This window comes from Enterobacter cloacae complex sp. P18RS (genome assembly GCF_014982105.1).
Classification (GTDB): Bacteria; Pseudomonadota; Gammaproteobacteria; order Enterobacterales; family Enterobacteriaceae; genus Enterobacter; species Enterobacter hormaechei_C.
In genome coordinates this window covers 1-57671 of record NZ_JADCKV010000002.1, presented here as the reverse complement: position 1 = coordinate 57671, position 57671 = coordinate 1, and the positions used below count along the sequence as shown (strand labels likewise).

At 54.9% G+C, this 57671-nt stretch carries 52 protein-coding genes and 1 rRNA gene (1 of these 53 running past the window's edge); 27 read left to right on the top strand and 26 right to left on the bottom strand.

What is annotated here, in order from left to right:
* The 4 genes from gltB to INF61_RS00365 form a co-directional block, all read left to right on the top strand.
* Nucleotides 1-1269, top strand: the final stretch of a protein-coding gene (gltB, locus tag INF61_RS00380) for a glutamate synthase large subunit (protein WP_193547437.1). The gene continues 3192 nt to the left of window position 1, outside the view; only the last 1269 of its 4461 coding nucleotides appear in the window; its start codon lies beyond the left edge, outside the window; its stop codon occupies nucleotides 1267-1269.
* 9 nt (nucleotides 1270-1278) lie between these two features.
* Nucleotides 1279-2697: a glutamate synthase subunit GltD gene (gene gltD, locus INF61_RS00375; protein ID WP_017382721.1), complete on the top strand. Its 1419-nt coding sequence runs from the start codon at nucleotides 1279-1281 to the stop codon at nucleotides 2695-2697.
* Between the two features lie 187 nt (nucleotides 2698-2884).
* Nucleotides 2885-4135: a cytosine permease gene (gene codB / locus INF61_RS00370; protein WP_017382720.1), complete on the top strand. Its 1251-nt coding sequence runs from the start codon at nucleotides 2885-2887 to the stop codon at nucleotides 4133-4135.
* The gene (locus INF61_RS00365) at nucleotides 4125-5417 is read left to right on the top strand and encodes a cytosine deaminase (RefSeq protein ID WP_032103289.1); all 1293 of its coding nucleotides are present in this window, start codon (nucleotides 4125-4127) and stop codon (nucleotides 5415-5417) included. Before codB ends, INF61_RS00365 begins: the two co-directional genes overlap by 11 nt.
* An 89-nt stretch (nucleotides 5418-5506) precedes the next feature.
* On the opposite strand, the gene nanQ is transcribed toward INF61_RS00365, so the two are convergent.
* The 10 genes from nanQ to zapE form a co-directional block, all read right to left on the bottom strand.
* Nucleotides 5507-5974: an N-acetylneuraminate anomerase gene (nanQ, locus tag INF61_RS00360; RefSeq protein WP_023295505.1), complete on the bottom strand. Its 468-nt coding sequence runs from the start codon at nucleotides 5972-5974 to the stop codon at nucleotides 5507-5509.
* Nucleotides 5974-6846 carry an N-acetylmannosamine kinase gene (locus tag INF61_RS00355; protein ID WP_015571999.1) on the bottom strand — a complete coding sequence of 291 codons (873 nt, stop codon included), beginning with the start codon at nucleotides 6844-6846 and terminating at the stop codon, nucleotides 5974-5976. Before INF61_RS00355 ends, nanQ begins: the two co-directional genes overlap by 1 nt.
* Before the next feature lie 88 nt (nucleotides 6847-6934).
* On the bottom strand, nucleotides 6935-8425 hold the full coding sequence (locus INF61_RS00350; RefSeq protein WP_015572000.1) for an MFS transporter: 1491 nt from the start codon (nucleotides 8423-8425) through the stop codon (nucleotides 6935-6937).
* Nucleotides 8426-8487: 62 nt separating this feature from the next.
* A complete protein-coding gene (nanA, locus tag INF61_RS00345) occupies nucleotides 8488-9381 on the bottom strand; it encodes an N-acetylneuraminate lyase (RefSeq protein WP_047726732.1) in 894 nt (297 codons plus the stop codon).
* Between the two features lie 122 nt (nucleotides 9382-9503).
* Nucleotides 9504-10286, bottom strand: coding sequence for a transcriptional regulator NanR (gene nanR / locus INF61_RS00340; RefSeq protein ID WP_047732305.1), 783 nt, complete (start codon nucleotides 10284-10286; stop codon nucleotides 9504-9506).
* Nucleotides 10287-10388: 102 nt separating this feature from the next.
* Complete coding sequence (sspB, locus tag INF61_RS00335) at nucleotides 10389-10886, bottom strand: ClpXP protease specificity-enhancing factor (RefSeq protein WP_026080566.1); 498 nt, start codon at nucleotides 10884-10886, stop codon at nucleotides 10389-10391.
* Between the two features lie 5 nt (nucleotides 10887-10891).
* Complete coding sequence (gene sspA / locus INF61_RS00330; protein WP_003860438.1) at nucleotides 10892-11530, bottom strand: stringent starvation protein SspA; 639 nt, start codon at nucleotides 11528-11530, stop codon at nucleotides 10892-10894.
* A 307-nt stretch (nucleotides 11531-11837) separates the two neighbouring features.
* Complete coding sequence (gene rpsI, locus INF61_RS00325) at nucleotides 11838-12230, bottom strand: 30S ribosomal protein S9 (RefSeq protein WP_003860436.1); 393 nt, start codon at nucleotides 12228-12230, stop codon at nucleotides 11838-11840.
* Between the two features lie 15 nt (nucleotides 12231-12245).
* Nucleotides 12246-12674 (bottom strand): 50S ribosomal protein L13, encoded by a 429-nt coding sequence (rplM, locus tag INF61_RS00320; RefSeq protein ID WP_003860434.1) that lies wholly within the window; start codon nucleotides 12672-12674, stop codon nucleotides 12246-12248.
* Between the two features lie 292 nt (nucleotides 12675-12966).
* Entirely contained in the window at nucleotides 12967-14091 is a 1125-nt protein-coding gene (gene zapE / locus INF61_RS00315; RefSeq protein WP_193547436.1) for a cell division protein ZapE, read from the bottom strand.
* A gap of 189 nt (nucleotides 14092-14280) precedes the next feature.
* Between zapE and zapG the strand changes: the two genes are divergently transcribed.
* From zapG to degS, 3 genes are all read left to right on the top strand, one after another.
* Nucleotides 14281-14679 carry a Z-ring associated protein ZapG gene (zapG, locus tag INF61_RS00310; RefSeq protein ID WP_003860432.1) on the top strand — a complete coding sequence of 133 codons (399 nt, stop codon included), beginning with the start codon at nucleotides 14281-14283 and terminating at the stop codon, nucleotides 14677-14679.
* A gap of 170 nt (nucleotides 14680-14849) precedes the next feature.
* On the top strand, nucleotides 14850-16217 hold the full coding sequence (gene degQ / locus INF61_RS00305) for a serine endoprotease DegQ (protein WP_015572006.1): 1368 nt from the start codon (nucleotides 14850-14852) through the stop codon (nucleotides 16215-16217).
* A 92-nt stretch (nucleotides 16218-16309) separates the two neighbouring features.
* Entirely contained in the window at nucleotides 16310-17377 is a 1068-nt protein-coding gene (degS, locus tag INF61_RS00300; protein WP_003860430.1) for an outer membrane-stress sensor serine endopeptidase DegS, read from the top strand.
* A 51-nt stretch (nucleotides 17378-17428) separates the two neighbouring features.
* Here the strand turns inward: degS and mdh are convergent, their stop codons facing one another.
* On the bottom strand, nucleotides 17429-18367 hold the full coding sequence (gene mdh, locus INF61_RS00295) for a malate dehydrogenase (protein ID WP_003860429.1): 939 nt from the start codon (nucleotides 18365-18367) through the stop codon (nucleotides 17429-17431).
* A gap of 397 nt (nucleotides 18368-18764) precedes the next feature.
* Between mdh and argR the strand changes: the two genes are divergently transcribed.
* The gene (gene argR, locus INF61_RS00290) at nucleotides 18765-19235 is read left to right on the top strand and encodes a transcriptional regulator ArgR (protein ID WP_003860428.1); all 471 of its coding nucleotides are present in this window, start codon (nucleotides 18765-18767) and stop codon (nucleotides 19233-19235) included.
* 378 nt (nucleotides 19236-19613) lie between these two features.
* The gene (yhcN, locus tag INF61_RS00285) at nucleotides 19614-19877 is read left to right on the top strand and encodes a peroxide/acid stress response protein YhcN (RefSeq protein ID WP_006812160.1); all 264 of its coding nucleotides are present in this window, start codon (nucleotides 19614-19616) and stop codon (nucleotides 19875-19877) included.
* Nucleotides 19878-19936: 59 nt separating this feature from the next.
* Here yhcN and INF61_RS00280 read toward each other — a convergent pair whose 3' ends face one another.
* The 5 genes from INF61_RS00280 to aaeX all read right to left on the bottom strand — a co-directional run bounded on the left by INF61_RS00280 (nucleotide 19937) and on the right by aaeX (nucleotide 24912).
* Nucleotides 19937-20209, bottom strand: a complete 273-nt coding sequence (locus tag INF61_RS00280) for a barstar family protein (RefSeq protein ID WP_003860424.1) — start codon at nucleotides 20207-20209, stop codon at nucleotides 19937-19939.
* A gap of 45 nt (nucleotides 20210-20254) precedes the next feature.
* Nucleotides 20255-21709 carry an NAD-dependent succinate-semialdehyde dehydrogenase gene (locus tag INF61_RS00275; RefSeq protein ID WP_022649558.1) on the bottom strand — a complete coding sequence of 485 codons (1455 nt, stop codon included), beginning with the start codon at nucleotides 21707-21709 and terminating at the stop codon, nucleotides 20255-20257.
* Between the two features lie 86 nt (nucleotides 21710-21795).
* Nucleotides 21796-23763, bottom strand: a complete 1968-nt coding sequence (aaeB, locus tag INF61_RS00270) for a p-hydroxybenzoic acid efflux pump subunit AaeB (protein WP_015572008.1) — start codon at nucleotides 23761-23763, stop codon at nucleotides 21796-21798.
* Nucleotides 23764-23768: 5 nt separating this feature from the next.
* Nucleotides 23769-24701: a p-hydroxybenzoic acid efflux pump subunit AaeA gene (gene aaeA / locus INF61_RS00265; protein ID WP_017382713.1), complete on the bottom strand. Its 933-nt coding sequence runs from the start codon at nucleotides 24699-24701 to the stop codon at nucleotides 23769-23771.
* Between the two features lie 7 nt (nucleotides 24702-24708).
* The gene (gene aaeX / locus INF61_RS00260; RefSeq protein WP_003860416.1) at nucleotides 24709-24912 is read right to left on the bottom strand and encodes a p-hydroxybenzoic acid efflux pump operon protein AaeX; all 204 of its coding nucleotides are present in this window, start codon (nucleotides 24910-24912) and stop codon (nucleotides 24709-24711) included.
* Nucleotides 24913-25091: 179 nt separating this feature from the next.
* Between aaeX and aaeR the strand changes: the two genes are divergently transcribed.
* The gene (aaeR, locus tag INF61_RS00255; RefSeq protein ID WP_003860415.1) at nucleotides 25092-26018 is read left to right on the top strand and encodes an HTH-type transcriptional activator AaeR; all 927 of its coding nucleotides are present in this window, start codon (nucleotides 25092-25094) and stop codon (nucleotides 26016-26018) included.
* 49 nt (nucleotides 26019-26067) lie between these two features.
* Here the strand turns inward: aaeR and tldD are convergent, their stop codons facing one another.
* From tldD to csrD, 8 genes are all read right to left on the bottom strand, one after another.
* Complete coding sequence (gene tldD, locus INF61_RS00250; protein WP_017382710.1) at nucleotides 26068-27513, bottom strand: metalloprotease TldD; 1446 nt, start codon at nucleotides 27511-27513, stop codon at nucleotides 26068-26070.
* 83 nt (nucleotides 27514-27596) lie between these two features.
* Nucleotides 27597-31403, bottom strand: coding sequence for an AsmA2 domain-containing protein YhdP (gene yhdP / locus INF61_RS00245; protein ID WP_193547435.1), 3807 nt, complete (start codon nucleotides 31401-31403; stop codon nucleotides 27597-27599).
* Nucleotides 31404-31445: 42 nt separating this feature from the next.
* Nucleotides 31446-32915 carry a ribonuclease G gene (gene rng, locus INF61_RS00240; protein WP_003860405.1) on the bottom strand — a complete coding sequence of 490 codons (1470 nt, stop codon included), beginning with the start codon at nucleotides 32913-32915 and terminating at the stop codon, nucleotides 31446-31448.
* Complete coding sequence (locus INF61_RS00235; RefSeq protein WP_003860403.1) at nucleotides 32905-33498, bottom strand: nucleoside triphosphate pyrophosphatase; 594 nt, start codon at nucleotides 33496-33498, stop codon at nucleotides 32905-32907. Before INF61_RS00235 ends, rng begins: the two co-directional genes overlap by 11 nt.
* Nucleotides 33499-33507: 9 nt before the next feature.
* Complete coding sequence (gene mreD / locus INF61_RS00230) at nucleotides 33508-33996, bottom strand: rod shape-determining protein MreD (RefSeq protein WP_003860402.1); 489 nt, start codon at nucleotides 33994-33996, stop codon at nucleotides 33508-33510.
* The gene (gene mreC / locus INF61_RS00225) at nucleotides 33996-35012 is read right to left on the bottom strand and encodes a rod shape-determining protein MreC (protein ID WP_193547434.1); all 1017 of its coding nucleotides are present in this window, start codon (nucleotides 35010-35012) and stop codon (nucleotides 33996-33998) included. Before mreC ends, mreD begins: the two co-directional genes overlap by 1 nt.
* A 62-nt stretch (nucleotides 35013-35074) precedes the next feature.
* Entirely contained in the window at nucleotides 35075-36118 is a 1044-nt protein-coding gene (gene mreB, locus INF61_RS00220) for a rod shape-determining protein MreB (RefSeq protein WP_000913396.1), read from the bottom strand.
* A gap of 282 nt (nucleotides 36119-36400) precedes the next feature.
* Nucleotides 36401-38341, bottom strand: coding sequence for an RNase E specificity factor CsrD (csrD, locus tag INF61_RS00215; RefSeq protein WP_017693893.1), 1941 nt, complete (start codon nucleotides 38339-38341; stop codon nucleotides 36401-36403).
* Between the two features lie 184 nt (nucleotides 38342-38525).
* Here csrD and INF61_RS00210 point away from each other — a divergent pair, with 184 nt between their 5' ends.
* The 14 genes from INF61_RS00210 to INF61_RS00145 all read left to right on the top strand — a co-directional run bounded on the left by INF61_RS00210 (nucleotide 38526) and on the right by INF61_RS00145 (nucleotide 51458).
* Complete coding sequence (locus tag INF61_RS00210) at nucleotides 38526-39500, top strand: MDR family oxidoreductase (RefSeq protein WP_017382706.1); 975 nt, start codon at nucleotides 38526-38528, stop codon at nucleotides 39498-39500.
* 77 nt (nucleotides 39501-39577) lie between these two features.
* On the top strand, nucleotides 39578-40579 hold the full coding sequence (gene msrP, locus INF61_RS00205; RefSeq protein ID WP_015572016.1) for a protein-methionine-sulfoxide reductase catalytic subunit MsrP: 1002 nt from the start codon (nucleotides 39578-39580) through the stop codon (nucleotides 40577-40579).
* Nucleotides 40580-41179 (top strand): protein-methionine-sulfoxide reductase heme-binding subunit MsrQ, encoded by a 600-nt coding sequence (msrQ, locus tag INF61_RS00200; protein WP_003860393.1) that lies wholly within the window; start codon nucleotides 40580-40582, stop codon nucleotides 41177-41179.
* A gap of 234 nt (nucleotides 41180-41413) precedes the next feature.
* Entirely contained in the window at nucleotides 41414-41866 is a 453-nt protein-coding gene (aroQ, locus tag INF61_RS00195; RefSeq protein WP_003860391.1) for a type II 3-dehydroquinate dehydratase, read from the top strand.
* 21 nt (nucleotides 41867-41887) lie between these two features.
* Complete coding sequence (accB, locus tag INF61_RS00190; RefSeq protein ID WP_015572018.1) at nucleotides 41888-42352, top strand: acetyl-CoA carboxylase biotin carboxyl carrier protein; 465 nt, start codon at nucleotides 41888-41890, stop codon at nucleotides 42350-42352.
* Between the two features lie 10 nt (nucleotides 42353-42362).
* A complete protein-coding gene (gene accC, locus INF61_RS00185) occupies nucleotides 42363-43712 on the top strand; it encodes an acetyl-CoA carboxylase biotin carboxylase subunit (protein WP_003860388.1) in 1350 nt (449 codons plus the stop codon).
* A gap of 108 nt (nucleotides 43713-43820) precedes the next feature.
* Entirely contained in the window at nucleotides 43821-44063 is a 243-nt protein-coding gene (locus tag INF61_RS00180) for a YhdT family protein (protein WP_003860385.1), read from the top strand.
* Nucleotides 44053-45504 carry a sodium/pantothenate symporter gene (gene panF, locus INF61_RS00175; RefSeq protein WP_017693892.1) on the top strand — a complete coding sequence of 484 codons (1452 nt, stop codon included), beginning with the start codon at nucleotides 44053-44055 and terminating at the stop codon, nucleotides 45502-45504. Before INF61_RS00180 ends, panF begins: the two co-directional genes overlap by 11 nt.
* An 11-nt stretch (nucleotides 45505-45515) precedes the next feature.
* Nucleotides 45516-46397, top strand: a complete 882-nt coding sequence (gene prmA / locus INF61_RS00170) for a 50S ribosomal protein L11 methyltransferase (RefSeq protein ID WP_015572021.1) — start codon at nucleotides 45516-45518, stop codon at nucleotides 46395-46397.
* 137 nt (nucleotides 46398-46534) lie between these two features.
* Nucleotides 46535-47275 (top strand): carbonic anhydrase, encoded by a 741-nt coding sequence (locus INF61_RS00165; RefSeq protein WP_017382702.1) that lies wholly within the window; start codon nucleotides 46535-46537, stop codon nucleotides 47273-47275.
* A gap of 330 nt (nucleotides 47276-47605) precedes the next feature.
* Nucleotides 47606-48571, top strand: a complete 966-nt coding sequence (gene dusB, locus INF61_RS00160; protein ID WP_193547433.1) for a tRNA dihydrouridine synthase DusB — start codon at nucleotides 47606-47608, stop codon at nucleotides 48569-48571.
* Between the two features lie 23 nt (nucleotides 48572-48594).
* On the top strand, nucleotides 48595-48891 hold the full coding sequence (fis, locus tag INF61_RS00155) for a DNA-binding transcriptional regulator Fis (RefSeq protein ID WP_000462905.1): 297 nt from the start codon (nucleotides 48595-48597) through the stop codon (nucleotides 48889-48891).
* Between the two features lie 178 nt (nucleotides 48892-49069).
* Nucleotides 49070-49234, top strand: coding sequence for a DUF2556 family protein (locus INF61_RS00150; protein ID WP_003860373.1), 165 nt, complete (start codon nucleotides 49070-49072; stop codon nucleotides 49232-49234).
* 139 nt (nucleotides 49235-49373) lie between these two features.
* On the top strand, nucleotides 49374-51458 hold the full coding sequence (locus INF61_RS00145) for a bifunctional diguanylate cyclase/phosphodiesterase (protein ID WP_193547432.1): 2085 nt from the start codon (nucleotides 49374-49376) through the stop codon (nucleotides 51456-51458).
* Here the strand turns inward: INF61_RS00145 and envR are convergent.
* Nucleotides 51453-52100, bottom strand: a complete 648-nt coding sequence (envR, locus tag INF61_RS00140) for an acrEF/envCD operon transcriptional regulator (protein ID WP_193547431.1) — start codon at nucleotides 52098-52100, stop codon at nucleotides 51453-51455. The genes INF61_RS00145 and envR overlap by 6 nt on opposite strands.
* 396 nt (nucleotides 52101-52496) lie before the next feature.
* On the opposite strand from envR, the gene INF61_RS00135 reads away from it, so the two are divergent.
* From INF61_RS00135 to INF61_RS00125, 3 genes are all read left to right on the top strand, one after another.
* Nucleotides 52497-53636 carry an efflux RND transporter periplasmic adaptor subunit gene (locus tag INF61_RS00135; RefSeq protein ID WP_015572026.1) on the top strand — a complete coding sequence of 380 codons (1140 nt, stop codon included), beginning with the start codon at nucleotides 52497-52499 and terminating at the stop codon, nucleotides 53634-53636.
* An 11-nt stretch (nucleotides 53637-53647) separates the two neighbouring features.
* The gene (locus INF61_RS00130) at nucleotides 53648-56761 is read left to right on the top strand and encodes an efflux RND transporter permease subunit (RefSeq protein ID WP_045348860.1); all 3114 of its coding nucleotides are present in this window, start codon (nucleotides 53648-53650) and stop codon (nucleotides 56759-56761) included.
* 248 nt (nucleotides 56762-57009) lie between these two features.
* Nucleotides 57010-57231, top strand: a complete 222-nt coding sequence (locus INF61_RS00125) for a lipoprotein (protein ID WP_003860364.1) — start codon at nucleotides 57010-57012, stop codon at nucleotides 57229-57231.
* A gap of 335 nt (nucleotides 57232-57566) precedes the next feature.
* Here the strand turns inward: INF61_RS00125 and rrf are convergent.
* Nucleotides 57567-57671 (bottom strand): 5S ribosomal RNA (gene rrf, locus INF61_RS00120); the annotation flags it as partial.

The following is a 57671-nucleotide window of genomic DNA, read 5'->3' as shown; positions in this document are numbered from 1 at the left end:
ATCCGTTTGCAGGTGGACGGCGGACTGAAAACCGGCCTCGACATCATCAAAGCGGCGATTCTGGGAGCGGAAAGCTTCGGCTTTGGTACCGGCCCAATGGTTGCGCTCGGCTGTAAATACCTGCGTATTTGCCACCTGAACAACTGTGCAACGGGCGTTGCTACCCAGGACGAAAAGCTGCGTAAAAATCACTACCACGGCCTGCCGTTCAAAGTGACCAACTACTTTGACTTCATCGCCCGTGAAACCCGCGAGCTGATGGCGCAGCTGGGCGTGAAGCGTCTGGTAGACCTGATTGGCCGTACCGACCTGCTGAAAGAGCTTGAGGGCTTCACGGCCAAGCAGCAGAAGCTGGAGCTGTCTAAGCTGCTGGAAACCGCTCAGCCGCATCCTGGCAAAGCGGTTTACTGTACCGAGAACAACCCGCCGTTCGACAACGGCGTGCTGAACGCACAGCTGCTGCAACAGGCGAAGCCGTATGTGGATGAGAAGCAGAGCAAAACGTTCTGGTTTGATATCCGCAACACCGACCGTTCCGTGGGTGCGTCCCTCTCCGGTTACATCGCGCAAACGCACGGTGACCAGGGTCTGGCGTCGGATCCGATTACCGCGCACTTCAGCGGTACCGCGGGTCAGAGCTTCGGCGTGTGGAACGCAGGCGGAGTTGAGTTATACCTGACCGGCGATGCCAACGACTACGTCGGAAAAGGCATGGCGGGCGGTCTGCTGGCGGTGCGTCCTCCGGTTGGTTCAGCCTTCCGCAGCCATGAAGCGAGCATCATCGGCAATACCTGTCTGTACGGCGCAACCGGCGGTCGTCTGTTTGCCGCGGGCCGTGCGGGCGAACGTTTTGCGGTGCGTAACTCCGGCGCCATCACCGTGGTGGAAGGCATCGGCGATAACGGCTGTGAATACATGACGGGCGGAATTGTGTGCGTCCTGGGTAAAACCGGCGTGAACTTTGGCGCGGGCATGACGGGCGGTTTTGCCTACGTCCTGGATGAAGACGGTGAGTTCCGCAAACGCGTGAACCCGGAGCTGGTGGAAGTGCTGGACGTTGATACGCTGGCCATCCACGAAGAACACCTGCGCGGTTTAATTACCGAACACGTGCAGCATACCGGTTCTTCGCGCGGCGAAGAGATCCTGGCCAACTGGCCGGCGTTCTCTGCGAAATTCGCGCTGGTGAAGCCGAAGTCCAGCGATGTTAAAGCCCTGTTGGGTCACCGTAGTCGTAGCGCAGCAGAGCTGCGCGTGCAGGCGCAGTAAGGAATTCAGATGAGCCAGAACGTTTACCAGTTTATCGACCTTCAGCGTGTTGATCCGCCAAAGAAACCGCTGAAGATCCGTAAAATTGAATTTGTTGAAATCTATGAGCCGTTTTCAGAAGGCCAGGCCAAAGCACAGGCAGACCGCTGCCTGTCCTGCGGTAACCCTTACTGCGAATGGAAGTGTCCGGTCCATAACTACATCCCGAACTGGCTGAAGCTGGCCAACGAAGGGCGTATTTTTGAAGCCGCCGAGCTGTCTCATCAGACCAACACCCTGCCGGAAGTGTGCGGCCGCGTGTGCCCTCAGGATCGTCTGTGTGAAGGCTCCTGTACGCTGAACGACGAGTTTGGCGCGGTAACCATCGGCAACATCGAACGCTATATCAACGATAAAGCGTTCGAGATGGGCTGGCGCCCGGATATGACCGGTGTGCGTCAAACCGACAAGCGCGTAGCGATTATCGGCGCGGGCCCGGCAGGCCTGGCCTGTGCGGACGTGCTGACCCGTAACGGCGTGAAGGCGGTGGTCTTTGATCGCCACCCGGAGATTGGCGGCCTGCTGACCTTCGGTATCCCGGCCTTCAAGCTGGAGAAAGAGGTGATGACCCGCCGCCGCGAAATCTTCACCGGCATGGGCATTGAGTTCAAACTCAACACCGAAGTGGGCCGCGACGTGCAGCTCGACGACCTGCTGAAAGATTACGACGCCGTGTTCCTGGGCGTAGGCACTTATCAGTCCATGCGCGGTGGTCTGGAGAACGAAGATGCGCCAGGCGTGTACGACGCGCTGCCGTTCCTGATTGCGAATACCAAACAGCTAATGGGCTACGGCGAGACCGCCGATGAGCCGTTCGTCAGCATGGAAGGCAAACGCGTGGTGGTGCTGGGCGGCGGTGATACCGCGATGGACTGCGTGCGTACCTCCATTCGCCAGAATGCGGCGCATGTCATCTGTGCCTACCGTCGTGACGAAGAGAACATGCCGGGCTCTAAGCGCGAAGTGAAAAACGCACGTGAAGAGGGCGTCGAGTTCCAGTTCAACATCCAGCCTCTGGGTATTGAAGTGAATGCCAACGGTAAAGTGAGCGGCGTGAAGATGGCGCGCACGGAGATGGGTGCGCCAGATGCGAAAGGCCGTCGTCGCGCGGAGATCGTGGCCGGTTCTGAACACGTGATCCCGGCTGACGCCGTGGTGATGGCGTTTGGTTTCCGTCCTCACAGCATGGAGTGGCTGGCGAAGCACAGCGTAGAGCTGGACTCTCAGGGCCGCATCATTGCGCCAGAAGGCAGCGATAACGCGTTCCAGACCAGCAACCCGAAAATCTTCGCCGGTGGCGACATCGTTCGCGGCTCTGACCTGGTGGTCACGGCGATTGCCGAAGGCCGTAAAGCGGCTGACGGGATCATGAACTTCCTGGAAGTGTAAGCCCCTCTGACTCCCCGGCAGAAGCATAAAGCGGAACGCTGGGGAGCCTGTTTTCAGTAGCCTACCCTTAAGTTAATGGTGCCTTTTTAAGCAAAAAAGCAGCGTAAATCCCGACGTAAACGTTTGCTTTCGTGAAAAAAATGTATATTATGCGGCGGATTTTTTGGCCAAAATTCAAGGAGGCGTTGTGTCGCAAGATAACAATTATAGCCAGGGCCCCGTCCCTCTGGCGGCGCGGAAAGGCGTGGTTCCACTCACTTTTGTGATGTTAGGGTTAACGTTTTTTTCCGCCAGTATGTGGACCGGAGGCACGCTCGGTACCGGTCTTTCCTATAATGATTTCTTCCTTGCAGTTCTCTTCGGCAATCTCCTCCTCGGTATTTACACTGCTTTTCTTGGCTACATTGGCGCAAAAACCGGCCTCTCAACCCATCTTCTTGCGCGTTACTCTTTCGGTATAAAAGGTTCCTGGCTTCCCTCCATGCTTTTAGGCGGTACGCAGGTAGGATGGTTTGGCGTCGGCGTAGCGATGTTTGCCATCCCGGTGAGTAAAGCCACGGGCATCGACGTGAACATCCTGATTGCGGTTTCCGGCCTGTTGATGACGTTAACCATTTTTTTTGGCATCTCTGCACTGACGATTTTATCCATCATCGCCGTACCCGCTATCGTCATCCTGGGTAGCTACTCCGTCTGGCTGGCGGTGGACGGCGTGGGAGGATTGGACCACCTCAAATCCATTGTGCCGCAGACGCCGCTCAACTTTTCCAGCGCGCTGGCGCTGGTTGTAGGCTCGTTTATCAGCGCAGGCACGCTGACCGCCGACTTCGTCCGCTTTGGCCGCAATGCCAAAGGTGCCGTTCTGGTGGCGATGGTGGCATTTTTCCTTGGCAACTCGCTGATGTTTATCTTCGGTGCGGCAGGCGCTGCCGCCGTAGGACAGGCCGATATTTCTGACGTGATGATCGCCCAGGGACTGCTGCTGCCGGCCATTGTCGTTCTTGGCCTGAATATCTGGACCACCAATGACAACGCGTTGTACGCCTCTGGTTTGGGTTTCGCCAATATTACTGGCCTTTCCAGCCGTACGCTGTCGGTGGTTAATGGCATTATCGGTACGCTGTGCGCGCTGTGGCTATACAACAACTTCGTTGGCTGGCTGACCTTTTTGTCGGCAGCGATTCCGCCGATTGGCGGGGTGATTATCGCCGACTACCTGATTAATCGCCGCCGCTATGCCAGCTTCGACCACGCAAAATTTGTGTCCGTTAACTGGATTGCCATTTTCTCGGTCGCCCTGGGTGTTGCTGCCGGGCACTACATTCCGGGAATTGTCCCCGTTAACGCAGTATTGGGTGGCGTCTTCAGCTATTTGGTGTTAAACCCATTCGCCAAACGTACCCTTGCTAATCCTTCGGAGGTTTCCCATGCAGAATAATTCCCTCACTATCCGTCAGGCCCGTTTGCAGGGGCAAGAGGGTTTATGGCAAATCACGATTGAGGACGGACGCTTCAGCCGTATCGATCCTCAGGAAACCGCCTCTGCGCCAGTCGGTCAGGTGCTGGACGCCGAATGCGGGCTGGTTATCCCTCCTTTCATCGAGCCGCATATCCATCTGGATACAACGCAAACGGCGGGTGAACCGAACTGGAACCAGTCCGGCACGCTTTTCGAGGGAATCGAGCGCTGGGCCGAACGCAAGGCGATGCTTACCCACGAAGACGTTAAAACTCGCGCGATGCAGACCCTGAAGTGGCAAATCGCCAACGGCATTCAGTACGTACGTACACACGTTGACGTCTCGGACCCCACCCTTACGGCACTGAAAGCCATGCTGGAGGTGAAGCAGGAAGTCGCCCCGTGGGTCGATATGCAAATTGTGGCATTCCCGCAGGAAGGCATTCTTTCTTATCCGAACGGTGAAGAACTGCTTGAGGAAGCCGTGCGTTTAGGGGCGGATGTCATCGGCGCAATCCCCCACTTTGAATTTACGCGTGAATATGGCGTTGAGTCGCTGCATAAAACGTTTTCCCTGGCCAGAAAGTACGACCGACTGATCGATGTCCACTGTGATGAGATTGATGATGAACAATCGCGCTTCGTTGAAACCGTTGCCGCACTGGCACATCGTGACGGAATGGGTTCACGCGTGACCGCCAGCCATACCACGGCGATGCACTCCTATAATGGCGCGTATACGTCCCGACTGTTCCGCCTGTTAAAAATGTCAGGCATTAACTTCGTGGCAAACCCGCTGGTTAACACGCATTTGCAGGGCCGTTTCGATACCTATCCCAAACGCCGAGGCATCACACGCGTCAAAGAAATGCTTGAAGCGGAGATCAACGTCTGCTTTGGTCATGACGACGTTTTCGATCCGTGGTATCCGCTGGGAACCGCGAATATGCTTCAGGTTCTGCATATGGGGCTGCACGTTTGCCAACTGATGGGTTACGGGCAAATAAATGATGGGCTTAACCTGATCACTACCCACAGCGCGAAAACGCTCGATTTGCAGGACTATGGCGTGCGCGTTGGGAATACAGCAAACCTGGTGATTCTCCCGGCAGAGAATGGGTTTGATGCAGTTCGTCGCCAGACGCCGGCACGATACTCTGTTCGCCACGGCAAAGTGATTGCCGAGACGGTGCCCAGCCAGACAACCTTGCACCTGACGCAGCCGGAAGCGGTGACGTTTAAGCGCCGGAATATCGAATAACATTGCCGGATGGCGGCTGCGCCTTATCCGGCCTGCAAATTACGTTATGCCCGCAGGCCTGATAAGCGAAGCGCCATCAGGCCTATAAACTACGTATCCAGCAAGCGGGCGCGTACCTTCACCACGACTTTCTTTATCTCGCCTGGCTCAAGGATTGCGCATCCTGGCTTATGTGGCTCTCCCGGCATAAATACGGCGCACATCCCCGGCCGGAGGGTGACACACTGTTCACCTGCAATCTCACTGCACAACTGATAATCTTCTTCAGGATGAAAATCTTCACGCTGGCGTGCCGAGCCCGTCACGCCAAAGAGGATGCGCTCTTCTCCCGTCAATAACACCTGGATATCAATATATTGCTCATGCAGTTCCGCTTTCTTCTGGTCTGGAAACTGCGTGGCAAACGTCATCACGTTCATGAAGATATCCTCACCGCGAAGCTCATAACGTCCTGCCGCTTTTTCCAGCGGACGGGCAGCCAGCGCGAGGGTTAGCGCCTCCAGAAGAACGGGATGCAACCCCGTGGAGGGAAGCGTCCGAATCTCACCAAAAAACATCATCTTTCTCCCTGAGCTAACAGCGCCGCGCCCAGTAAGCCCGCATCGTGTCGATAGTGCGCGGCGGTTAATTCAACGTGATAAACAGAAGGATGCTCCTCAAGATACGCGCGGACCCGCGCCAGATACCCTCCTGCCAGCCCGATGCTGCCGCCAATCACCACGCGCTGGCAGTCCATCACCGCTTTCGTGTCGGCAATAAGCCGCGCCAGTACCTGTGCAGAACGTTGGACCAGTTCCGCCGCCTGTTTATTTCCCTCTGCCGCGCGCGCAAAAATCGTTTTTGCATCGCATCCTGCAAGCTCTCCCCTGGCTGCGGCGGCAATACCGCGACCAGACGCGATGGCTTCCACGCACCCCACGCGACCACAGCCGCATTGCGGGCCGTTTGGATCGGCGAGCGTATGCCCAAGATGCCCTGCCAGTCCGCCGCTTCCGGTCACGAGTTTCCCGTTACTGACTACGCCGCCCCCCACGCCCGTTGAAACAGTCAGGAATACCATGTCTTTAATTTCCTTCGCACTAACGTGATATTCCGCCCATGCCGCAGCCTGAGCATCATTGATCGCCAGGGTCGGCAAACCAGCAATGTCTTCGAGCGTCTGCACCAGCGGAAAATGGTGCAATCCTCCGAGATTTTGCGGGTTAATCGCCAGCAGATTGCCGTCCTGAATGATTCCGGTTGAGGCAATGGCCGCACGCGTTGCCTGGGTCTGTAACGGCTTGACCAGCTCAGCCAGCGCCTCACGCAGCGCGTCAGGCGTCTTACTGGCGGGCGTAGGGCATTCGCGTCGCGCGTGGATCTGTAAACCGTCATCCACCAGGGCGGCGGCAAGTTTAGTTCCACCTATGTCTATCGCCAGTGTCGTCATAGCACCGCCCCGCTCGGAAATGTTTTTATCCCGTTGTGACATACCTCATCCCTTACGAATGTGCCCGGTACAGGTCCGGGCAAGCGGATTAACTTTTGCTTTTCGCTAAAGCGCTTTTATCGCCGCCAAACGGGACGGCTCCGCTGAAAGGTTTACCGTCAATAGCGTCATGCGTACGCAGGGCTTCTGGCCTGATCCAGCGCTGAACGCGGGAGGGCATATCCAGACCAATAAGCAAGATCACCACAAACGTCAGGCCAAAGGAGAGCGACCCCAGGGCGGTGCCCAGCGCCATATCCTGCGACAGCAGCGCGCCAATCACCGGGGCAATCGCGCCGCCCAACGCGCCAACGTTGTAGGTAAAGCCCAGACCCGCCGCACGCTGGTCGGTATCGAAATAGCCACCGATGAGTTTGGGTAAGATCCCGGAGATCCCCTGCCCCAGCATCTGCTGGAAAAAGAGTAACAAGCCCAACACCCAGACATTGGCGCCGCCGATCGCAAAGACGGGAACAATCAGGAGCTGTGAGGCCAACAGGCTACAGACATAGGCCTTGCGGGTGCCAAGCCAGTCACCGAGAAAACCACCCACGCAGCAGCCTACTGCCGCGCCGAAGCCGCTAAAGAACAGCACCTTCGCCACCGTTGAGGGATCATAGGCCAGGTCGGTTTTCAGATAAGTGGGTAATAGCGCCTGAATCGGCCAGGAGTAGAGAAAGGCGAAGAGCACGACAACCATCAACGTGACGCCCGTCGGCCAGCGTTTACCGCTGCTTTGCACCATAAAGCTGATAAAGACGATGGCGCACAGCAGGCCGAGAATAACGACCAGCCCCGCGTTGTTGAGTTCGCCTGCAAAACAGAACCACAGCGCCGTACCGGCAAACAGCGTCATCGCCATATTGATGACGCGGTATTTGCCGCGATACAGAATATCAACCATGGTGCGCACCGGGGCTTTGCCTTCGTGCTTCGCTTTCCAGTCCTCAGCTTCCGGAATATTTTTCCGCAGCCACAGGGCAAAGACGATGGGCAGAATGCCGATAAAGAACAGCGCCCGCCAGCCCCAGACGGGCACGACAAGGCTGTAGACCTGGGCCGCAACCACGGCGCCGACGGAGAAACCGGAAATCAGAAAACCACTCGCCTTGTTGCGCAGGTGCTTTGGCCAGCTTTCAATCACATAGGTTGCGCTGGAGCCATATTCCCCCGCCATCCCCATGCCTATCACCATGCGGGCGATAAACAGGGTGACGTAACCCGGCGCAAAACCGCAGGCCAGCGTACCGCAGGAAAAGAGCACGATGCTGGTGATCATCGCCAGCTTGCGGCCATAGCGGTCGCCCATGGCGCCCAGCAGCAGGCCGCCGAACCAGCGCGATATAAAGGCCGCCGAAATCAGGCTCGCCGCTTCCACTGTCGTCAGGGCAAACTCGCTTTTTATTTCTGTCAGGACTAAGGCTATCAATACAAAATCGAAGCCATCAAGCAGATATCCCAGCCAGGCGGCGGAGAAGGCGCGCCACTGAGGACGGGTAAGATGGCGGTACCACGGGATGCTTTGGGTAGACTTACTCATTTCACTCTCCCGACGATTTCTCTGTCGTTTTGCCGGATGGCGGCTGCGCCCCCGGCGCTGTGTTAGCGTTTTTCCGCCATTAGCTGCTCCGCCAGCGCTTTCAGCGCTGGCACGAATTTTTCATCCACAGGGGCAAACGGCTTACGGCACAGCGGCACGGATACCACGTCCATATAGTGCAGAACCGTTTTCAGACCACGGAACACCCCGGCTTTAATCAGCAGATCGATCACCGTGTTGCATTCGCTTTGCAGGCGCTGTGCGGTGGCGTTATCCCCTTCACGAACCGCTTTAGCGATCGCCTGGTAGCGCCAGCCCATAATGTTGTAGGTGCTGCCGATCCCCCCGTCCGCGCCGGCCAGCAGGCCGGAGGCGAAGATCTCGTCATAGCCGTTGTAGAGCACCAGATCCGGATGTTCGCGACGGATCTGCTCCATCTGGAAGAGATCGCCGGAGGTTTGCTTCAGCGCGCCGACGCCGGGGAGCGTTACCAGCGTGTTGATCTGATCCAGGCTTAACTTCACGCCGCTTAACGCCGGAATGTTATAGACCACCATCGGCAGACCATCCGCCGAATCAATAATTGCACGGTAATGATCGCAATGTTCTTCAAAGCTAAAGGGATAGTAAAACGGTGTGACGGCGGATACAGCGTCAAAACCGAGGCGGGCGGCGGCCATGGCTAACTGCTGGCTTTCCGCCGTGCTGACGCAGCCAACATGGGCGATGAGCGTGATTTTCCCCTTCGCCTCTTCCGCCACAATCTCCATCACCTGCTCTCGTTCCGAAAGGCTCTGTACAAAGGCCTCTCCCGTTGAACCGCCGACGTACAGCCCATCGATACCCTGTTCAATATTGAACCGCACCAGACGGCGCAGGCTTTCTTTATCCAGCATCTGCTCAGAGTTAAACGGGGTCAGGAGTGCGGCCATTACGCCGCGTAATTGCGTTGCCATAGTTACCTCAATCGATCGTGTGTTTATTATAACGACATACCTTTATACCTGTTATACCAGATCAATTAAGCAGCAGTAGAATACAGAACGCTTATATTGCGATCTGCTTCACTAAAGGATCGTTATTTTTTGGCTTTTGAATGCTGGCCGAAAGCGTGCCAGGTGGCGGAGACGCTGTTAAGGTGAGTTTGCAACGCCCGATCCGCTTCATCCGGATCCCGGCGGCGGATCGCATCCACAATTGCGATATGCTGGCGATAGCTGACTTCATTATGCTGATAAAGCTCTGCGTCCGGTACTTTAGGACGCGCCGCAATTAACCAGTCTAGCAGCGCAACGTGGATCGCATTGAAGATCGGATTACCGGGGATCTCCGCCAGCACGCGGTGAAAATCGACATCGGAACGAATAAATAGCGTGTTGTCATCCAGGGACTGGCTGTTGATCTCCAGGGCTTTCGTGAGCTGCGCAATCTGATCGTCAGTGGCGTATTCTGCGGCATAACGAACGAGGCTGGATTCAAAGAACAGACGAAGCTGCTCGAAATGGGCAATACCGTCGGGCTGGGTCAGAAAGTCTTTCGCCATTCCCGACAATTCACTGATGATGGTATCGGCAGACGGCATGGTTACGCGGGCACGTTCACCGTTGTTAATCTGCACCAGCCCTTTACGCTTTAGCGCCGCCAGCGCTTCGCGCACCGAGGGGCGACCCACATTGAAGAACTCCATCAGTTCACGCTCGGAGGGTAACTGCTCTCCCTGGGCAAATTCCTTCCGACGGATCATCTGCTCCAGCTCTTCTTCCACCATATCAGACAGTTTTTTGCGCGCCAGCGGCCGACGGCGCAGGCTGCGACCAATGGTTTCATCAGAGTTTTCAGCTTTAAGATCAGTCGGTTTCATTGCAGTCCGGTGCCATTGAAGGAAAACAGTTCATCATAACACAGGAAATTAGAGGGGGCGAAAAGGGACGGAAAGCAAAACAGGCCCGTCGGGCCTGTTTGTTTATTTCACAACGCGCAGTGCGGGACGACCACCGCGTGGTGGTGGCTCGTCATCCGGATCGGTGTCGTCATTATGATCGGGTTTATCGCCATCGATGACAGACATTACCGTGTCGCTTTCGCGTTCATCGGATGCCTCATCATCATTCAGGCTGGCAACCTCTTCATCATAAGCCGCTTCCGGCTCAAACATGGTGCCCGCACCGTTTTCACGGGCGTAGATAGCCAGCACAGCTGCCAGCGGCACGGAAACCTGACGCGGCACGCCGCCGAAGCGCGCATTAAAGCGCACTTCGTCGTTCGCCAGCTCCAGGTTACCCACTGCGCGTGGCGCAATATTCAGTACAATCTGTCCGTCGCGCGCGTATTCCATTGGAACCAGCACGCCCGGCAACGTCACATCCACAACCAGGTGCGGCGTGAGCTGGTTATCCAGCAGCCATTCATAGAAGGCGCGCAGCAGATACGGACGGCGTGGTGAAAGTTGTGACATTTCCACAGTCATTAGCCTCGGCCGAGACGCATTTCACGTTCCGGTTCAGTTAAAGATGCCAGGAAAGAGTCGCGTTCAAAGACGCGAGTCATATAGCCTTTCAGCTCTTTCGCGCCAGGGCCGCTGAACTCTACGCCCAGGGTTGGCAGACGCCACAGCAACGGAGCCAGGTAGCAATCCACCAGGCTGAACTCGTCGCTCAGGAAGAAAGGCTTTTGACCAAATACCGGCGCAATCGCCAGCAGCTCTTCACGCAGCTGTTTACGTGCAGCATCCGCTTCAGAAGAGGAACCGTTGACGATAACGTTCATCAGCGAGTACCAGTCTTTCTCGATACGCTGCATGTACAGGCGGCTTTCACCACGCGCAACAGGATAAACAGGCATCAGCGGCGGATGCGGGAAACGCTCATCCAGGTATTCCATAATGATACGGGATTCCCACAGGGTCAGCTCGCGATCCACCAGCGTCGGTACGCTTTGGCTCGGGTTGAGATCGATCAGATCCTGAGGCGGGTTATCCTTTTCCACATGCTCGATCTCAAAACTGACACCCTTCTCGGCCAGCACGATACGAACCTGATGGCTATAAATGTCAGTAGGACCAGAAAACAGCGTCATTACCGAACGTTTGTTGGCAGCGACAGCCATGAAAACCTCCAGGTATATTCAGAATTTTTACTGCTACCAGCCCAACGGGGCCAGCCAGATGATGTATCGCCCATCCCAGAGAAGACACATTGTTCAAGAATCGAACAAAAATCGAGTATTCACCGATATTTGGGCAGAAAATTGGATGATAGTTTACCAGATTTTGATGGCTTTGTGGTGAGGGGATTCCGGAAATGTGGAAAAAGAGAAGATATATGAAATGTTACTGTGGATAACCTGCGCATTATCCATAAAAAAACCCGCCGAAGCGGGTTTTTCGCCAATCGTTCTGCATAAGCAGAATGGATTAACGTTTGGAGAACTGTGGACGACGACGTGCTTTACGCAGACCCACTTTCTTACGTTCAACCTGACGAGCGTCACGAGTAACGAAGCCAGCTTTACGCAGTTCAGAACGCAGGGATTCGTCGTACTCCATCAGCGCGCGGGTGATACCGTGACGGATCGCACCTGCCTGACCGGAGATACCACCACCTTTAACGGTGATGTACAGATCCAGTTTTTCTACCATATCAACCAGTTCCAGCGGCTGGCGAACTACCATGCGGGCAGTTTCGCGACCGAAGTATTGTTCCAGAGAACGCTGGTTGATTACGATTTTACCACTGCCCGGTTTGATGAAAACGCGAGCTGCGGAACTTTTGCGGCGACCAGTGCCGTAGTATTGATTTTCAGCCATTGCCTATAATCCCGATTAGATGTCAAGAACTTGCGGTTGCTGTGCCGCGTGGTTGTGCTCGTTGCCTGCGTAAACTTTCAGTTTACGGAACATAGCACGACCCAGCGGGCCTTTTGGCAGCATGCCTTTAACCGCGATTTCAATCACACGCTCAGGACGGCGGGCAATCATCTCTTCAAAGGTCGCTTCTTTGATACCACCGATGTGGCCGGTGTGGTGGTAGTACATTTTGTCAGTACGCTTGTTGCCGGTAACAGCAACTTTGTCAGCGTTCAGAACGATGATGTAATCACCGGTATCAACGTGCGGAGTGTATTCCGCTTTATGCTTACCGCGCAGGCGACGAGCCAGTTCAGTAGCCAGACGGCCCAGAGTTTTACCGGTCGCGTCAACAACATACCAGTCGCGCTGTACGGTTTCTGGTTTAGCTGTAAAAGTTTTCATTAAAAGCTTACCCAAATAATAAGTTACACGTTGGTGAACACCCAAACGTTTAGTCAGTTGAGGTTCACACGACAAAGTCCGGCAAACCTACCCCTTCGAATAGCACATGCCGACACATAGAAAGTTTCGGGAAAAAAACCTTCTCGTAACGTGGGGTCGCAAGATTATAGAGAAGTTGAGGTCAAAGATCGACCCTTAAATGTGATTTGGAATGGGTTTTTCGGGGTCAGGTATTGTGCGGTCTGGTGCCCTCACCCCCAGCCCCTCTCCCACGGGGAGAGGGGAGCATTTATTACGGCATATGCTCACGCTTGAGGTACTCTTCGCTCTGCATCTCTTGCAGGCGCGACAGGCAGCGCTGGAACTCAAACTTCAGGCGCTCGCCCTGATAAACCTCATATAAAGGCACCTCGGCGCTGACCACCAGCTTAACGTGGCGCTCGTAAAACTCATCTACCAGCGCGATGAAGCGGCGCGCTTCGCTCTCCATGAGTGGGGTCATAACGGGCACATCCCACAACATAACGGTATGGAACAGACGCGAAAGTGCAATGTAGTCATGCTGGCTGCGGGCGTCCACGCAGAGCGTTGCAAACGAGACGGCCAGCGTCTGGTTTTCTACGCCAAGCGTCGGCAACGGACGATGATTAATCTCCAGCGCTGGCGCGTTACCCCGCGGTGCTCCCGCCAGCGCCAGCCACAGTTTATCCATCTCGCGGGCTGTGTCGGCGTTCAACGGCGAAAGCCACAGGTGTGCCTGCGTTAATGTGCGCAGTCGATAATCGACGCCGGCATCGACGTTCATGATGTCGCAGTGCTGTTTGATAGCATCAATGGCCGGCAGGAAACGCGCCCGCTGGAGACCATTGCGATAAAGCTCATCCGGCGGGATATTGGAGGTCGCCACCAGAGTGATCCCACGCGCAAACAGCGCTTTCATGAGGCCCCCCAACAGCATGGCATCCGTAATATCGGAAACAAAGAACTCGTCGAAGCAGAGCACGTCCGTTTCCGCCTTAAAGCGATCGGCCACAATGTCCAGCGGGTCGGTTTCGCCCTGGAGCGCCGTCAGCTCTTCATGGACCCGCAGCATAAAACGGTGAAAGTGCAGGCGCTGCTTACGCGTGCCGGGCAGGCTCTGGTAGAACATGTCCATCAGCCAGGTCTTACCCCGCCCAACGCCGCCCCACATATATAAGCCACGAACCGGTGCGTTTACCGTGGGCTCTTTTTTGCCCAGTAAACGGCCGAATGCCGCCTTCAGCCCACTGCTCTGCACCGCATCGGCGGGTTTCGCCAGAAGTTCCTGATAAATCGTGTCCAGGCGGTTAACCGCTTCATGCTGGACATCATCCGGCTGGTGTGTGCCCTCGCTCAGGGCCAGTTGGTAACGCGATGAAGGGGACAGGTTTTGCATGATGTTGTTGTTATTCCTTTAGTTAAACCTCACCAGCGCGCGTGGCTGATGAAAAAAAGGCCGTTCTACACTACGCGATGATACGTCAGGATTCCACTTCTGCGGAAATAGCGGTTATAGTGGCATAATCAGGCACAGGCAGGAGCCGAGCCAACACCCTACGGAACAACAAGACAACGGGAGAAGTTCATGACCTGGGAATATGCGCTAATCGGTTTAGTCGTCGGCATCATCATTGGTGCTGTGGCCATGCGTTTCGGTAACCGCAAATTGCGTCAGCAGCAGTCACTGCAATACGAACTGGAAAAGAACAAAGCCGAACTGGAAGAATATCGCGAAGAGCTGGTCAGCCACTTTGCCCGTAGCGCTGAGCTGCTGGACAACATGGCGACAGATTATCGCCAGCTCTACCAGCACATGGCGAAAAGCTCCAGCAGCCTGCTGCCGGAAATGACCGCGGAGACCAACCCCTTCCGCAATCGTCTGGCTGATTCTGAAGCCGGTAACGATCAGGCTCCGGTTCAGATGCCACGCGACTATTCAGACGGCGCGTCCGGCCTGCTGCGCGGTGGCGTAAAACGCGATTAATCGCACAACCTGAATAAATTTTACGGGCGCACCTTATGCGCCCATCCTTTCTTCCCGTCCCCAGCTATTATTTAGTCAAACACCTCATTGTTCAGCGGTTGAAAATTCAATAACATCAAGATGTTTTTGGGGCCGTTCTTTTTCATTCCAGGATACGAGAGTCAGCATCAATGAAGAAAAAAAACCAGCTGTTGAGCGCCTTAGCGTTAAGTGTCGGGTTATCTCTCTCGGCGTCCTTCCCCGCCAGTGCGGCACTGCCTTCGCAGGTGCCTGGACAAGAAGCCATTCCCAGCCTTGCGCCGATGCTTGAAAAAGTCCTGCCTGCGGTAGTCAGCGTTCAGGTGGAAGGGACGGCACGCCAAAGCCAGCGTATTCCTGAAGAGCTGAAGAAATATTTTGGCGAAGACGCGCCGGATCAGCAGGCTCAGCCGTTTGAAGGCCTGGGCTCAGGGGTGATTATCGACGCGGCTAAGGGCTATATCCTGACCAATAACCACGTGATCAGCCAGGCCGATAAAATCAGCGTTCAGCTGAACGATGGTCGGGAGTTTGACGCCAAACTGATCGGCGGTGACGATCAGAGTGATATCGCCCTGCTACAGGTGCAAAACCCCAGCAACCTGACCCAGATCGCCATTGCAGATTCCGATAAGCTGCGCGTCGGTGATTTTGCCGTCGCGGTCGGTAACCCGTTCGGTTTAGGCCAGACCGCCACCTCCGGGATTGTCTCCGCCCTGGGGCGCAGCGGCCTGAATCTCGAAGGGCTGGAAAACTTCATCCAGACCGATGCCTCCATCAACCGGGGCAACTCCGGCGGTGCGCTGCTTAATCTGAACGGCGAGCTGATCGGCATCAACACCGCTATCCTCGCGCCAGGCGGCGGCAGCATCGGGATTGGTTTTGCCATTCCGAGTAACATGGCGAAAACCCTATCTCAACAGCTGATTCAGTTTGGCGAGGTTAAGCGCGGTCTGCTGGGCATCAAAGGCATGGAGATGAGCGCCGATATCGCCAAAGCCTTTAAGCTCAACGTCCAGCGCGGGGCGTTTGTCAGCGAAGTGCTGCCCAACTCAGGCTCTGCAAAAGCGGGCGTGAAATCCGGCGACATTATTGTCAGCCTGAACGATAAACCGCTGAGCAGCTTCGCTGAATTACGGTCACGTATTGCCACCACGGAGCCGGGCGCTAAAGTGAAGCTGGGCCTGATCCGTGAGGGCAAACCGCTGACCGTGGAAGTGACGCTGGACAAGAGCACCTCCTCTTCCGCCAGCGCAGAACAGATCTCCCCTGCTCTACAGGGCGCTACGCTGAGCGACGGTCAGCTTAAAAACGGCACGAAAGGCATTACCGTCACTACCGTTGAGAAGAGCAGCCCGGCCGCGCAGGCAGGTTTACATCAGGACGACGTGATCGTGGGCGTGAACCGCACTCGCGTGCAGTCTATTGCCGAAATGCGTAAGGTGCTGGAGAGTAAACCGGCGGTCATTGCCCTGCAAATTATCCGTGGCAACGACACCCTCTACATTTTACTGCGTTAACCATTTGCGACTCCGGACATCGCCGCTGCGTGTGATGTCCGGATAACTCATGTTATGCTGCAAACCGTTCCTTTTTTAACGACACACGCATCATGCTTTTAAAGCTCTTTCGTTCAATTGTCATTGGTTTGATCGTTGCCGGTCTGCTGCTGGTGGCTATGCCATCTTTACGCCAGTTCAACAAACTGTCGGCTCCTCAGTTCGACAGCACGGATGAAACGCCTGCGACGTACAATCAGGCGGTACGCCGTGCCGCCCCCGCCGTGGTTAACGTCTATAACCGCGGGCTTAACAGTTCCGCTCATAACCAGCTGGAGATCCGCACGCTCGGTTCCGGTGTGATCATGGATGACCGGGGCTACATCATCACCAATAAACACGTCATTAACGATGCCGACCAGATTATCGTCGCCTTACAGGATGGCCGCGTGTTTGAAGCCCTGCTGGTGGGGTCGGACAGCCTTACCGACCTGGCGGTGCTGAAGATCAACGCCACGGGCGGTCTGCCGACAATCCCGATTAATCGCAAACGCACGCCGCACATCGGCGATGTGGTGCTGGCGATCGGTAACCCGTACAACCTGGGCCAGACCATCACTCAGGGGATCATCAGCGCGACCGGTCGTATCGGCCTGAACCCGTCAGGGCGGCAGAACTTCCTGCAAACCGATGCCTCGATCAACCACGGTAACTCCGGCGGTGCGCTGGTGAACTCTCTGGGCGAACTGATGGGCATTAACACCCTCTCCTTCGACAAGAGCAACGACGGCGAAACGCCGGAAGGGATTGGCTTTGCCATTCCGTTCCAGCTGGCGACCAAGATCATGGACAAGCTGATCCGTGATGGCCGCGTGATCCGTGGCTACATCGGTATTGGCGGGCGTGAAATCGCGCCGATGCATACGCAGGGCGGTGGTATCGATCAGATCCAGGGGATTGTGGTCAACGAAGTGGCGCCTGGCGGCCCGGCGGCCAACGCAGGTATCCAGGTGAACGACGTTATCCTTTCCGTCAACGGTACGCCAGCGGTCTCTGCGCTGGAAACCATGGACCAGGTGGCTGAGATTCGCCCGGGCTCCATCATCCCTGTTGAAGTCATGCGTAATGACAAGAAGCTGACGATTCAGGTCACCATCCAGGAATACCCGGCCACTAACTGACGGGCATAAAAAAACGGAGCTTAACGCTCCGTTTTTTTTACCGGGATAAGATCACTTGTTAACGAACTCTTCGCCCAGCGTAATGTCTTTCTTCAGCGTATCCAGCATGCCTTCCATCGCGTTTTGCTCAAACGCGCTCAGCGTGCCGATAGACTTACGCTCTTCAACACCGTTTTTACCCAGCAGCAGCGGCTGAGAGAAGAAGCGCGCGTGTTCACCGTCGCCTTCAACATAGGCGCATTCAACAACGCCTTTTTCGCCCTGCAACGCGCGAACCAGAGACAGGCCGAAACGTGCCGCCGCCTGGCCCATAGACAGGGTTGCAGAACCGCCACCCGCCTTCGCTTCCACCACTTCGGTGCCTGCGTTCTGAATACGTTTGGTCAGGTCAGCCACTTCCTGCTCGGTGAAGCTCACGCCCGGGATCTGCGACAGCAGAGGCAGGATGGTCACGCCAGAATGACCGCCGATAACCGGCACTTCCACTTCCGTTGGCTGCTTGCCTTTCAGCTCAGCCACGAAGGTATTGGAGCGGATGATATCCAGCGTAGTTACGCCGAACAGTTTGTTCTTGTCGTAAACGCCCGCTTTCTTCAGCACTTCTGCTGCGATAGCAACGGTGGTGTTCACCGGGTTGGTGATGATCCCGATGCACGCTTTCGGGCAGGTTTCAGCAATCTGCTGAACCAGGTTTTTCACGATGCCCGCGTTGACGTTGAACAGGTCTGAACGATCCATACCCGGTTTACGCGCAACACCCGCGGAGATCAGCACCACGTCGGCACCCTGCAACGCAGGACGCGCATCTTCACCGGAGAAGCCTTTGATTTTCACAGCTGTCGGGATGTGGCTCAGGTCAACCGCCACACCTGGGGTTACCGGAGCAATATCGTACAGGGAGAGTTCTGAGCCTGAAGGCAGTTGGGTTTTCAGTAGTAGGGCAAGCGCCTGGCCGATACCACCAGCAGCGCCGAGGACTGCGACTTTCATCCTAAACTCCTTATTATGGTTAACTTAAGTATCTGTAACTCCGTTGCGGCGACCATAATTCAGCACGTCATTAATTACAATTTTCATCGCTAAAGAATTTGAGGTCGCACGTCTTTCGCCTTCACCTGAATACTATCGGGATGCAGGCAACAACGAATTAAGAGGGGGTTACAATACACCCTGCCACGCCACCAAAACAACATCATTTTGATAACATTTAATTTACTTTTAAGCTTATTTGCGCGGCGTGACCCAGGCATGTTTTCCGATAACGAAATCTGATAAAATCTCTCCCTTTCATAACATTATTTCAGCCTGGTGCCAGGTAGATAATTTGCATAAAAATTCATCCACATGCATAATAATGTTGTTTCTATCGTCATATTCCGGGTGACTTATGCGAAGCTCGTCTAAGCAAGAAGAATTAGTGAAGGCGTTTAAAGCGCTACTCAAAGAAGAGAAATTCAGTTCTCAGGGAGAAATTGTTCAGGCGTTGCAGGAACAAGGCTTCGACAACATCAACCAGTCGAAGGTCTCTCGCATGTTAACCAAGTTTGGTGCGGTGCGTACGCGCAACGCCAAAATGGAAATGGTTTATTGCCTGCCTGCTGAACTTGGCGTGCCAACGACCTCCAGCCCGCTGAAAAACCTGGTTCTGGACATCGACTACAACGATGCCGTGGTCGTGATCCACACCAGCCCGGGCGCAGCCCAGCTGATTGCCCGCCTGCTGGACTCGCTGGGTAAAGCAGAGGGGATCCTCGGAACTATCGCTGGTGATGACACCATTTTTACCACCCCGGCAAATGGTTTCTCGGTGAAAGACCTCTACGAAGCGATTCTGGTCCTGTTCGAACAGGAGCTGTAATTGTCTGCCCCGTAGCGCCTGGCTGCGGGGATCATTCTGCTTTTACCGCGTTTTACCCTGCTTTTCTCTGCCTGCTACTTTTGCAAATAGTGCTTTTTACCGCCTGTTAACATTCATTCAGTGAATGATCTGCCGCAAAATCGCACAAAAAATCAAATTACCATACCCCTTTGATTTACATAAGAAAAAACCACAAACCTCGCATTGTGACGCCCTTTTTTATGCATTCTCGTTATAAAAAATGAATTTTTTAACGCGTAATAACAGACGAAACCATTAGTCTGGTATTAATTTTTTGCGTGATTAGTGTATACTTGATTTTGTGATGAGGGTCACAGAACAAAGACCCCAGTAAAATAATTGACGAGGTAAATAATCATGAAAATTAAAACCACTGTAGCTGCCCTGAGCGTACTGTCAGTCCTGTCATTCGGTGCGTTTGCAGCCGACACCATCAATGCTGAACAGGCACAATCCCGTCAGGCTATCGGGACTGTTTCTGTTGGCGCCATCGGTACGTCTCCGATGGACATGCACGAAATGCTGAACAAAAAAGCGGAAGAACAGGGTGCGTCATCCTATCGCATCATCGAAGCGCGCAGTGGCGACCACTGGCACGCTACCGCAGAACTGTACAAATAAACCCTCGTCGTATCTCATCATACGACTTGCCCCTGACCTCCCGGTCAGGGGCTTTTTTATCACTGGCGCACGTTGAAACGCAGTTGCCCTTCCAGCTCCTCCTCCGCTTCATCAAACAATAAAATCAATGCACCAAAGCGTCTGCGTAGTTTTTCAGGCAGATGGGTAAATTCGATTTCCAGCGGTAACGGCAGACGATCGCCGGTAACCACATCCCACAGCATATCAAGATTGCTTACGCTGCCCCGCTCCAGGTCGAACGCCCGAATAAACTCGCGATAGAAGTCTTCCTGACTCTCAATTTCGTCAAAATCAAAGGTATAAATTTTCATTGCCAGCCACCCGGTACAGGCGGGCGGCAAATGCCGCCCTGTCTATTATAATCCCCCGATATGCAGGGTTTTGACTTCCAGAAACTCCTCCAGCCCCAGCACGGACCCTTCGCGGCCCAGCCCGGACTCTTTTACGCCCCCAAACGGACCCAGCTCGGTCGAGACCGCACATTCATTAATTCCGATCATGCCGCTCTCAATGGCCTGCGAGACGCGGAACACGCGCGAGAGATTCTGGGTATAAAAGTAGGCTGCCAGCCCGTAAGGCGTATTGTTAGCGCGCATAACCACTTCGTCTTCCGACGTGAAGCGGAAGCAGGCGGCAACGGGACCAAAGGTCTCCTCTTCTGCCAGCTTCATGCCTTCATGGCAGTCACCGAGTACGGTTGGCATCCAGAAGTTGCCGCCAAGTTCGTGCGGTTTACCCCCAGCCAGCACCGTGGCGCCCTTCGCTACCGCATCTTCGACGTGCTCACGGACTTTTTCGACAGCCGAAGGCTCAATCAGCGGGCCGACAACGACGCCCTCGTCCAGACCGTTACCCACCTTCAGCGCCTTCACCGCATCGGCAAGTTGATTGACAAACTTGTCATAGACCGTCTCCTGAATATAGAAACGGTTTACGCTGACGCAGACCTGCCCGGCGTTACGGAACTTATTGGCGATCGCGCCTTTGACGGCGGCCTCAATATCCGCGTCCTCGAAAACGATATATGGCGCATTACCGCCTAGCTCCATCGATACCTTTTTCATGGTCTCTGCGGAATTGCGAACCAGCGTTTTCCCGACGGCGGTTGATCCGGTAAACGAGATTTTGCGCACGTCATGGCTGGCCATAATGGCGTCACTAATTTCTGAGGTGCTCCCCGCGACCGCATTCAGCACACCATCCGGCACACCGGCCTGCTTCGCCAGCGTCAGCAGCGCAAAGGCGCTCAGCGGCGTGTTGTTTGCAGGCTTGATGACGCCGGTACATCCTGCTGCCAGCGCCGGACCGAGCTTACGGGTGAGCATGGCCATCGGGAAATTCCATGGCGTGATAGCAGCAACCACCCCGACAGGTTCACGAGTGGCCAGAATACGGGAGCCGGGTTTAACCGGAGGAATGATTTCACCGTTGGCGCGCTTGGCCTGCTCGGCAAACCACTGAATGAAGCTGGCAGCGTAGTCCACCTCACCCTCAGCCTCTTTCAGCGGCTTGCCCTGCTCGGTAGTCATCAGCCGCCCGAGCCAGCTTTTGTTCTCGATAATCAGTTCATACCAGCGATAGAGGATCGCGGAACGCTCTTTTGCCGTTTTTGCGCGCCATGCGGGAAAGGCCTTCGTCGCGGCCGCAATGGCCTCTTCGGTTTCGGCTTTCCCTGCTTTCGCCACTTTCGCGACCACCTCACCCGTGGCCGGGTTTAGCACATCAAACGTGGTGTCGAGTGTTTTCCAGATACCGTTAACCAGATACCCGGTCTGAAAAAGGATACTGTCCTGAAGAGCCTGGGTTGTCATGTGTCCTCCCTTCCTGAATGTTTGAACCTGCAAGAATAAGTATAGCCACAAAAAAACCGACGCTTTTGGCGTCGGTTTTCTCTTCGTTAGCTGTCTGTCAGCGCATTCTGGTAGCGGTGCAGCATAAACACCAGCCGCTCTACCGGCTCGGTAACCTGCGGCGGCGCTTCCCAGATCCGCAGTTTCTCCTGGTAGATATCCAGTTCCTCCAGCAGTTGCTTAAAGTAGCGGCGACGTTTGTCATCACTGGATGCCGATATCACATGGTCCGCCGTTCGCCGTAGCTGGCGGTGGTAGGCGGACAAATCGTCGTTGATCGGCACTGGCGCGTTCCGCAGACGCTGGTGCGCGATAATCATGGTTAACGCCAGGCGGAAGCGGGCGACATCGCCCGGGAATTTATTCAGCAACAGGAACAGCTGTTGATAGAGCGCCGGCAGGTGGTTCTCCTTACGCCGCGCGGTGTTGGTAGTCAATGACGATACGGCGGCCGACACAAACTGATTCAGCAGCACACGCCCTGTCCGCGCCTGAGAGTTATCCCGCACCAGCAGGATCACCATCATCGCCAGGAAACAGCCCACCAGCTGACCTAATGCGCTATCCAGGAACTGGCTGAAATGGAAGGTCATCGGGTTATCCAGCACGATGATGTTAATCGTGCTCGCCAGCGCACCCAACGATCCCAGACGGCGTTTTTGTACCTCAATCCCGATAAAGAACGCCATCACCGCCAGGCTGATGCAGAGCAAAAGCATGCTTTGCTGCGTCGAGGGAATAATCACCAGGAAGTAGAGCGCACCAATGGGTAACGCCGCAATGGTGCCGTACAGAAAATCGATCGCGACCATGCGCGGGTTGGGCAGACGCATCGCCAGCGCGGTGACGACGGCAATCATCACCATCGCGCCGCTGCCGGACGTCCAGCCGGTCCACAGCCAGAACAGCGTGCCGAGTATACAGGCCAGGGTGGTACGCCAGAAGTTAACCATCGCATGGTGGCGCTCGGCGGACTCCGGTTTGATCACCACTTCGCCCTGTAACACCTCTTCTTCCGCCGCACTGATTTTGGTGTTGCTAATCACGCCGCGTTTCAGGAGCAGGTAGCGCGTTGCGGCGCCAACCCAGGTATAAATGGTGACTGGCGTATCCCGTTCTCCTGTCCAGGCAATCACACGACGCATGCGTTTGAGCTGTCGATGCACGTCCTGCACCGTCTCCACGGGCTCATCAAACAGTTCGCGGAAAGTATCCGTTACCACTTCGGGGCGGGTGTTCTGAATCAGGTAGGTTTCACACGCCTGGGTGATCAGCGTTAGCGAGACGGTATTGATCGCTTTCAGACGACGATTGGCCCGCTCCCAGCGGGAAGACTCCATGTTGAGATTACTGCGCATCCCTTCCAGCGCCTGCGTGCGGCGCACCAGCGCGCTCCAGGCCTTGTCGACCTCTTCGCTGTCGCCGTGCTTAATGCACAGCTGCATAAGCTGGTACTGAGCAACAATCAGCGCGTCCAGCTCACGATCGACTTCCTGCTTGATGGATCGCGGAGAGAAGAGCAGATCTGCGACAATCGCGCAGACGATACCAATGACAATCTCGCTACAACGTTCGACGGCGAACTGCGGAGCAAGCAGCGGTTCACTCTGAATGGTGATGATAATAATCAGCGCGGTATATCCCGCCAGACCCCAGGCGTACGAGTTCTCCACCTTCACCAGCGAAGAGACCCAGGTGCAAAAACCCGCCCAGATACAGCACACAATCAGCATCAGCAGCGGCGTGCGGATCATCAGGATGATAATGGTCAGGGCGGCGATACAGCCGATAAAGGTGCCGATAATACGCAGCATCCCGCGATAGCGAATTGCCCCGGAGTAAGGTTCGCCACCCGCCGCGAAGGCTGGACCGGCGGCGACGATCGCGGCGGTCAGAACGGCCCAGCGCGGCGTTTCAAGCTGGAAATGGAAGCCAACAAACAGCGCCAGCACAATGGCGCATGCCAGCTTCACGGCGAAGCGGATGTGCTGGCTGGCGATGGAAAAAATGCCCATAGCGATCAACCAAACTCGCGCAGGCGATGGGCGATTTGACGGAAGATAGAATCCTGGCTGGCATCACGGTCTTTTTCACCCGTGATCACCACCGTCGCGGTGGTGCCTGCGGGCCAGAGGTTGCTCTGCTGCTCATCCAGACGAATGCGTACCGGTACGCGCTGCGCCAGGCGAACCCACTCGAGGTTAGAATCGACGGTCGCCATCCCTTTTGTATCATTGGTACTGCTGGAGTTGGTCACCCCCGCGGCCACGCTGTCCACGGTTCCCTTCAGGACCCGGTTGCTGCCGAGCGGCGTGATTTCGGCGCGATAGCCCGGACGCACGCCTTCCAGCTTGGTCTCTTCCATATAGGCGAGGACGTAGAAGGAGTTCTGTTTCACCAGCGCCACGGCAGTTGAGCCGCGCGTGATAAACTCACCCGCATAGACGTTGAGGTTGGTCACCCAGCCATCGGACGGCGCGCGGATAACGGTACGTTCCAGATCGAGCTTCGCCAGATCGCGCGTCGCCTGCGCTTTTGCCAGCTGATGCAGCACGGTTTGCAGCACGTTATTAGACTGGTCAATCTCTTCCCGGGACATAGCCTGGATGCCCAGCTTGTTACGGCGACCTGCTTCACGGCGTTTTTCAGCGGCCAGCGCGTTGTAATACGCCACGTCGGCTTCCGCTTCTTCCAGCGCTTTTTGATAGCGCGGCTGGTCGATGGTGAACAGCACCTGATCTTTTTTCACCAGTTGGTTATCGTGGACGTTGACCGCCGTAATGAGACCGGCGACATCGGGCGCTATCGCGACCACCTCCGCGCTGAAACGCGCATCGCGCGTCCACGGGGATTCGGTGTAATAAACCCAAGCGCGAAAAATAGCGATGAACGCCAGGATGACCAGCGCCATAGTGATGGCAGTGCGGGAGATTTTTCTTGTTAGCGTTTTCACATCAACCTCAGACAAACATGCGCGATATTAAATAGAACAGGCAGCAATACAGCGCGGTATTGAACAATGCAGGATGCCAGACGAAATCATAAATCCCGGTAGGGACCAGCACCTTGCGCACCAGCCAGAAGATCGCCAGTGATAAAAGAAGCTCGAAAAATATCGGTGGGAACGACAAACCGAACACCACGATAACGGGAAACAGACTCATGTTGACCTTGATTAAAGAGAGTGCAGGTTACTGGATTTTTAAGCTCGCGCCGCCGCAGGAGAGCAAGAATTGCCGGGCGAGAGTGGCGCAGCCGTTATGTAATTAATAATATATTAACGTAACTGTTATGCTGTTATCTATCATATGTGATCTAAATCACTTTTAAGCCAGAGTGAATAATGGAACGTCTAAAACGCATGTCCGTCTTTGCGAAAGTGGTTGAGCAAGGCTCTTTTACCGCCGCAGCACGTCAGCTACAAATGAGCGTCTCATCCATTAGCCAGACAGTGTCAAAACTGGAAGATGAGCTCCAGGTGAAGCTGCTCAACCGCAGCACCCGCAGCATCGGGCTGACGGAAGCGGGTAAAATTTACTATCAGGGCTGCCGTCGAATGCTGCATGAGGTGCAGGATGTTCACGAGCAGCTCTATGCCTTTAACAACACGCCTATCGGCACGCTGCGTATCGGTTGTTCTTCAACTATGGCACAAAATGTTCTCGCTGCCATGACGGCGGAAATGCTTAAAGAGTATCCCGGTTTAACCGTTAATCTGGTAACGGGCATTCCGGCACCGGACCTGATTGCCGATGGGTTAGACGTGGTGATCCGCGTTGGCGCGTTGCAGGACTCGAGCCTGTTCTCGCGTCGACTGGGCAGCATGCCGATGGTGGTCTGCGCTTCGAAAAGCTATCTGGCACAGTATGGCGTGCCGGAAAAACCTGCCGACCTGAGCAACCACTCGTGGCTGGAATACAGCGTTCGGCCAGATAACGAATTTGAACTGATCGCGCCGGAAGGGCTTTCCACTAAACTGCTGCCTGAAGGCCGCTTCGTGACCAACGATCCGATGACCATCTCACGCTGGCTGGTGGCCGGGGCCGGGATCGCCTACGTACCGCTGATGTGGGTGATCAACGAGATCAACAGCGGCGTGCTGGAGATCCTCTTCCCGCGCTACCAGTCCGATCCGCGTCCGGTGTACGCGCTCTATACCGAAAAGGACAAGCTGCCGCTGAAGGTGCAGGTCTGTATTAACTATCTGACGGACTATTTTGTGGAAGTGGCGGAGCTGTTTCAGGGCATGCGAGGTAGAAGGAAAGAGTAGGCTTTTCCCCTCTCCCCGTTGGGGAGAGGGTTAGAGTGCGGGGGAAAATTTACGCCGTGCCGCCCACCGTCAGATTATCCACTTTCAACGTAGGCTGACCGACGCCCACAGGCAGGCTCTGGCCCTCTTTGCCGCAAACGCCCACGCCGTTATCCAGTTTCAGGTCGTTACCGACCATGGAAATCTGCTGCATGGCCTCAATGCCGGAGCCAATCAGGGTTGCGCCCTTCACCGCTTTGGTCACTTTGCCCTTCTCAATCAGATACGCCTCTGAGGTAGAGAAGACAAATTTGCCGGAGGTGATATCCACCTGACCGCCGCCAAAGTTTGGCGCGAAGATACCGTAATCAACGGATTCGATAATCTCCTGCGGCGTGGACTGGCCCGGCAGCATGTAAGTATTGGTCATGCGCGGCATCGGCAGATGTGCGTAGGATTCGCGACGGCCGTTACCCGTCGGCGCAACGCCCATCAGGCGCGCGTTAAGCTTGTCCTGCATGTAGCCTTTCAGTACGCCGTTTTCGATCAGCACGTTGTACTGACCCGGCGTACCTTCATCGTCGATAGAAATCGAGCCGCGACGGTCGAGCATGGTGCCATCATCCACCACGGTACACAGCTCTGAGGAGACAAGCTGCCCCATCTGACCGCTGAATACGGACGTCCCGCGACGGTTGAAATCACCTTCCAGGCCGTGACCGACCGCTTCGTGCAGCAGCACGCCCGGCCAGCCTGCGCCCAGTACCACCGGCAACGTACCGGCGGGTGCAGCCACGGCAGACAGGTTGACCAGCGCCATGCGCACGGCTTCTTTTGCCCATGCATCCGCGCGGGCTTCGCCGTCGACATCACCCAGGAACCAGTCATAACCAAAACGACCACCGCCACCGCTGGAGCCGCGCTCGCGCTTGCCGTCGTCTTCAACCTGCACGCTGATAGAGAGACGCACCAGCGGGCGAACATCCGCCGCCAGGGTACCGTCCGTCGCCGCCACCAGGATCAGTTCATAAACACCGGTCAGGCTGGCAGAGACTTCCTGCACGCGTTTATCCGCCGCGCGAGCCACTTTGTCCACGCGACGAAGGATGTCCAGCTTCTCTTCGCGGCTCATGCTTTGCAGCGGGTCGATGCTGGTATAGAGCGCAGCGTGCTGCACTTCACCCAGCGTTTTCACCCGTCCGTCGCCCGTATCGCGCACAATGGTTCGCGCCGCCTGCGCGCTCTGCTCCAGCGCGGCCAGGCTTATCTGGTCTGCATAGGCAAAACCGGTTTTTTCGCCGCTGACGGCGCGCACGCCGACGCCCTGGTCAATGTTATAAGAGCCATCTTTAATGATGCTGTCTTCTAAAACCCAGGATTCGTGATAGCTCGACTGGAAATAGAGATCGCCGTAGTCGAGGCGGCGTTCGGTCAGTTGACCAAGAATGGAGAACAGGTCCTGATGGCTCAGGCCGTTCGCTGCGAGCAAATGTTCACTTACCAGGTTCAGACTCATCTATTGCTACTCGTTCGTTGCCGCCAGTGGCGGTATAAAGATCGTATTTATTGAGAGTGAGGCAATTACCTGCCCACGTCAAATCATTGCTGTGCTTCTTTGCGCGGCTGGCGCAGCACCTCATTAATCTGTGGTTTATCAACCGGCCCGGTGATGCGATAGCGCAGAATCGAGACTTTGCTCCAGAGCGGTCCCAGCACTTTACTGGCCGCAAACACCGCCGCCCCGACGATCGGATTGACCACAAAGGCTGCCGCAACGCCCACGCTTGCGGAAATCTCCGGCGCCACCACGGCTTCCATATCCAGCTCGCGGCGCACGAGATCCACTGACCCTTTCATCGCGATATCCGCTTCCAGGCCGTCCACCAGCGTGTCGTCGGTGTGCAGAACGCCGTCTTTGATCCACGCCGTGCTGCGAATGGAATCGTAGTAGAAACCTTCGCTGAAGGTGTCGCTAAAGTCGAAGCGCAGCTTGCGCAGCAGCGCGTCAAAACTCAGCAGACGCAGGATCTGCCCGGCGCGCCCCGTGCTCACATCGGCAATCTCCCCCTTACCGAAGTGGGTTTTCAGGATGCCGTTAAGCGAAGCTTCATCGGGTGTCCACGGCGCTGCGCGCCAGTGCAGATCGTAATTCACATCGAAGGACGATCCGCGAAGCGGCGTGCTAATGCCGAAGAAGTTAGCTGCGGCGTCCAGCTTGTTGCCTTTAATATCGCCTTTCAGCGAGGTGCGCTGTTCACCCGGTTTGTTCACCCATTCGCCAGCGGCAGTCATGCGGCCAAAGCCGGTATCCACCAGCCCACCAGAGAGGCTCAGCGTATTGCCCTGAATAGCAAAATCACCGTCGATACGGCCATATTTTTGCCCCCACAGCCAGCACTCCGCACAGCGCAACTGGAGATCGGGCCAGCCGCTGAAATCCACGCGCGACGTTCCACTGCCACTGACAGGAGAAGCGCTTGTCGACTGTGCTTTAGACGCCGTAAAGGTCGGATTGTAATAGAGATAACGGATAGCCGCCTGCCATGGCGCGTGATCGCGCATGGTCAACGAACCGTTAATCTCACGCCCCTGCGCCTCGACCTTTGAGCCGTTTACCGTCGGCCGGGAGACAATACTCAGGTTGTTCCACTGCTGCCCGCCCAGCGTCAGCGCAGGCGTGCGCAAGGTAATGGACTGTGGGAACTGCGCCGTTTGGTCGACGTTTTGCCCGACACCTTTCTGGAACAGTGCCAGCCACTCTGCGCCATCCATCGGCGGGAGATTCAGTTCAACGCCCGCCTGCTCCGGCAGCGGCGGCGTGGTACGGCTGTCCGTCGTCCAGATCGCTCTGTCCAGCGTCAGCTTGCGGTTAAGCAGCCAGCGGCTGTTGAAGTGGTTTGTTCCACCAGCGTTTCCGGTTAAATCGAAGCTGTTAAGGTTGCCCGCAACCTTAACATTGACGGGCAATGCTTCACCGCTTTTCTTATTCAGCGGCGCGGGAAGTTGGCTGCTGAGGTTTTTCAGATCGCCCGTAATGTCGACGTTATAGCGCGCACCGGCATGATAAGGCAGGTCGATGGCGACCTTGCCATTCCATGACACCGCGCCGTCCACCGCATTTTCAATCGGCTTCGGCAGAACATCCATGCGTGACGGCTGCCAGTTCGCGTCCATATTGACCGCCACCTGGTAGGCTTTATCGCCCTCGGTGGTGGAGAAATCGATATTGACGGGTTGATTGAACCAGGTCGCTTTCAGCGGCTCACTTTTCAGCGTGCCGTTAACAAAGCTGAACTGACCGCTGAGGTTTTTCAGCGTGCTGTCCAGCGGCTTGATATAGAGGCTGTTGTTATTAAGGCGAACGTCACCTTTGGCGGTGGTCATTTCACCGTCCAGCGGGATATCCAGATGTAAGCGAGCATTCACATCGCCATCTAACTGCAACTGCTGAAGGGTGGCTGCCAGGGAGTCATTCAGCGGCGTATCTTCAAAGTACGGGCCAACCGCTTTACCCGGCCCCTTAATATCCGCATCGATCAGCAGTTTCTCTTTGGAGTAATCCGGGATGTTTGCCGTCAGGTTGCTTGCCGTTACGCCGCCCAGCGCAACGCTGTCCGTCTTCATCCACAGGCCGTCATTCAGGAAGTTGAGTTCAATATCCAGATTCTTCAGCGCCGGCCAGTCCGGCTGGAAGGCATAGGTGGCGTTGCGTAGCGGCACCAGAACCTGGAACTGGCCTTCGTTGTGCTTATACGGGAACAGGTGCGGGTTGCCGCCGTAGACCAGCGTGGCGTTATCCGCCTGGCCGCCCTGAATGGCGCCGCTGAGATAGTCCACCAGCGCTTTCCCCATCAGGTTTTCCGGGAAGTAGCGCCACGCCTGCGAACCGTCATCCGTGCTGATGCCCGCCAGAATACCCAACCACGGCTCATCGCCTTCAGGCTGTAGATAACGGAAATTACCGCGGGCATGTACCGCTTTGGCTTTCACATCGATATCGCGGCCATCGAGCTGAAAACCTTTGTCATTCTTCAGCCAGTTGAGGGTGGCATTTCCCTTTTCGATCTCCAGTGGCGCACGGAAGACCGTTTCGTACGGCATTTTCGCGTCCTGCATTTCTGCTGTCAGCCTGCCGTTTTCCACGCTTCCTTCCAGTTTACCGCTGAAGTGCTCGGCACCCGGCAGCAGTTTCCACTGTTTCCATGCGAGATTTTTCCATGCCGCCTGAAAACGCGTCTTTTCCGTAGCCTGGAGCGGAATATCCAACGCCAGCCGGTTTATTTGCCCGCTCGGCTGCGTCGCCAGCCAGATTTCGCCCAGCTCCGGGGAGAGTTTTGCGGCCATTGAACGCAGCCCTTCGATCGGCGTCAGATCCAGGTTACTGGCGCGGATACGCAGCTCGTCGCTGCGTTTACCGTTTATCCCGCCGACGTCCTGCTCCGGCATCCACGCCAGCGTCAGCGCGCCGCGCGGCCAGGGTTTGTTATCCATGGAGATGCGCGTATCCGGTATAGCGAACTGCCAGCCGCCTTTATCCTGCGTCACGTGTGCGGTGAGGTTATCGACGGAAAGTTGATGCTGATGGTTTTCCCCTTTCCAGCTCGCGCCCCCCTGCTTAAGCCAGATATCGCCGCTGGCGAACGTCCCGTTCGTCAGGGTCATCCAGCCTTCCAGGCTGAAGCGCGCGGTCTCCAGCTGCATGTTCTGCTGTAACCACTCACCTAGCCACGGCTTCACGTCCACGTCGTCCGCCTGTAGCCACACCCTGCCGTTGTTCAGCAAGCCATTGTCGTCACGCAGATCCATCCGCACCTGCATAACGCCGTGCTGCCCGTTCAGGCTGGAGAGATTCACCTGCCCCTCGGCGCGGTGGCGATCTTTCCCGTTTAACCAGGTCAGCTGTGGGATCGCCAGCTCAGCGCGCTGGCCGGAAAGAGTAATAAAGCTCACTTCGCTGTCGCGCAGATCGAAATGATCGAACTGCCGCAGGAACAGATCGCTGATACGGCTGGTTTCCAGCCCCCGATCGCTGTCGCCGCTTCGCAGCGGCGTGTTAGTCATCAGCTGAAGTTGCCAGAAGGTGAGATCGCGAAACTGCCAGCGCAGATGCAGCAGGCTTTGCCAGATATCCAGCGCCAGGGTGACGCGTTTGATTTTGAGGTGGCCGCCATCTTTCAGGCCGGCGCTGATATCCCGGGCATCTAGCGTCGGGCCAAAGTTCTGCCAGCTTGCCTCGATATGACTCACGTCCACCGGCAGGCCGGTGGCGGATTCGATTTTTGCCAGGATCTGCGGACGCCAGCTGTCCAGATGCGGCAAGGCGAGACGCAGCCCGCTCACGAGCAACGCGACAATCACGACCAGCGTTGCCCCTGTAAGCAGTAAAATCCCCGGCAATCGCCTCACGCGTCTCTCCTTGTCAGCCTTAAATCTCGCAGCGAACTGCGTTTACATCATGACGACGTCAAACTGCTCCTGGTTATAGAGCGGCTCAATTTGCACTTTTACCTGTTTGCCGACAAAGATTTCCACTTCTGCCAGCGCGTGCGACTCTTCCCCTTTCAGGGCCTCCGCCACCGCAGGGGAAGCATAGACCAGAAAACGGTCTGAGTCGTAGGCATGATGGACACGGACAATCTCACGCATGATCTCGTAGCAGACCGTCTCCACCGTCTTTACCGTTCCGCGTCCATGGCAGGTTGGACACTCATTACACAGGACATGTTCCACGCTTTCGCGGGTCCGTTTCCGGGTCATTTCCACCAGACCGAGCTGCGAGAAGCCATTGATGCTGGTTTTCACGCGGTCCTTACTCAGCGCCTGCTCCAGAGAGTGCAGCACGCGACGGCGGTGATCTTCATTGTTCATATCGATAAAGTCGATGATGATAATGCCGCCCAGATTACGCAGACGAAGCTGACGCGCGATGGCCTGCGTCGCTTCTATGTTGGTGTTGAAGATGGTGTCATCGAGGTTGCGATGGCCGACAAACGCGCCGGTGTTGATGTCGACGGTGGTCATCGCTTCGGTTTGATCGATGATCAGATAGCCACCCGATTTCAGCTCAACCTTACGCTCCAGCGCACGCTGGATTTCGTTTTCAACGTCATAGAGGTCAAATATTGGCTGGCGTCCGGTGTAATGCTCCAGCAGACCCGGCATTTCCGGGATGTACTCGGCGGTGAACTCCAGTAAGGCTTCGTACGTCAGACGGGAATCCACGCGGATGCGGTCAAGCTGGGCGTCGGCGAAATCACGTAATACGCGCTGAGCGAGCGCCAGCTCACCGTACAGCCGGTAGCGGGTCTGGTTGCGTTTTTTACGCTCCATCACTTTGGTCCAGACGCGCTTCAGGTAGGCCGCATCCGAGGCCAGATCTTCTTCGCTGATCCCTTCCGCCGCGGTACGGATAATAAACCCGCCCTGCTCGTCGCAGTAGGCGCTGACCACCTTTTTCAGGCGCTCACGCTCGCTTTCGCTCTCAATGCGCTGTGACACGCCGACGTGCGACGCCCCCGGCATAAAGACCAGATAGCGTGAAGGCAGGGTGATGTCGGTGGTCAGACGCGCGCCTTTGGTGCCAAGCGGATCTTTTACCACCTGTACCATCAGATCCTGGCCCTGACGCACCAGCTCAGAGATGTCGCGCACGGCAAACTGCTTTTGCTCTTCGCCTGCCACACATTCGGTGTGCGGCATGATATCGGAGGCATGTAAAAACGCCGCCTTATCGAGCCCAATATCTACAAAAGCCGCCTGCATACCCGGCAGGACACGACTGACACGACCTTTGTAGATATTGCCTACGATTCCGCGTCGCGCTTCACGCTCAATATGAATTTCCTGGAGAATGCCACCATCAATGTAGGCCACACGGGTTTCCGATGGCGTTACGTTTACCAACAATTCAGCCGTCATAATTATCCCTTCCCTCACGCAGTGAGTTAAAATTGCTCAGCAACTCATACGTTTCCACCAGCGGTAAGCCGACTACGGCGTGATAGCTGCCATTTATCTTCCTGACAAAACAGCCACCCAACCCTTGAATACCGTATGCACCTGCTTTATCCATAGGTTCACCGCTGGCGATATAGCCGGCGATCTCCTCGTCGGTGAGGACTCTGAACGTCACTTCCGTTACCACAAGGCAATCCAGAACGTACTGGCTATCTGCCAGCGCTACCGCCGTCATCACCTGATGGGTTTGTCCGGACATATTACGCAGCATCCGCGCCGCATGGTCTGCGTCGCGGGGTTTCTCAAGCACCTCACCATTGAGAATAACGATGGTATCCGCACCCAGCACCGGTAAGTCACGCGGCACGCATGCAACGCCCGCCTGCGCTTTTTCACGCGCCAGACGAGAGACATACTGCTGAGCGCTTTCACCCTCAGCACGTTTTTCTTCGATACCGGTAACGATGCGTTCGAAGGAGACACCCAACTGCGCGAGCAGTTCCTGGCGACGCGGAGAACCGGAGGCAAGATACAAAGACGTCATAGAAACCTTTTATTGCACGGCAAACTGCTGGCGAATTTTACGCATCAGCAGGAACAGCCACGGCCAGAGCACACCGTTTACTACACTACTCCAGAACACTTCCGGTCGGAAAGAGACGTTGATCACTAAAAACTCTGCCCAGAAAACAACGATATCCGCAGCGAGCGACAACAACATCACTACCAGCGCCTGTTGCCAGAGCGCAAGGTTACGAAAGAGCTGGAATTTGAGTGCGACGAGATACGCAATAATGCTCATGGATAAGGCGCGGACGCCAAGCGTAGAGCCACTGATAAGATCCAGTATGGCACCCATCACAAAACCTGTGCCGACATTTACGCGGTGCGGCAGGGCAAGGATCCAGTAGAGCAAAATGAGCAATACCCAGTTTGGCCGGAAAACAAGAATGTCGTCCGGCCAGGGCATAATTTGCAGCAACAGTGCAACGAGGAATGAGAGCCAGATTACCCAGCGCCCCTGGCTACGATAACTGGCCACTACTGCCCTCCACCCGAGACTTGCGGCGGTGGGGGCGCATCCGGCAGCGGCTGCGTTAACCCCGTCGCCGGAGCCGGTACGGGTGCAGGTGGTCCCATCGCATCCGGCGCAGGCAGCACCTGCGGCATCATCTGCATCAGGCGTTCGTTGGCCACGCGATGCACATCTTCCGGTGTCATCGGGTTAGCGCCGTTACGATCGGCGCCCCACAGCAGCAACAGGTAGCGCAAACGCTGCAAGCCGGCCGTTGGACGCGCCTGAATCACGGTGTAGGCACGCTGAGTGTCGAGCTTCACGGAAGAGACAACCGCAACCGGGTAGCCCTCAGGGAAACGACCGCCCAGACCGGACGTCACCAGCACGTCGCCCACGCGGATATCCGTGTTGGCAGGCAGGTGTTCCAGTTGCAGATCGTCCGTGCAGCCATTACCGGCGGCAATCACGCGAATATCGTTACGCAGCACCTGAATCGGCAGTGCATGGGTGGCATCGCAAATCAGCAACACGCGGCTGGTCAGTTTGGCAACCGCCACAACCTGGCCCACGACGCCCTTATCGCTGATGACAGGCTGACCTTCGTATACGCCGTTCACGCTGCCTTTATCAATCACCACCTGATCGCTGTACGGATCGTTTACGGTGGAGATCACCTGGGTGACCATTTTCTGTTCATCCTGGCGCAGCGGCGAGCCAAGCAGTTCGCGCAGACGGGCGTTTTCCTGCTTATATTGCCCCAGCATCAGCAGCTCGCTATTTTTCAGCAGCAGTTCCTGGCGTAACGCACGGTTTTCGAGTTCGAGCTGGTCACGCGATGAGAGCGTTTGCGACACGGAGTCGAGCAGTTCACGGGGACCATTTGAAATAAAGTAGAAAGGACTGACGGCGGTATCCATGTACGTTCGGATCTGGCTGAACGTACCGAGGCGGCTATCGGCAAAAATGACCCCGAGCGCAACCAGAACCGCCAGGATCAGGCGAAACTGTAGCGACGGGCCACGGCTAAAAATTGGCTTCATAGGCTATGCGTATTCTCGCGTCAGAGAGAAAGGGTAGCGAATTGCTACCCTCTCACACCCGACTACTCTTCGCTAAACAAGTCGCCGCCGTGCATGTCGATCATTTCCAGCGCCTTGCCACCACCACGGGCGACGCAAGTCAGTGGATCTTCTGCAACTACGACAGGAATACCTGTCTCTTCCATTAACAGGCGGTCGAGGTTACGCAGCAGCGCACCACCACCGGTCAGAACCATACCGCGCTCGGAGATATCGGAAGCCAGCTCTGGCGGGCACTGTTCCAGCGCAACCATCACCGCGCTCACGATGCCGGTCAGCGGCTCCTGCAACGCTTCCAGGATTTCGTTGGAGTTCAGGGTGAATCCGCGTGGCACGCCTTCAGCCAGGTTACGACCGCGAACTTCGATCTCGCGTACTTCATCACCCGGATAGGCAGAACCGATTTCATGCTTGATGCGCTCTGCGGTTGCTTCACCGATCAGAGAGCCGTAGTTACGGCGAACGTAATTGATGATGGCTTCGTCGAAACGGTCGCCGCCGATACGCACGGAAGAGGAGTACACCACACCGTTCAGGGAGATAACGGCCACTTCAGTGGTACCGCCACCGATATCCACCACCATAGAACCGGTAGCCTCAGAAACCGGCAGACCCGCACCAATTGCCGCAGCCATCGGTTCTTCAATCAGGAACACTTCACGCGCACCGGCGCCCTGAGCGGATTCACGGATCGCACGACGTTCAACCTGGGTCGCGCCAACCGGCACACACACCAGCACGCGCGGGCTTGGGCGCATGAAGCTGTTGCTGTGAACCTGCTTGATGAAGTGCTGAAGCATTTTTTCGGTCACGAAGAAGTCAGCAATAACGCCGTCTTTCATAGGGCGGATCGCGGCGATGTTGCCCGGCGTACGGCCCAGCATCTGCTTCGCATCATGACCTACTGCGGCCACGCTTTTTGGCGAGCCGGCACGATCCTGACGAATGGCCACAACGGAAGGCTCATTCAATACGATGCCTTGTCCTTTTACATAAATAAGGGTATTCGCGGTACCCAGGTCAATGGACAGGTCATTGGAAAACATGCCACGAAATTTTTTCAACATACTAAGGGATAATCCTGAAAGCTGGGGCGGAAAACAAAATCCGCTTACTTTACCAACCACACGCAGCAGCGACAAGGCGCAAAAATCGTCTGCTACGGTGAAAATTAGTGCAGCACGTTTCCTTTGTTACAAATTCATCCCCTGAATCCCTCAGGGCTGAGTAAACAGCAGCGTCCCTCACTTTCACTTGTAACCCACTAAAGGTCGTTCACTGGCTTTTATGCTCGTCTTACTCAAAGCTACAGGCGCGATATTCTACGTGAAAACAAAGTAAACGGCAGGTCAAACAGAGTATCTTTGCAAATATTTTTTCACATTGGTGTCAAGCGGCTGAGAGGCGGCAAAAAAATCCCCCTGACCGCCCGTCACGCCGCGCTCTGTCAACATCTGCCATTCACTACGTGAACGTACGCCTGTGGCAAATACTTGCGTTTGCGTTCCTTTGCACGCTTCCACCAGGCTTTGTACCAGCAGCTGGTTTTCCGTGCGTTTTTCAATATTCCTTACCAGACCCGGATGCAGCTTCAATAATTCAACATCCAGCTCTTTGATCCAGCGGGTGCTCACCAGCGTCAAACCCGCCTGGGTTACCGCCACGCGAGCCCCAAGCGCATTGATTAAACGCACTACCGGGCGCAACCGGCTGATGTGTTGACCTACATCTGCCTCTGCAAGTTCAAAAATAATGCGTTTGCGTTGCGATTTTTCGCATTGCATTAACGTGTCACGTAACCAGCGCTGGAAACGCGGACGGATCAGCGATTCGACGGTCACCTGTAAAGCCAGATTTTCTTCAGGCCAGTACGATAAAAACGGAATGAGACGGGTGATTTGCTGACGGTCATACTCTTCGGACAATCCGAATTGCAACACCATGGGCAGATATTCCGCGGAGATAACCTCTTCAGTGCCATCAAAAATACGGCACATCAGCTCACGATGATGAACATGACCATTCTTCATGACCGCCGGTTTTTGATAGATGCGCGGTCCGCCCCGGCTCAGCATCTGTTCAATCAGGGTTCGCCAGCGCACGTTGCCGCGCCCTTTCTCCGGCAGCGTATCATCATAGACTGCCCAGCCGTTCGCCCCCTGCAATACGGCGTTACGCGTGGCCGCTTCCGCATGTTCCATCACCTGCTCCGTCGACTGACCGCCGCGCCAGGCACAGATGCCCATATGCACCATATCGTCTCTGTCGAGCATTTTGCTCTGGGGCAGCGCATCGACGGCTTTCAGCAGCTGGCTGGCGATACTCTCGGACTCCTTTAAGGTGCGATGCGGCAGCAAGACGGCAAAATCGCTGCGGTGGTAGCGTGCCAGTAACGCGCCGGGGTAGCGCATAATAAAGGTGGACAGCAGGTTAATCAGCGTAAAGAGGTTCTCTTCCGCCACGCGCTGACCCCAGGTATCACGGAGCAGATCGAAGTCGGGCAGGCGAATCATCATTACCACGCCATGCGTACCCACCTTTTCGGGGTCATCAAGAAGGGTAGCCAGCTGATTATCAAAGAAGAGACGGTTGTTGAGGCCCGTTTTGTTATCCTGCGCGGCGTAAGAGCGAATCAACGTGTCCATACGGCTACGCTGATCGCTGGCAAACTGGATTTCGGAGAGCAACACGTCCAGGGCGCTACTGGTGCGTGATGGCCATTCATAAACCGATCCCCGCACCTGCGGACCCCGTTCGCCATTCAGTATCCGCACGGAGCGTGTTTCCAGCAGTTCCTGGCCGGAAAGTTGACGACGCTGCCAGCGAACCGCGAGGAAAATCAGCAGTACGATAAAGGCAACGGCGATGGTTAAGGGGGCGGTGGTCATGAGCGAGCGTAAATAGTTGCTCATCGGATCCTGGTACATCAGATGAATTGTCATACCCGGATGTTTAAGCGAATTAACCGTGACGTTCCGATACTGATCTACCGTGCCGGCAGGACGATAGCTGCCCTGGCGGGTATGGCTGAAAACGGTCTGCTTCCCCTGTTTAATGTCGATCTGCACGATATCCACAGGCACCATTAACTCATCCAGCTCACGCGAAAGCGCCGGGAAGGAGGTTGCAATCAGGCGAGTGTCGATAACCGATGCAACCGATTCAACCCGGTTAACCAGCTTATCCTGGATGGCATTGTAAAAGCTCAGCGAGCAGCCGATTAGCGTGACAAATATGGTCAGCCCCGTCAGCAAGGTGATAAAAGCTGAGAACTTCGTCGTTAATCGCATCCTTGAGATTACTCCGTGGGTTGAAGGGGGGTGCAAGTGAGCACTAACTTGCATTTCAAATGCGGCATACTACCAAACCTGGCGTATCTGGCAATTTATTGCGTTAAATCGGCACTGCGTTTCATTGAGCGAGTATAGTCATCAGAACATATTTTCCCATCATCAAACCTAGTGAGGACCCAGTATGCAGGCTTTGATCTTAGAACAGCAGGACGGCAAAACCGTTGCCTCAGTGCAAGCCATCGAGGAGAGCCGCCTGCCGGAGGGCGACGTGACCGTAGATATCGACTGGTCCAGCCTGAACTATAAGGATGCGCTGGCCATTACGGGAAAAGGTAAAATCATCCGAAATTTCCCGATGGTGCCAGGAATCGACTTTGCAGGCCGCGTACATACCAGTGAAGATCCACGTTTTCACGCCGGACAGCAGGTGCTGCTCACCGGCTGGGGCGTAGGTGAAAACCACTGGGGCGGACTGGCAGCGCAGGCGCGCGTAAAAGGTGACTGGCTGGTCCCGATGCCGAAAGGCCTGGACGGTCGTAAGGCGATGATCATCGGCACGGCAGGTTTCACCGCCATGCTGTGCGTGATGGCGCTGGAAGAGGCCGGGATCCGCCCTGACTCTGGCGAAATTGTCGTCACCGGCGCCAGCGGCGGCGTGGGCAGCACGGCCGTCACGCTGCTGCACAAGCTGGGGTATCAGGTTGCTGCCGTCTCAGGCCGCGAAAGTACGCATGATTATCTACGTCAATTGGGCGCAAGCCGCATTCTGAGCCGCGACGAATTTGCCGAGACCCGCCCGCTGGAAAAACAGGTCTGGGCTGGCGCAGTAGATACCGTCGGCGACAAAGTGCTGGCGAAGGTGCTGGCGCAAATGAATTACGGCGGCTGCGTGGCGGCCTGTGGTCTGGCGGGCGGTTTTGCCCTGCCGACGACGGTGATGCCATTTATTCTGCGTAACGTGCGTCTTCAGGGTGTCGATTCGGTCATGACCCCAGCCGAGCGGCGAGCTGAGGCCTGGGAACGTCTGGTGCAGGATCTGCCAGCCTCATTCTTTGACCAGAGCGCCACTGAGATTACCCTGAGCCAGGCGCCAGAGTTCGCCAGTAAAATCATGGACAACCAGTTCCACGGTCGTGCGCTGGTTAAAATCGCCTAATCTTCAAATTTTCGTGACATATTCGCGCTAACCCTCCTCCTCCGTCATGCTTAGAAAAACGCCTGACGGAGGATGCCATGAAAACCCGAAAACTGACGGAAGCCGACGTAACGTCTGAATCTGTCTTTATGCTACAGCGCCGCCAGATCCTGAAAATGCTTGGCATCAGCGCCACCGCCCTGACGCTCACCCCTGCGGCCCATGCCGATCTGCTCGACTGGTTTAAGGGCAACGATCGCCCGAAAGCCCCCTCCGGCGCACCGCTTAACTTCACCAAACCGGCGCAGTGGCAGAATAAACTGGCGCTGACGCCGGAAGATAAAGTCACCGGCTATAACAACTTCTATGAGTTTGGTCTCGATAAGGCCGATCCTGCCGCCAACGCCGGGAGCATGAAAACCGATCCCTGGACGCTGAAGATAGATGGCGAGGTGGCAAAACCGCTGACGCTGGATCATCATGACCTCACCACCCGCTTCCCACTTGAAGAGCGCATTTACCGTATGCGCTGTGTGGAAGCCTGGTCGATGGTGGTGCCGTGGGTAGGTTTCCCTTTGCATAAACTGCTGGCGCTGGTTGAGCCCACCAGCAACGCGAAGTATGTTTCCTTCCAGACGCGCTACGCCCCGGACGAGATGCCAGGCCAGAAGGATCGGTTTATCGGCGGCGGGCTGGAGTATCCCTACGTTGAAGGTTTACGTCTCGACGAAGCCATGCATCCGCTTACGCTGCTCACCGTCGGGGTTTATGGCAAAGCGCTACCGCCGCAAAACGGGGCGCCCATTCGCCTGACCGTACCGTGGAAATACGGTTTCAAGGGCATCAAATCGATCGTCAGCATTAAGCTCACCCGTGAACGCCCCCCCACCACCTGGAACCTGGCAGCGCCTGACGAGTATGGTTTTTTTGCCAACGTTAACCCGCACGTTGACCATCCGCGCTGGTCGCAGGCAACGGAACGTTTTATCGGCTCCGGCGGCGCGCTGGATGTTAAACGCCAGCCAACGCTGCTGTTTAACGGCTATGCGGATGAGGTGGCATCCCTCTACCGTGGGCTGAATTTACGGGAGAACTTCTAAGTGCGTTTAACGGCAAAGCAGATAACCTGGCTGAAGGTACTCCTGCATTTAGCAGGATTGCTCCCCTTTATCTGGCTCTTCTGGGCAGCCAGCCAGGGACAGTTCAGTGCCGATCCGGCGAAAGATATTCAGCATTTTACGGGTCGGATGGCTCTGAAATTTTTGCTGGCGACCTTGCTCGTCTCACCGCTGGCGCGCTACGCTAAACAGCCATTATTGATACGCACCCGTCGGCTTTTAGGGCTATGGTGTTTTGCCTGGGCGACGCTGCATCTCACCAGCTACGCCCTGCTGGAACTGGGCATTAACAACCTGGCACTCCTTGGCAGCGAACTGGTGACGCGTCCCTATCTGACGCTGGGTATCGTAAGCTGGCTGGTTTTACTGGCGCTGACGCTGACATCCACGCAGTATGCGCAGCGAAAACTGGGTCGACGCTGGCAACTGCTGCACAACTTCGTCTATCTTGTCGCTATCCTCGCCCCGATTCATTACCTGTGGTCGGTGAAGATTTTATCCCCTCAGCCGGTCATCTACGCCCTGCTGGCCCTGGCCCTTTTAGCGTGGCGTTACAAGAAGTTCCGCCAGTGGTTGCGATAGTTCACGAAACTGTGCGTTTTCCCGCAGATTATTTATCAACCGCGAATCTTTTTCGGATAGCGGTTGATAATCTTCCCTGATAAGACCAGTATTTAGCTGCCAAATGCTACGAAATCGTTATAATGTGCGACTTCGGTTTTCCGGACAGGGGTTTTAGGCCTCTGAAAGGGTGACAATTGCGCTTTGAGGGTATATGTTGTTTTTTACCCGAAAATCGCAGGAGATAGCGGCACAATGGCTGACAAATTCCAAATTTTAGTATTGAACGGTCCGAACCTGAACATGCTCGGCACCCGTGAGCCAGAGAAGTACGGCACGCTGACATTGAGCGAAATTGTTAACCGTCTGAGTACGGAAGCAGCGTCGCTGAATGTGGATTTGGACCATTTTCAGTCAAACGCGGAGTACGCAATCATCGACCGTATTCATCAGGCTAAAGACACTGTGGACTATATCCTGATCAATCCGGCCGCGTTTACGCACACCAGTGTTGCTATACGCGACGCACTGCTCGCGGTGAGTATCCCGTTTATCGAGATCCACCTGAGTAACGTGCACGCCCGAGAGCCGTTCCGCCACCATTCCTACCTGTCAGATATCGCCGCTGGCGTGATTTGTGGGCTGGGTGCAGACGGCTATTCATACGCTTTACAGACAGCGGTAAAACGCTTGTCACAATCACACTAAACAAGAGTACGGAACCCACTCATGGATATTCGTAAGATTAAAAAACTGATCGAGCTGGTTGAAGAATCAGGCATCTCCGAACTGGAAATTTCTGAAGGCGAAGAGTCTGTACGCATCAGCCGTGCAGCCCCGGCCGCTAGCTTCCCGGTAATGCAGCAAGCTTACGCTGCGCCAGTGCAGCAGCCTGCGCTCTCCGCAGCCGTTGCACCAGTGGCAGCAGAAGCGGCACCTGCGGCTGCAACAGAAATCAGTGGTCACATCGTACGTTCCCCAATGGTTGGTACTTTCTACCGCACCCCGAGCCCGGACGCGAAGGCGTTCATCGAAGTGGGTCAGAAAGTCAACGTAGGCGATACCCTGTGCATCGTTGAAGCCATGAAAATGATGAACCAGATCGAAGCAGACAAATCAGGTACTGTGAAAGCGATCCTGGTCGAAAGTGGTCAGCCGGTAGAATTTGACGAGCCGCTGGTCGTCATCGAGTAACGAGGCGAACATGCTGGATAAAATTGTTATCGCCAACCGTGGCGAGATTGCACTGCGTATTCTTCGTGCCTGTAAAGAACTGGGCATCAAGACCGTGGCCGTGCACTCAAGCGCGGATCGCGATTTAAAACACGTATTGCTGGCGGATGAGACGGTCTGTATCGGTCCGGCTCCGTCCGTAAAAAGCTATCTGAACATCCCGGCGATCATCAGCGCCGCCGAAATCACTGGCGCGGTCGCGATTCACCCGGGTTATGGTTTCCTCTCTGAGAACGCCAACTTTGCTGAGCAGGTTGAACGCTCTGGCTTTATCTTCATTGGCCCGAAAGCCGACACCATTCGCCTGATGGGTGACAAAGTGTCTGCCATCACCGCGATGAAAAAAGCCGGCGTGCCAACCGTACCGGGCTCTGACGGCCCGCTGACCGACGATATGGATGCTAACCGCGCCCATGCTAAACGCATTGGCTATCCGGTGATCATCAAAGCGTCCGGCGGCGGCGGCGGTCGCGGTATGCGCGTTGTACGCAGCGATGCTGAACTGGCGCAGTCCATCTCCATGACCAAAGCGGAAGCGAAAGCGGCTTTCAGTAATGACATGGTGTACATGGAAAAATACCTGGAAAACCCACGCCACATCGAAATTCAGGTGCTGGCTGACGGTCAGGGCAACGCGATCTATCTGGCAGAACGTGACTGCTCCATGCAGCGTCGTCACCAGAAAGTGGTCGAAGAAGCGCCAGCGCCGGGCATTACGCCTGAACTGCGTCGCTACATCGGTGAGCGTTGCGCCAAAGCGTGTGTCGATATCGGCTATCGCGGGGCGGGTACCTTTGAGTTCCTGTTCGAAAACGGCGAGTTCTACTTCATTGAGATGAACACCCGTATTCAGGTTGAACACCCGGTTACCGAAATGATCACCGGCGTAGACCTGATCAAAGAACAGCTGCGTATCGCAGCCGGTCAGCCGCTGTCCATCAAACAGGAAGAAGTTGTGGTTAAAGGCCATGCGGTAGAGTGCCGTATCAACGCCGAAGACCCGAATACCTTCCTGCCAAGCCCGGGTAAAATCACGCGTTTCCACGCGCCGGGTGGCTTTGGTGTGCGCTGGGAGTCCCATATCTACGCCGGTTACACCGTACCGCCGTATTATGACTCAATGATCGGTAAGCTGATCTGCTACGGCGAAAACCGTGACGTGGCCATTGCCCGCATGAAGAACGCCCTTCAGGAGCTGATCATCGACGGGATCAAAACCAACGTTGATCTCCAGATGCGCATTATGAGCGACGAGCACTTCCAGAATGGTGGCACTAACATCCACTACCTGGAGAAAAAACTCGGTCTGAACGAGAAGTAAGAGACCAGTGTTGCTAAAAGGCCGGATTATCCGGCCTTTTTTATTTCTGGGGATCGCTAAGCCCCATCATGTACAATCCCCGCTTTCTTCATCCACAAGGGACAAAAAATGGACAAACGTTTTGTTCAGGCCCATAAAGAAGCGCGCTGGGCGCTGTGGCTGACCCTTCTCTATCTCGCCGCGTGGTTAGTAACTGCTTACTTACCTGATTCGGCGATTGGCATTACCGGCCTCCCGCACTGGTTTGAAATGGCCTGCCTGCTGCTGCCGCTGGTGTTTATCCTGCTGTGCTGGGCGATGGTGAAATTCATCTATCGCGATATTTCACTGGAGGACGATGATGCAGCTTGAAGTCATTCTGCCCCTTATCGCTTACCTGTTCCTGGTGTTTGGCCTGTCGGTTTATGCGATGCGTAAACGTTCGACCGGCACCTTTCTGAACGAGTATTTCCTCGGGAGCCGCTCTATGGGTGGCGTCGTGCTGGCCATGACGCTGACCGCCACGTACATCAGCGCCAGCTCGTTTATCGGTGGCCCCGGCGCCGCTTATAAGTACGGGCTGGGCTGGGTACTGCTGGCCATGATCCAGCTGCCTGCCATCTGGCTCTCTCTGGGCATACTGGGTAAAAAGTTTGCCATTCTGGCCCGTCGCTACAATGCCGTAACGCTGAACGATATGCTGTTTGCCCGCTATCAGAGTCGCTTGCTGGTATGGCTGGCAAGCCTGAGTCTGCTGGTGGCGTTTATTGGCGCAATGACGGTGCAGTTTATCGGCGGGGCGCGACTGCTGGAGACGGCAGCCGGGATCCCCTATGAGACGGGCCTGGTCATTTTCGGTGTGAGTATCGCGCTGTATACCGCGTTTGGCGGGTTCCGCGCCAGCGTACTCAACGACACGATGCAGGGGATGGTGATGCTCATTGGCACCCTCGTTCTGCTGGTGGGTATCGTGCATGCCGCAGGGGGCCTGAGCCATGCGGTTGAAACCCTGGAAGCGATCGATCCGAAACTGGTCTCGCCGCAGGGGGCGGATGACATCCTCTCTCCAGCCTTTATGACCTCGTTCTGGGTACTGGTGTGCTTTGGCGTGATTGGCCTGCCGCATACCGCCGTGCGCTGCATCTCATATAAAGACAGCAAAGCGGTGCACCGCGGGATCATTATCGGGACAATTGTGGTGGCGATCCTGATGTTCGGTATGCACCTGGCGGGTGCGCTGGGACGCGCGGTGATCCCTGACCTTACCGTACCGGATCTGGTCATTCCAACCCTGATGGTGAAAGTGCTTCCGCCGTTTGCCGCCGGGATTTTCCTCGCCGCCCCCATGGCGGCCATTATGTCGACTATCAACGCTCAGTTGCTGCAAAGTTCCGCTACGATCATTAAAGATCTCTATCTGAATTTGCGCCCTGAACAGGTCGAAAATGAGCGACGCCTCAAGCGCATGTCGGCGGTGATTACCCTGGTGCTGGGGGCGTTGCTGCTGCTGGCCGCGTGGCGTCCACCGGAGATGATCATCTGGTTGAACCTGCTCGCCTTTGGTGGGCTGGAGGCCGTTTTCCTGTGGCCGCTGGTGCTGGGGCTCTACTGGGAACGCGCGAATGCCGCGGGTGCATTAAGCGGCATGATTGTCGGGGGCGTCCTGTATGCTGTTCTCGCCACGTTTAAAATTCAGTATCTGGGCTTCCATCCGATCGTGCCTTCGTTACTGGTAAGTTTACTGGCGTTTGTGGTGGGAAACCGTTTTGGTCGACCGGTGCCACAAACTGTCCTGATTTCTACTGACAAATAAAGAGTTTTGCCATGCCGTGGATCCAATTAAAACTGAACACAACCGGCGCGAACGCCGAAGAACTGAGTGATGCGCTGATGGAGGCCGGTTCGGTCTCTATCACCTTCCAGGACACGCATGACACGCCGGTCTTTGAGCCGCTGCCGGGCGAAACGCGCCTGTGGGGTGATACGGACGTTATCGGCCTGTTCGATGCAGAAACCGACATGAAAGAGGTCGTGGCGATTCTGGAAAACCATCCGCTGCTGGGCGTGGGTTTCGCGCATAAAATTGAACAGCTGGAAGACAAAGACTGGGAACGCGAGTGGATGGACAACTTCCATCCGATGCAGTTTGGTCAGCGTCTGTGGATCTGCCCAAGCTGGCGTGAAGTTCCCGATAAAAACGCCGTCAACGTGATGCTGGATCCGGGTCTGGCGTTCGGCACCGGCACCCACCCGACAACCTCCCTGTGCCTGCAATGGCTGGATGGCCTGGATCTGGAAGGCAAAACCGTGATCGACTTCGGTTGCGGATCCGGGATCCTTGCTATCGCGGCGCTGAAACTGGGCGCGGCAAAAGCCATCGGGATCGACATCGATCCGCAGGCGATTCAGGCCAGCCGTGATAACGCCGAGCGTAATGGCGTTTCCGATCGCCTTGAACTGTATCTGCCCGATGCACAGCCAGAGGCGATGAAAGCCGATGTTGTGGTCGCGAATATCCTGGCTGGCCCGTTACGCGAGCTGGCGCCGTTAATCAGCGTGCTGCCGGTTGAAGGCGGTCTGCTGGGCCTGTCCGGTATCCTTGCCAGCCAGGCAGACAGCGTCTGTGAAGCCTACGCCGATCTCTTCGCGCTCGACCCGGTGGTCGAGAAAGAAGAGTGGTGTCGCATCACCGGCCGTAAAAAATAAGCGTTTGGCGTGGTCGTCTGACCACGCCTTTTCCCTTCGGTTTTTTCTCCCGCCTTCTTCCTTTCTTCGATAAAATAACCGCACAAATCATAATGTTACTCATTGATTTGGATAATAAAATTCACAGGAAGAATATGATGAAACACATTTCAGGCAAGGCAGCGCTGCTGGCGCTGAGCATGATTTCGGCTACGGCTTACGCATCACACTGGAGTTATCAGGGAGAAGGCGCACCGGAACATTGGGGCGAACTGGACGAGGCGTACAAGACGTGTAAAAGCGGAATGTATCAGTCGCCGGTCAACATAGATAACACGGTCAAAGCCCACATCTCTCCGCTGGAAACGCACTATATCGACGGCCCGGTCATTCTGACAAACAACGGCCATACTATCCAGGCAAGTGAAAATGCCGATACACGCGACAGCATCACGCTTGATAAACAGCGCTGGACGTTACAGCAGTTCCATTTCCATGCGCCATCCGAAAACACGGTGCACGGTAAAAAATACGCAATGGAAATGCATCTGGTCCATAAAAACGCTGACGGCGAACTGACGGTCGTTGCCGTTATGTTCGATCAGGGCGCGGCAAACACTGAACTGGATAAACTCTGGGGCGTGATGCCTGGACAGGTTGACCAGAACGTAACGATTAAGCCAACCCTCGATATGAATAAATTACTGCCCACGGATAAAACCTACTGGCGTTTTAGCGGCTCTCTGACCACGCCACCATGTTCAGAAGGGGTGACATGGCTGGTGCTCAAGCACCCGCTGACCGTCTCTGCTGAACAGCTGCAAAAATTCACTCACACCATGCACCATGAAAACAGCCGCCCGGTTCAACCGCTTCATGGCCGTCTGGTTGTTGAATAAGTCGATTTTTTTACGCTGATATCCTGTGCTGAAATGCGACGCAGATCGCAAAGAAGCGCCATAATCTGCTGCTTATAGCAGCAGATTATCCCGGACAATTTATTCATTTATTCAGAAATGATGAGAAGTTACGGGAAATTGTAAGCGCCCACAAAATGTTCATTTATTCATAACACAATGATTTAAATAGCGAATAATCTTATCCAAAAAGAATGACTGGCGATTCCTTGATCTACAACAGAGGATTGTTCAAAGTTTGGCCTTTCATCTCGTGCAAAAAATGCGTAATATACGCCGCCTTGCAGTCACAGTATGGTCATTTCTTAACTCATGCGCATCGGACACCACCAGCTCAGAAATCGCCTGATCGCAGCCCCAATGGCAGGTATTACCGACCGGCCGTTCAGGACGCTGTGTTACGAGATGGGAGCAGGCCTGACCGTTTCCGAGATGATGTCGTCTAACCCGCTGGTTTGGGAAAGCGATAAGTCCCGCCTACGGATGGTGCACATTGATGAACCAGGTATCCGCACCGTGCAAATTGCCGGAAGCGTGCCTGAAGAGATGGCAGATGCCGCGCGTATTAACGTGGAAAGTGGCGCCCAGATTATTGATATCAATATGGGTTGCCCGGCCAAAAAGGTGAATCGCAAGCTTGCAGGTTCAGCCCTTCTGCAATACCCCGACCAGGTGAAGTCAATCCTGACGGCGGTTGTCAGCGCAGTGGACGTTCCTGTTACGTTGAAGATTCGCACGGGTTGGTCGCCGGAACACCGTAACTGCGTAGAGATTGCCCAACTGGCCGAAGACTGTGGCATTCAGGCCCTGACCATTCATGGACGCACTCGCGCCTGTTTGTTCAACGGTGAAGCTGAATACGACAGCATTCGGGCAGTTAAGCAGAAAGTTTCCATTCCGGTTATCGCGAATGGCGACATTACTGACCCGCTTAAAGCCAGAGCTGTGCTCGACTATACGGGAGCTGATGCTCTGATGATAGGACGTGCCGCTCAGGGAAGACCCTGGATCTTTCGGGAAATCCAGCATTATCTGGACACTGGGGAGCTGCTTGCCCCACTGCCTCTGGCAGAGGTTAAGCGCTTGCTTTGTTCGCATGTTCGGGAACTGCATGACCACTACGGCCAGGCAAAAGGGTACCGAATTGCGCGTAAACACGTCTCCTGGTATCTCCAGGAGCACGCTCCAAATGACCAGTTTCGGCGCACATTCAACGCCATTGAGGATGCCAGCGAACAGCTGGAGGCGTTGGAGGCATACTTCGAAAATCTTGCGTAATGAAATAAAGAGCTGACAGAACTATGTTCGAACAACGCGTAAATTCTGACGTACTGACCGTTTCTACCGTTAACTCTCAGGATCAGGTGACTCAAAAGCCCCTGCGTGACTCGGTTAAACAGGCACTGAAGAACTATTTTGCTCAACTGAACGGTCAGGATGTTAATGACCTGTATGAGCTGGTACTGGCTGAAGTTGAACAGCCACTGTTGGACATGGTGATGCAATACACCCGTGGTAATCAAACCCGCGCTGCCCTGATGATGGGCATCAACCGTGGTACCCTGCGTAAGAAACTGAAAAAATACGGCATGAACTAATTTCGATTAGCTAACTGCTTGTTTAAAAAGGCGCTCTTCGGCATGGGGAAGCGCCTTTTTTATCGTCCGGACGGGCAACCGTCAATGCTTTGTAAACCTTCTCTTTCCCTACTTTTCAACGCCCGCTTTTCGTGTATATTTCCAGTAACTTACAGGCTCTCTTTTCGCGGAATGACACATGATTCGTAAATACTGGTGGCTGGTCGTTTTTGCTGTCTCTGTTTTCATTTTCGATGCGCTGCTGATGCAGTGGATTGAACTGATGAGCACCGAAACCGATAAATGTCGCAATATGAATTCCGTGAACCCGCTTAAACTGGTCAACTGCTCAGAGCTGGACTAACCGCTTCCATCCTGTAAACCCCTGTTATCACTCAATAAAAATAGGGATTTAAATCACTTTTCGTCATTTCCTGACGATGATAATGTCTGTGCCCTTTCCAACCGCTCTTGCTTAACGTCTCACAACGAGTGAACAGACCATGCTGGTTAGCCAATACAACCAAATCCTCGTAGTCATCTCCTTTGTTGTTGCCATTCTTGCCACCTATACCGCGCTGAATATGGCTGCGCGCGTTGCCGGAAGCCAGGGCATCGCTGCACGCGTCTGGCTGGCAGGTGGCGGTGTTTCGATGGGGATTGGCGTGTGGGCGATGCATTTCATCGGTATGCTGGCGATGGATCTTTCCATGAGCATGAGTTACAACGCGGTCCTGACCGTGCTTTCGATGGTTATCGCCATCAGCTCGTCAATGTTTGCCCTGTGGCTCGTTAGCGGCGAGCAGCTACGTTTGCGCCGGCTGCTGCCTGGCGCCGTCGTGATGGGAACGGGCATTGTTGCCATGCACTACACTGGTATGGCTGCCCTGGAGGTCACACCGGGTATTGTCTGGGATAAAACGTGGGTGGCTATCTCTGTGGTCATTGCCCTTGCCGCTTCACTGGCCGCTCTTTGGCTGACGTTCCGTTTACGTCAGGAAGCCGCACGAATGGCGTTGATGCGGCTGGGGGCGGCGATCACCATGGGCATCGCTATCGCTGGCATGCATTACGCCGGCATGGAAGCAGCACAATTTCCAATGTCGACGATGGTCCACCATCATGGCATTAACGGGAGCTGGCTGGCGATACTGGTTAGCGTGGTCGCGCTCGCTATTCTGGGGATTACGCTGCTGGTGTCGATGTTCGATGCCCGCCTTCAGGCTCGTACCTCGCTGCTGGCCTCATCACTGGCAGAAGCTAATCGTGAACTCGCACAGCTGGCGTTACATGATACGCTGACGCGATTACCCAATCGTATTCTGCTTGAGGATCGCCTCGATCAGGCCATCAGCAAGGCCGATCGCGAAGGAAGCCCTTTCGCGCTGATGTTTATGGATCTCGACGGCTTTAAAACCGTCAACGATGCCTATGGTCATGATGTCGGTGACAAGCTTCTGGTTGCGGTGACTCAGCGTTTGCTGTTGCAGTTGAAAGGTCAGTATACACTGGCGCGTATCGGTGGGGATGAATTCGTCCTGCTGGCCGAAACCGCCACTCCGGATGATGCTGCCTCACTGGCAAATTCACTGGTGCGCGTCATTGATAGCCCGTTCCATCTCGATCCTTATGAACTGATGGTCACCCTGAGCATTGGCATTGCGCTCTATCCACACGATGGCAAAACCGATCGTGAACTGATGTTTAACGCTGATGCTGCGATGTACCACACGAAACATATGGGTCGTAACGGCTATCACTTCTTCCAGCCGTCAATGAATACGCTGGCGCAGACGCATCTTCAGCTGATGAATGATCTGTGGCAAGCCATCGACCGTAATGAGTTACGCCTGCTTTATCAACCTAAATTCCACGCCCCTGCCGGGCCGGTTCTCGGGTTCGAAGCGCTGTTACGCTGGCAGCATCCCAAACAGGGATTACTCTCCCCCGACCTGTTTCTACCGCTGGCAGAGAAAACGGGGCTGATTATTCCGATTGGAAACTGGGTAATCGACGAGGCCTGCCGCCAGCTGCGTGAATGGCATCTTCAGGGCCACACGGACTGGTCAATGGCGGTGAATCTTTCTACGTTGCAGTTCGAACAGCCGTCGCTGGTTAAAACGGTTCTCGATTGTCTGACGCGCCATAGCTTACCGCCCGGCATGTTGATCCTGGAGGTGACTGAAACCACGGCAATGAACAATCCGGACGAAAGCGTACGCGTCCTGACCGCGCTGACGGATGCGGGAGTAAAAGCCTCGATAGACGATTTTGGTACAGGTTACTCAAGCCTTCTCTATCTTAAACGGCTCCCCGCCTGCGAGTTGAAAATCGATCGCGCTTTTGTGAAAGAGTTAAGCGGAGAGAGCGAAGATGCGACAATTGTCTCAGCGATTGTCGCCCTGGCAAAAACGCTGAATCTGAAGGTCGTGGCGGAAGGGGTCGAAACCGCAGCGCAGCAGACCTTCCTGACAGAACTGGGATGCAATACGCTACAGGGTTATCTGCTGGGCAAACCAATCACCGCGCAAACTATTATGGAACAGTGCCAGCACGGGGAGATGTCGCCACCCCGGGCGCAGTCATAAGGCTGTATCGTAAACCACTGGCGCCACTCGGGTGATATTTAGTGTCGCCAGAATATTATCCACCAGCGCCGGTGCTTGTTTGTACAGATTAAAACGGGTGTTATCCATTAACCAGTTTTTAATGACACCGCTAAAAAAGGCGTGGAAAACAATCAGCGCCAGTTCAATATTGGTTTGCGAAGAGATAACGTTACGAGCAATGCATCGCTTTAGCGTCTTGCGAAGATAATCATCGTTTAAACCGATCCGCTTTCGTATTTCACATTCTGAAATCACATCGTCATGAAATTCACACTTATGATACAAAATTTGTAAAAGCGCATATTGCCGCGGCTCGCTCGCAATATATTGCAGTGCGACAATAAATTGTTCACGAAGCATTAACAAAGGGTCGTCATTTTCGGAAAGTATTAACCTGTCACGAATCATCTCACGCATCGGCAATTGCTGATCCCATATTGCATTAAATATTTCCGCTTTACTCGAGAAATGCCAGTAAACCGCCCCGCGAGTGAGTTGAGCAGCATCGGCGATGTCGGTAAGCGTGGTGCTGGACACGCCACGCGTCGCGAATAGCCCGATAGCGGCTTCAATCAGCTGCTGGCGGGTCTTTTGAGCCTCTTCTTTCTTTTTGCGCGCCATAACCTGCTACTCATTACTCATAAGATTGATACGTTATCAAAGGATATTGCCGTGGTCGTGTAGTCAAAGTATTAACCAAAACCCGTGTTAATTTTGCACAAAAAAAGTCAATTCATTTAATTTATAATTCACGTGAATAAATAGAATACATAAAATTCATAAAATATATGAATAGCATTCACCGAAAACATTTCGTTGATTATCCTGACAGAAAAAGAATACCGAATGCACTGTGTCAGATTCCGATTTTTACTTTTAAAAGCTCCATCAGCACTTATAAATTAAAAAACATTAAACACCCTCATTATTATACGCGGCTACATTTCTATTTTTTGCCTCACACCCTTTCACCGATTCATGGCAAATATCGGCTCAAGGGTAGTTTAAGGAACAGTAATGACGAATCACTTCAGATGCTTACCCTTATCCGGTTTCATTGTCTGTGCCGCGCTGCTCACCGGGTGCGATGGGCAAGAAAACCCACAGCAGCATGCGCAAGCTCCTCAGGTCAGTGTTCATATTGTTAAAAGCGCGCCACTGGCCGTAACGACAGAATTGCCCGGCAGAACTGACGCGTATCGTGTTGCGGAGGTTCGTCCTCAGGTAAGTGGTATCATTCTGCACCGTAATTTTACCGAAGGCAGCGACGTTAAAGCGGGTGAATCCCTTTATCAAATCGATCCGGCCACCTATCAGGCAGCCTACGACAATGCGAAAGGTGAACTGGTAAAAGCACAGGCGGCGGCCAATATCGCCCATCTGACGGTGAAACGTTACGTTCCGCTGGTTGGTACGCAATATGTGAGCAAGCAGGAGTACGATCAGGCGGTGGCAACTGCCCAGCAGGCGGATGCGAGCGTGGTTGCCGCGAAGGCTGGCGTTGAAAGCGCGCGGATCAACCTGGCCTATACGAAAGTCACATCCCCAATCAACGGGCGTATAGGTAAATCCAGCGTCACCGAAGGGGCGTTAGTCACTAATGGCCAGGCAACTGCACTGGCGACGGTTCAGCAACTCGATCCCATTTATGTCGATGTGACGCAATCCAGCAGCGATTTTATGCGCCTGAAGCAGCAGACGAGCCTGCAAAAGGGAGACACCAGCAGCGTCGAGTTGCTGATGGAAAATGGCCAGCCTTATCCGCTGAAAGGAACGCTCCAGTTCTCTGATGTCACGGTAGATGAAAGTACCGGCTCAATCACCCTTCGCGCCCTCTTCCCTAACCCACAGCATATGCTGTTACCGGGTATGTTTGTCCGTGCGCGCATCGATGAAGGTACGCAACCTGATGCCATACTGGTTCCCCAGCAGGGAGTAACCCGTACACCACGCGGAGATGCCACCGTGCTTGTGGTAAATGAGAAAAACCAGGTGGAATCACGCACTGTCGTTGCACCGCAGGCGATTGGCGATCGCTGGCTGATCACGGAAGGCCTCAAAAACGGCGACCGCGTCATTATCAGCGGCCTGCAAAAAGTTCGCCCTGGCGTCACCGTCGTGGCTATTCCTGATACCGCAGCGACTCCAGCCAGTTAAGGAATAACGACATGGCTAATTTCTTTATTCAACGGCCTGTTTTCGCCTGGGTACTCGCCATCATTCTGATGATTGCGGGCGGGCTGGCCATTTTAAAACTACCGGTCGCGCAATATCCGACCATTGCGCCGCCGGCGGTTGCGGTGACAGCAACCTACCCGGGCGCTGATGCCCAGACGGTACAGGACACCGTCACTCAGGTTATCGAACAGAACATGAACGGTATCGATAATTTGATGTACATGTCGTCCACCAGTGATTCCGCTGGTAACGTCACCATTACGCTGACGTTCGAGTCGGGTACAGATCCTGATATTGCGCAGGTGCAGGTTCAGAACAAACTCCAGCTCGCCATGCCGCTGCTGCCACAAGAAGTGCAGCAGCAGGGGATCGGCGTGGAGAAATCCAGCAGCAGCTTCCTGCTGGTTGCAGGCTTTGTGTCGGACAATAAAAACCTCACGCAGGATGATATCTCCGACTATGTCGCTTCTAATGTAAAAGATGCGATCAGCCGTACTTCCGGCGTCGGTGACGTGCAGCTGTTCGGTGCCCAGTATGCAATGCGCATCTGGCTGGACAGCAACGCGATGAACAAATATCAGCTCACGCCGCTGGATATCATTAACCAGCTAAAAACGCAGAACGACCAGATTGCTGCGGGCCAGTTGGGCGGAACACCGTCCGTACCTGGGCAGCAACTGAACGCCTCAATTATTGCTCAAACGCGTCTGAAATCGCCGGAGGAGTTTGGTCGTGTGACGCTGAAGGTGAACCAGGACGGTTCAATGGTCCACCTGAAAGATGTGGCCCGCATTGAGCTGGGTGGCGAAAACTACAACATGGTCACCAAAATCAATGGCCAGGCAGCAACGGGGCTGGGGATCAAGCTGGCGACTGGCGCAAACGCGCTGGATACCGCTGCCGCCATCAAGAGTAAACTGGCGCAGTTGCAGCCCTTCTTCCCTCAGGGCCTGAAAGTCGTGTATCCGTACGACACCACACCTTTCGTGAAGATCTCAATCCATGAGGTGGTGAAGACACTGTTTGAAGCGATTGTTCTCGTGTTCCTGGTGATGTACTTGTTCCTGCAAAACCTGCGGGCAACGCTTATTCCGACGATCGCCGTGCCCGTGGTGTTACTGGGCACCTTTGCGGTACTGGCTGCGTTCGGGTTCTCCATTAACACCCTGACGATGTTCGGGATGGTATTGGCGATAGGTCTGCTCGTCGATGACGCCATCGTGGTGGTCGAGAACGTAGAACGCGTCATGGTTGAGGACAAGCTGCCGCCAAAAGAGGCGACGCAGAAGTCGATGGAGCAAATCCAGGGCGCCCTGGTGGGCATTGCCATGGTGCTTTCGGCGGTATTTATCCCGATGGCATTCTTTGGTGGTTCAACCGGGGCTATCTATCGCCAGTTCTCGCTGACCATTGTCTCCGCGATGGCCTTGTCGGTACTGGTGGCGTTGATATTAACGCCTGCTCTTTGTGCAACGCTGCTCAAACCGGTTTCCAGCGAACATCATGAAAAGAAAGGTGGTTTCTTCGGCTGGTTTAACGCGCTCTTTGATAAAAGTGTGGAGCATTACAGCAACAGCGTGAGCGGCATTTTACGTAAGACCGGCCGCTATCTGCTGGTTTACGTCGCCATCGTCGGCGGCATGGCAGTTCTGTTCCTGCGCCTGCCTTCCTCCTTCCTGCCGGAAGAGGATCAGGGGGTGTTTATGACGATGGTTCAGTTGCCGGCAGGGGCGACGCAAATGCGTACTCAGCAGGTACTCGATCAGGTTCAGGATTATTACCTGACGAAAGAGAAAGCGAACGTTGAATCGGTCTTTACCGTAAACGGTTTTAGCTTTAGCGGACAGGGGCAGAACTCCGGTATCGCTTTCGTCAGCCTGAAGCCATGGGAAGAACGTCCGGGCAAGGAAAACGGCGTTGAGGCGATTGTCAGCCGCGCGACGAAAGCGTTCAGCCAGATCAAAGACGGTCTTGTATTTCCGTTTAACCTGCCTGCCATTATTGAACTGGGTACCGCAACAGGCTTTGACTTTGAATTGATTGACCAGGCAAACCTGGGGCATACGCAGTTAACCCAGGCGCGTAACCAGCTGCTGGGCATGGTGAGAGAACATCCTGACTTACTGGTCCGCGTGCGTCCTAACGGACTGGAAGATACGCCACAGTTCAAGCTGGACGTCGATCAGGAGAAGGCACAGGCGCTGGGTGTGAGCGTGTCTGACGTCAATCAGACGATTTCAACAGCCCTGGGTGGCACCTATGTGAACGACTTTATCGATCACGGACGGGTAAAAAAAGTTTATGTCCAGGCTGATGCTCGCTTCCGTATGCTACCTGGAGACATTAACGGACTGTATGTGCGTAGCGCTAACGGCGAAATGGTGCCTTTCTCTGCCTTTAGCAGCTCTCACTGGGTGTACGGTTCACCGCGTCTGGAACGTTACAATGGGATGCCGTCAATGGAGATCCTCGGTGAGTCTGCCCCTGGCAAAAGTACCGGTGAGGCAATGGCGTTGATGGAAAGCCTTGCGTCAAAACTGCCTTCCGGCATCGGCTACGACTGGACGGGGATGTCTTATCAGGAACGACTTTCCGGGAATCAGGCTCCGGCGCTGTACGCCATCTCACTGATTGTGGTGTTCCTGTGTCTGGCGGCCCTCTATGAAAGTTGGTCAATTCCCTTCTCGGTCATGCTGGTTGTGCCGCTGGGGGTGATCGGCGCGCTTCTGGCTGCATCAATGCGAGGGCTGAACAATGACGTTTACTTCCAGGTTGGTCTGCTTACGACAATTGGTTTATCAGCCAAGAACGCCATACTGATCGTTGAGTTCGCCAAGGATCTCATGGATAAAGAAGGCAAAGGGATTATCGAAGCCACGCTTGAAGCCTCGCGTATGCGTCTGCGTCCTATCCTGATGACTTCCCTGGCATTCATCCTTGGTGTTATGCCTCTGGTCATCAGCAGCGGTGCAGGTAGTGGGGCACAAAATGCGGTCGGGACGGGCGTGATGGGCGGGATGCTGTCAGCCACCCTGTTGGCCATTTTCTTTGTTCCTGTTTTCTTTGTGGTTGTCCGGAGACGGTTTACAAAGCACAAGGATTAATGAAAATCATAAAGGCACCTCTGGTGCCTTTTTTATTTCCTGAAAACAATGTAAAAATACATCCCCTCTTCACATTTCCTCCATTAATAATCAGTGCCCGCGCTTTTTTCTTCATAATTTTTACAATCCACACAAATTGAGATTATTCCCCGTGCTGCATGGTATTAGTGCGGTGGTAAAATAATCATCAGTTCGTTAATTGCTGTATCGGCTCTTTAGCGAATAAGCGATCATATTGAGGTAACATCATGAAAAGATTCCTTTCCGTTGCACTTCTCGCTGCGCTGCTTGCTGGTTGCGCGCACGACTCTCCATGTGTACCGGTATACGACGATCAGGGGCGACTGGTTCACACCAATACCTGTATGAAGGGCACTACCCAGGATAACTGGGAAACAGCAGGTGCGATTGCTGGTGGCGCCGCGGCAATCGCTGGCCTGACACTCGGTATTGTCGCCCTGACTAAATAAGGCTTCTAAAAGCGCGGCCATCGCCGCGCTTTTATTTTTCCCTGATATAAGGAACGTATATTCCTCATCACGAATAGCATCAGATATTAATTAAATTCAATACGCTACCTTACTCCCCGCTATACCCCATACCTGTACATAACATTTAATTGATTTAACGCTGCTGCGAGCCAGCATAATGCATTCCACAACTTCAGTTTCAGTAGGGTAAAACGCTTTAATACGTCCGTAAGGTATTAATGGCGACAGCAGGAATATCGAATGAGGGAATTGGTTTGGCTGGAGCGATAACGCAAAAAGGCCATCCTTCCGGATGGCCTCTTCACTTGTTTGATGCCTGGCAGTTCCCTACTCTCACATGGGGAGACCCCACACTACCATCGGCGCTACGGCGTTTCACTTCTGAGTTCGGCATGGGGTCAGGTGGGACCACCGCGCTA

Bases quoted from the DNA above. Each gene is read 5' to 3' on its own strand.
- aaeR (WP_003860415.1), top strand. From the start codon at position 25,092: ATGGAACGTCTAAAACGCATGTCCGTCTTTGCGAAAGTGGTTGAGCAA.
- INF61_RS00145 (WP_193547432.1), top strand. From the start codon at position 49,374: ATGCTGGTTAGCCAATACAACCAAATCCTCGTAGTCATCTCCTTTGTT.
- INF61_RS00180 (WP_003860385.1), top strand. From the start codon at position 43,821: ATGGACAAACGTTTTGTTCAGGCCCATAAAGAAGCGCGCTGGGCGCTG.
- nanR (WP_047732305.1), bottom strand. From the start codon at position 10,286: ATGAAACCGACTGATCTTAAAGCTGAAAACTCTGATGAAACCATTGGT.
- INF61_RS00235 (WP_003860403.1), bottom strand. From the start codon at position 33,498: ATGACGTCTTTGTATCTTGCCTCCGGTTCTCCGCGTCGCCAGGAACTG.
- INF61_RS00135 (WP_015572026.1), top strand. From the start codon at position 52,497: ATGACGAATCACTTCAGATGCTTACCCTTATCCGGTTTCATTGTCTGT.
- msrP (WP_015572016.1), top strand. From the start codon at position 39,578: ATGAAAACCCGAAAACTGACGGAAGCCGACGTAACGTCTGAATCTGTC.
- INF61_RS00355 (WP_015571999.1), bottom strand. From the start codon at position 6,846: ATGACGACACTGGCGATAGACATAGGTGGAACTAAACTTGCCGCCGCC.
- INF61_RS00150 (WP_003860373.1), top strand. From the start codon at position 49,070: ATGATTCGTAAATACTGGTGGCTGGTCGTTTTTGCTGTCTCTGTTTTC.
- envR (WP_193547431.1), bottom strand. From the start codon at position 52,100: ATGGCGCGCAAAAAGAAAGAAGAGGCTCAAAAGACCCGCCAGCAGCTG.
- zapG (WP_003860432.1), top strand. From the start codon at position 14,281: ATGACCTGGGAATATGCGCTAATCGGTTTAGTCGTCGGCATCATCATT.
- prmA (WP_015572021.1), top strand. From the start codon at position 45,516: ATGCCGTGGATCCAATTAAAACTGAACACAACCGGCGCGAACGCCGAA.
- degQ (WP_015572006.1), top strand. From the start codon at position 14,850: ATGAAGAAAAAAAACCAGCTGTTGAGCGCCTTAGCGTTAAGTGTCGGG.
- accC (WP_003860388.1), top strand. From the start codon at position 42,363: ATGCTGGATAAAATTGTTATCGCCAACCGTGGCGAGATTGCACTGCGT.
- panF (WP_017693892.1), top strand. From the start codon at position 44,053: ATGCAGCTTGAAGTCATTCTGCCCCTTATCGCTTACCTGTTCCTGGTG.
- aaeB (WP_015572008.1), bottom strand. From the start codon at position 23,763: ATGGGCATTTTTTCCATCGCCAGCCAGCACATCCGCTTCGCCGTGAAG.
- tldD (WP_017382710.1), bottom strand. From the start codon at position 27,513: ATGAGTCTGAACCTGGTAAGTGAACATTTGCTCGCAGCGAACGGCCTG.
- aroQ (WP_003860391.1), top strand. From the start codon at position 41,414: ATGGCTGACAAATTCCAAATTTTAGTATTGAACGGTCCGAACCTGAAC.
- INF61_RS00210 (WP_017382706.1), top strand. From the start codon at position 38,526: ATGCAGGCTTTGATCTTAGAACAGCAGGACGGCAAAACCGTTGCCTCA.
- nanQ (WP_023295505.1), bottom strand. From the start codon at position 5,974: ATGTTTTTTGGTGAGATTCGGACGCTTCCCTCCACGGGGTTGCATCCC.
- INF61_RS00275 (WP_022649558.1), bottom strand. From the start codon at position 21,709: ATGACAACCCAGGCTCTTCAGGACAGTATCCTTTTTCAGACCGGGTAT.
- yhcN (WP_006812160.1), top strand. From the start codon at position 19,614: ATGAAAATTAAAACCACTGTAGCTGCCCTGAGCGTACTGTCAGTCCTG.
- mdh (WP_003860429.1), bottom strand. From the start codon at position 18,367: ATGAAAGTCGCAGTCCTCGGCGCTGCTGGTGGTATCGGCCAGGCGCTT.
- mreB (WP_000913396.1), bottom strand. From the start codon at position 36,118: ATGTTGAAAAAATTTCGTGGCATGTTTTCCAATGACCTGTCCATTGAC.
- INF61_RS00350 (WP_015572000.1), bottom strand. From the start codon at position 8,425: ATGAGTAAGTCTACCCAAAGCATCCCGTGGTACCGCCATCTTACCCGT.
- accB (WP_015572018.1), top strand. From the start codon at position 41,888: ATGGATATTCGTAAGATTAAAAAACTGATCGAGCTGGTTGAAGAATCA.
- INF61_RS00165 (WP_017382702.1), top strand. From the start codon at position 46,535: ATGAAACACATTTCAGGCAAGGCAGCGCTGCTGGCGCTGAGCATGATT.
- INF61_RS00125 (WP_003860364.1), top strand. From the start codon at position 57,010: ATGAAAAGATTCCTTTCCGTTGCACTTCTCGCTGCGCTGCTTGCTGGT.
- INF61_RS00280 (WP_003860424.1), bottom strand. From the start codon at position 20,209: ATGAAAATTTATACCTTTGATTTTGACGAAATTGAGAGTCAGGAAGAC.
- dusB (WP_193547433.1), top strand. From the start codon at position 47,606: ATGCGCATCGGACACCACCAGCTCAGAAATCGCCTGATCGCAGCCCCA.
- fis (WP_000462905.1), top strand. From the start codon at position 48,595: ATGTTCGAACAACGCGTAAATTCTGACGTACTGACCGTTTCTACCGTT.
- aaeX (WP_003860416.1), bottom strand. From the start codon at position 24,912: ATGAGTCTGTTTCCCGTTATCGTGGTGTTCGGTTTGTCGTTCCCACCG.
- rng (WP_003860405.1), bottom strand. From the start codon at position 32,915: ATGACGGCTGAATTGTTGGTAAACGTAACGCCATCGGAAACCCGTGTG.
- nanA (WP_047726732.1), bottom strand. From the start codon at position 9,381: ATGGCAACGCAATTACGCGGCGTAATGGCCGCACTCCTGACCCCGTTT.
- degS (WP_003860430.1), top strand. From the start codon at position 16,310: ATGCTTTTAAAGCTCTTTCGTTCAATTGTCATTGGTTTGATCGTTGCC.
- zapE (WP_193547436.1), bottom strand. From the start codon at position 14,091: ATGCAAAACCTGTCCCCTTCATCGCGTTACCAACTGGCCCTGAGCGAG.
- csrD (WP_017693893.1), bottom strand. From the start codon at position 38,341: ATGCGATTAACGACGAAGTTCTCAGCTTTTATCACCTTGCTGACGGGG.
- mreC (WP_193547434.1), bottom strand. From the start codon at position 35,012: ATGAAGCCAATTTTTAGCCGTGGCCCGTCGCTACAGTTTCGCCTGATC.
- sspA (WP_003860438.1), bottom strand. From the start codon at position 11,530: ATGGCTGTCGCTGCCAACAAACGTTCGGTAATGACGCTGTTTTCTGGT.
- INF61_RS00130 (WP_045348860.1), top strand. From the start codon at position 53,648: ATGGCTAATTTCTTTATTCAACGGCCTGTTTTCGCCTGGGTACTCGCC.
- rplM (WP_003860434.1), bottom strand. From the start codon at position 12,674: ATGAAAACTTTTACAGCTAAACCAGAAACCGTACAGCGCGACTGGTAT.
- gltD (WP_017382721.1), top strand. From the start codon at position 1,279: ATGAGCCAGAACGTTTACCAGTTTATCGACCTTCAGCGTGTTGATCCG.
- INF61_RS00365 (WP_032103289.1), top strand. From the start codon at position 4,125: ATGCAGAATAATTCCCTCACTATCCGTCAGGCCCGTTTGCAGGGGCAA.
- argR (WP_003860428.1), top strand. From the start codon at position 18,765: ATGCGAAGCTCGTCTAAGCAAGAAGAATTAGTGAAGGCGTTTAAAGCG.
- rpsI (WP_003860436.1), bottom strand. From the start codon at position 12,230: ATGGCTGAAAATCAATACTACGGCACTGGTCGCCGCAAAAGTTCCGCA.